Origin of the sequence: Isoptericola sp. NPDC056605 (genome assembly GCF_042792795.1) — a bacterium.
GTDB lineage: Bacteria > Actinomycetota > Actinomycetes > Actinomycetales > Cellulomonadaceae > Isoptericola.
In genome coordinates this window covers 55,838-111,319 of sequence record NZ_JBHTVT010000005.1, presented here as the reverse complement: position 1 = coordinate 111,319, position 55,482 = coordinate 55,838, and the positions used below count along the sequence as shown (strand labels likewise).

53 protein-coding genes (1 of these 53 running past the window's edge) are annotated in these 55,482 nt (G+C 74.3%); 12 read left to right on the top strand and 41 right to left on the bottom strand.

Annotation, left to right across the window (positions count from 1 at the left end):
* Positions 1-144 precede the first annotated feature (144 nt).
* From ACFQ8Y_RS07240 to ACFQ8Y_RS07230, 3 genes are all read right to left on the bottom strand, one after another.
* Positions 145-1,218, bottom strand: a complete 1,074-nt coding sequence (locus ACFQ8Y_RS07240) for a BMP family protein (protein WP_430549684.1) — start codon at positions 1,216-1,218, stop codon at positions 145-147.
* 170 nt (positions 1,219-1,388) lie between these two features.
* The gene (locus ACFQ8Y_RS07235) at positions 1,389-2,585 is read right to left on the bottom strand and encodes an amidohydrolase (RefSeq protein ID WP_430585047.1); all 1,197 of its coding nucleotides are present in this window, start codon (positions 2,583-2,585) and stop codon (positions 1,389-1,391) included.
* Complete coding sequence (locus tag ACFQ8Y_RS07230; RefSeq protein WP_430549682.1) at positions 2,582-3,715, bottom strand: mannose-1-phosphate guanylyltransferase; 1,134 nt, start codon at positions 3,713-3,715, stop codon at positions 2,582-2,584. Before ACFQ8Y_RS07230 ends, ACFQ8Y_RS07235 begins: the two co-directional genes overlap by 4 nt.
* A gap of 179 nt (positions 3,716-3,894) precedes the next feature.
* On the opposite strand from ACFQ8Y_RS07230, the gene sdhC reads away from it, so the two are divergent.
* Genes sdhC through ACFQ8Y_RS07210 form a run of 4 tightly spaced genes read left to right on the top strand, consistent with a single transcriptional unit; the run spans position 3,895 to position 7,370 of the window.
* Complete coding sequence (gene sdhC / locus ACFQ8Y_RS07225) at positions 3,895-4,278, top strand: succinate dehydrogenase, cytochrome b556 subunit (RefSeq protein ID WP_430549681.1); 384 nt, start codon at positions 3,895-3,897, stop codon at positions 4,276-4,278.
* Complete coding sequence (locus ACFQ8Y_RS07220; RefSeq protein WP_430549680.1) at positions 4,278-4,742, top strand: succinate dehydrogenase hydrophobic membrane anchor subunit; 465 nt, start codon at positions 4,278-4,280, stop codon at positions 4,740-4,742. The genes sdhC and ACFQ8Y_RS07220 overlap by 1 nt, the downstream gene beginning before the upstream one ends.
* 16 nt (positions 4,743-4,758) lie before the next feature.
* Positions 4,759-6,594: a succinate dehydrogenase flavoprotein subunit gene (gene sdhA, locus ACFQ8Y_RS07215; RefSeq protein ID WP_430585046.1), complete on the top strand. Its 1,836-nt coding sequence runs from the start codon at positions 4,759-4,761 to the stop codon at positions 6,592-6,594.
* On the top strand, positions 6,594-7,370 hold the full coding sequence (locus ACFQ8Y_RS07210; protein ID WP_430549678.1) for a succinate dehydrogenase iron-sulfur subunit: 777 nt from the start codon (positions 6,594-6,596) through the stop codon (positions 7,368-7,370). The genes sdhA and ACFQ8Y_RS07210 overlap by 1 nt, the downstream gene beginning before the upstream one ends.
* Here ACFQ8Y_RS07210 and ACFQ8Y_RS07205 read toward each other — a convergent pair.
* The 7 genes from ACFQ8Y_RS07205 to sigE form a co-directional block, all read right to left on the bottom strand.
* Complete coding sequence (locus tag ACFQ8Y_RS07205) at positions 7,354-8,445, bottom strand: YihY/virulence factor BrkB family protein (RefSeq protein WP_430585045.1); 1,092 nt, start codon at positions 8,443-8,445, stop codon at positions 7,354-7,356. The genes ACFQ8Y_RS07210 and ACFQ8Y_RS07205 overlap by 17 nt on opposite strands.
* A gap of 10 nt (positions 8,446-8,455) precedes the next feature.
* The gene (locus ACFQ8Y_RS07200) at positions 8,456-9,010 is read right to left on the bottom strand and encodes a 2'-5' RNA ligase family protein (RefSeq protein WP_430549676.1); all 555 of its coding nucleotides are present in this window, start codon (positions 9,008-9,010) and stop codon (positions 8,456-8,458) included.
* Positions 9,007-10,074, bottom strand: a complete 1,068-nt coding sequence (trpS, locus tag ACFQ8Y_RS07195; protein WP_430549675.1) for a tryptophan--tRNA ligase — start codon at positions 10,072-10,074, stop codon at positions 9,007-9,009. Before trpS ends, ACFQ8Y_RS07200 begins: the two co-directional genes overlap by 4 nt.
* An 86-nt stretch (positions 10,075-10,160) precedes the next feature.
* Entirely contained in the window at positions 10,161-10,541 is a 381-nt protein-coding gene (locus ACFQ8Y_RS07190; RefSeq protein ID WP_430549674.1) for a Sec-independent protein translocase TatB, read from the bottom strand.
* A 9-nt stretch (positions 10,542-10,550) separates the two neighbouring features.
* Positions 10,551-11,930 carry a S1C family serine protease gene (locus tag ACFQ8Y_RS07185; protein ID WP_430585044.1) on the bottom strand — a complete coding sequence of 460 codons (1,380 nt, stop codon included), beginning with the start codon at positions 11,928-11,930 and terminating at the stop codon, positions 10,551-10,553.
* A complete protein-coding gene (locus ACFQ8Y_RS07180) occupies positions 11,927-12,964 on the bottom strand; it encodes a zf-HC2 domain-containing protein (RefSeq protein ID WP_430585043.1) in 1,038 nt (345 codons plus the stop codon). Before ACFQ8Y_RS07180 ends, ACFQ8Y_RS07185 begins: the two co-directional genes overlap by 4 nt.
* The gene (sigE, locus tag ACFQ8Y_RS07175; protein WP_430549671.1) at positions 12,961-13,602 is read right to left on the bottom strand and encodes an RNA polymerase sigma factor SigE; all 642 of its coding nucleotides are present in this window, start codon (positions 13,600-13,602) and stop codon (positions 12,961-12,963) included. Before sigE ends, ACFQ8Y_RS07180 begins: the two co-directional genes overlap by 4 nt.
* A 191-nt stretch (positions 13,603-13,793) precedes the next feature.
* Here sigE and ACFQ8Y_RS07170 point away from each other — a divergent pair, with 191 nt between their 5' ends.
* A complete protein-coding gene (locus ACFQ8Y_RS07170; protein ID WP_430549670.1) occupies positions 13,794-14,366 on the top strand; it encodes an O-methyltransferase in 573 nt (190 codons plus the stop codon).
* A 73-nt stretch (positions 14,367-14,439) separates the two neighbouring features.
* Here ACFQ8Y_RS07170 and ACFQ8Y_RS07165 read toward each other — a convergent pair whose 3' ends face one another.
* The 4 genes from ACFQ8Y_RS07165 to dapE all read right to left on the bottom strand — a co-directional run bounded on the left by ACFQ8Y_RS07165 (position 14,440) and on the right by dapE (position 17,854).
* The gene (locus tag ACFQ8Y_RS07165) at positions 14,440-14,607 is read right to left on the bottom strand and encodes a DUF3117 domain-containing protein (RefSeq protein WP_111249454.1); all 168 of its coding nucleotides are present in this window, start codon (positions 14,605-14,607) and stop codon (positions 14,440-14,442) included.
* A gap of 183 nt (positions 14,608-14,790) precedes the next feature.
* A complete protein-coding gene (gene folP / locus ACFQ8Y_RS07160; RefSeq protein ID WP_430565027.1) occupies positions 14,791-15,753 on the bottom strand; it encodes a dihydropteroate synthase in 963 nt (320 codons plus the stop codon).
* Positions 15,750-16,619, bottom strand: a complete 870-nt coding sequence (locus ACFQ8Y_RS07155; RefSeq protein WP_430549668.1) for a TIGR00730 family Rossman fold protein — start codon at positions 16,617-16,619, stop codon at positions 15,750-15,752. Before ACFQ8Y_RS07155 ends, folP begins: the two co-directional genes overlap by 4 nt.
* The gene (gene dapE / locus ACFQ8Y_RS07150) at positions 16,616-17,854 is read right to left on the bottom strand and encodes a succinyl-diaminopimelate desuccinylase (RefSeq protein ID WP_430585113.1); all 1,239 of its coding nucleotides are present in this window, start codon (positions 17,852-17,854) and stop codon (positions 16,616-16,618) included. The genes ACFQ8Y_RS07155 and dapE overlap by 4 nt, the downstream gene beginning before the upstream one ends.
* Before the next feature lie 31 nt (positions 17,855-17,885).
* Between dapE and dapD the strand changes: the two genes are divergently transcribed.
* Together dapD and ACFQ8Y_RS07140 are read left to right on the top strand one after the other, a co-directional pair.
* Complete coding sequence (dapD, locus tag ACFQ8Y_RS07145; protein ID WP_430585042.1) at positions 17,886-18,854, top strand: 2,3,4,5-tetrahydropyridine-2,6-dicarboxylate N-succinyltransferase; 969 nt, start codon at positions 17,886-17,888, stop codon at positions 18,852-18,854.
* 1 nt (position 18,855) lies between these two features.
* Positions 18,856-19,773, top strand: a complete 918-nt coding sequence (locus ACFQ8Y_RS07140) for a hypothetical protein (protein ID WP_430585041.1) — start codon at positions 18,856-18,858, stop codon at positions 19,771-19,773.
* A 55-nt stretch (positions 19,774-19,828) separates the two neighbouring features.
* Here ACFQ8Y_RS07140 and ACFQ8Y_RS07135 read toward each other — a convergent pair whose 3' ends face one another.
* The 3 genes from ACFQ8Y_RS07135 to fdxA all read right to left on the bottom strand — a co-directional run bounded on the left by ACFQ8Y_RS07135 (position 19,829) and on the right by fdxA (position 22,813).
* A complete protein-coding gene (locus tag ACFQ8Y_RS07135; RefSeq protein ID WP_430549665.1) occupies positions 19,829-21,151 on the bottom strand; it encodes a citrate synthase in 1,323 nt (440 codons plus the stop codon).
* Positions 21,152-21,344: 193 nt separating this feature from the next.
* Complete coding sequence (gene dapC / locus ACFQ8Y_RS07130) at positions 21,345-22,496, bottom strand: succinyldiaminopimelate transaminase (RefSeq protein WP_430585040.1); 1,152 nt, start codon at positions 22,494-22,496, stop codon at positions 21,345-21,347.
* Entirely contained in the window at positions 22,496-22,813 is a 318-nt protein-coding gene (gene fdxA, locus ACFQ8Y_RS07125) for a ferredoxin (protein ID WP_429762524.1), read from the bottom strand. Before fdxA ends, dapC begins: the two co-directional genes overlap by 1 nt.
* Before the next feature lie 139 nt (positions 22,814-22,952).
* Between fdxA and ACFQ8Y_RS07120 the strand changes: the two genes are divergently transcribed.
* Positions 22,953-23,258: a hypothetical protein gene (locus ACFQ8Y_RS07120; RefSeq protein ID WP_430585039.1), complete on the top strand. Its 306-nt coding sequence runs from the start codon at positions 22,953-22,955 to the stop codon at positions 23,256-23,258.
* Between the two features lie 19 nt (positions 23,259-23,277).
* On the opposite strand, the gene ACFQ8Y_RS07115 is transcribed toward ACFQ8Y_RS07120, so the two are convergent.
* The 19 genes from ACFQ8Y_RS07115 to ACFQ8Y_RS07025 form a co-directional block, all read right to left on the bottom strand.
* Positions 23,278-24,297 carry a prephenate dehydrogenase gene (locus ACFQ8Y_RS07115; RefSeq protein ID WP_430585038.1) on the bottom strand — a complete coding sequence of 340 codons (1,020 nt, stop codon included), beginning with the start codon at positions 24,295-24,297 and terminating at the stop codon, positions 23,278-23,280.
* The gene (locus ACFQ8Y_RS07110; RefSeq protein WP_430585037.1) at positions 24,294-25,256 is read right to left on the bottom strand and encodes a prephenate dehydratase; all 963 of its coding nucleotides are present in this window, start codon (positions 25,254-25,256) and stop codon (positions 24,294-24,296) included. The genes ACFQ8Y_RS07115 and ACFQ8Y_RS07110 overlap by 4 nt, the downstream gene beginning before the upstream one ends.
* Positions 25,257-25,269: 13 nt before the next feature.
* The gene (locus tag ACFQ8Y_RS07105) at positions 25,270-26,175 is read right to left on the bottom strand and encodes a hypothetical protein (RefSeq protein WP_430585036.1); all 906 of its coding nucleotides are present in this window, start codon (positions 26,173-26,175) and stop codon (positions 25,270-25,272) included.
* Positions 26,175-28,397 carry a VanW family protein gene (locus tag ACFQ8Y_RS07100; protein ID WP_430585035.1) on the bottom strand — a complete coding sequence of 741 codons (2,223 nt, stop codon included), beginning with the start codon at positions 28,395-28,397 and terminating at the stop codon, positions 26,175-26,177. Before ACFQ8Y_RS07100 ends, ACFQ8Y_RS07105 begins: the two co-directional genes overlap by 1 nt.
* A gap of 212 nt (positions 28,398-28,609) precedes the next feature.
* Positions 28,610-29,026 (bottom strand): DUF6113 family protein, encoded by a 417-nt coding sequence (locus ACFQ8Y_RS07095; RefSeq protein WP_430585034.1) that lies wholly within the window; start codon positions 29,024-29,026, stop codon positions 28,610-28,612.
* Positions 29,027-29,036: 10 nt separating this feature from the next.
* The gene (locus ACFQ8Y_RS07090; RefSeq protein ID WP_430585033.1) at positions 29,037-30,158 is read right to left on the bottom strand and encodes a PIG-L family deacetylase; all 1,122 of its coding nucleotides are present in this window, start codon (positions 30,156-30,158) and stop codon (positions 29,037-29,039) included.
* Positions 30,159-30,169: 11 nt separating this feature from the next.
* Positions 30,170-32,080, bottom strand: coding sequence for a translational GTPase TypA (typA, locus tag ACFQ8Y_RS07085; RefSeq protein ID WP_430549656.1), 1,911 nt, complete (start codon positions 32,078-32,080; stop codon positions 30,170-30,172).
* Between the two features lie 57 nt (positions 32,081-32,137).
* The gene (locus tag ACFQ8Y_RS07080; RefSeq protein WP_430585032.1) at positions 32,138-33,871 is read right to left on the bottom strand and encodes a BCCT family transporter; all 1,734 of its coding nucleotides are present in this window, start codon (positions 33,869-33,871) and stop codon (positions 32,138-32,140) included.
* A 184-nt stretch (positions 33,872-34,055) separates the two neighbouring features.
* The gene (locus ACFQ8Y_RS07075; protein ID WP_430563876.1) at positions 34,056-35,837 is read right to left on the bottom strand and encodes a dipeptide ABC transporter ATP-binding protein; all 1,782 of its coding nucleotides are present in this window, start codon (positions 35,835-35,837) and stop codon (positions 34,056-34,058) included.
* Positions 35,834-36,811 carry an ABC transporter permease gene (locus ACFQ8Y_RS07070; RefSeq protein WP_430549653.1) on the bottom strand — a complete coding sequence of 326 codons (978 nt, stop codon included), beginning with the start codon at positions 36,809-36,811 and terminating at the stop codon, positions 35,834-35,836. The genes ACFQ8Y_RS07075 and ACFQ8Y_RS07070 overlap by 4 nt, the downstream gene beginning before the upstream one ends.
* Positions 36,804-37,730, bottom strand: a complete 927-nt coding sequence (locus ACFQ8Y_RS07065; RefSeq protein ID WP_430545073.1) for an ABC transporter permease — start codon at positions 37,728-37,730, stop codon at positions 36,804-36,806. Before ACFQ8Y_RS07065 ends, ACFQ8Y_RS07070 begins: the two co-directional genes overlap by 8 nt.
* Positions 37,731-37,934: 204 nt before the next feature.
* Positions 37,935-39,614 (bottom strand): ABC transporter substrate-binding protein, encoded by a 1,680-nt coding sequence (locus tag ACFQ8Y_RS07060; RefSeq protein ID WP_430549652.1) that lies wholly within the window; start codon positions 39,612-39,614, stop codon positions 37,935-37,937.
* Between the two features lie 211 nt (positions 39,615-39,825).
* Positions 39,826-40,545, bottom strand: a complete 720-nt coding sequence (locus ACFQ8Y_RS07055) for an ABC transporter ATP-binding protein (RefSeq protein ID WP_430549651.1) — start codon at positions 40,543-40,545, stop codon at positions 39,826-39,828.
* Positions 40,542-41,516, bottom strand: a complete 975-nt coding sequence (locus ACFQ8Y_RS07050; protein WP_430585031.1) for an ABC transporter ATP-binding protein — start codon at positions 41,514-41,516, stop codon at positions 40,542-40,544. Before ACFQ8Y_RS07050 ends, ACFQ8Y_RS07055 begins: the two co-directional genes overlap by 4 nt.
* 81 nt (positions 41,517-41,597) lie before the next feature.
* On the bottom strand, positions 41,598-44,336 hold the full coding sequence (locus tag ACFQ8Y_RS07045) for an FtsX-like permease family protein (RefSeq protein WP_430585030.1): 2,739 nt from the start codon (positions 44,334-44,336) through the stop codon (positions 41,598-41,600).
* Entirely contained in the window at positions 44,336-47,308 is a 2,973-nt protein-coding gene (locus ACFQ8Y_RS07040) for an FtsX-like permease family protein (protein ID WP_430585029.1), read from the bottom strand. Before ACFQ8Y_RS07040 ends, ACFQ8Y_RS07045 begins: the two co-directional genes overlap by 1 nt.
* 37 nt (positions 47,309-47,345) lie before the next feature.
* Complete coding sequence (locus ACFQ8Y_RS07035; RefSeq protein WP_430549647.1) at positions 47,346-47,561, bottom strand: hypothetical protein; 216 nt, start codon at positions 47,559-47,561, stop codon at positions 47,346-47,348.
* Positions 47,562-47,571: 10 nt separating this feature from the next.
* The gene (locus ACFQ8Y_RS07030) at positions 47,572-48,381 is read right to left on the bottom strand and encodes a GNAT family N-acetyltransferase (RefSeq protein WP_430549646.1); all 810 of its coding nucleotides are present in this window, start codon (positions 48,379-48,381) and stop codon (positions 47,572-47,574) included.
* Positions 48,382-48,525: 144 nt separating this feature from the next.
* Positions 48,526-48,957: a GNAT family N-acetyltransferase gene (locus ACFQ8Y_RS07025; protein ID WP_430585028.1), complete on the bottom strand. Its 432-nt coding sequence runs from the start codon at positions 48,955-48,957 to the stop codon at positions 48,526-48,528.
* Between the two features lie 109 nt (positions 48,958-49,066).
* Between ACFQ8Y_RS07025 and ACFQ8Y_RS07020 the strand changes: the two genes are divergently transcribed.
* The gene (locus ACFQ8Y_RS07020) at positions 49,067-49,765 is read left to right on the top strand and encodes a LysE family translocator (RefSeq protein ID WP_430585027.1); all 699 of its coding nucleotides are present in this window, start codon (positions 49,067-49,069) and stop codon (positions 49,763-49,765) included.
* 28 nt (positions 49,766-49,793) lie between these two features.
* Here ACFQ8Y_RS07020 and ACFQ8Y_RS07015 read toward each other — a convergent pair whose 3' ends face one another.
* The 3 genes from ACFQ8Y_RS07015 to ACFQ8Y_RS07005 all read right to left on the bottom strand — a co-directional run bounded on the left by ACFQ8Y_RS07015 (position 49,794) and on the right by ACFQ8Y_RS07005 (position 51,551).
* Positions 49,794-50,561, bottom strand: a complete 768-nt coding sequence (locus ACFQ8Y_RS07015) for a phosphatase PAP2 family protein (RefSeq protein WP_430585026.1) — start codon at positions 50,559-50,561, stop codon at positions 49,794-49,796.
* An 80-nt stretch (positions 50,562-50,641) separates the two neighbouring features.
* Positions 50,642-51,097, bottom strand: a complete 456-nt coding sequence (locus ACFQ8Y_RS07010; protein WP_430563869.1) for an SRPBCC family protein — start codon at positions 51,095-51,097, stop codon at positions 50,642-50,644.
* A 34-nt stretch (positions 51,098-51,131) separates the two neighbouring features.
* The gene (locus ACFQ8Y_RS07005; protein ID WP_430549641.1) at positions 51,132-51,551 is read right to left on the bottom strand and encodes an oxidoreductase; all 420 of its coding nucleotides are present in this window, start codon (positions 51,549-51,551) and stop codon (positions 51,132-51,134) included.
* A 116-nt stretch (positions 51,552-51,667) separates the two neighbouring features.
* Between ACFQ8Y_RS07005 and ACFQ8Y_RS07000 the strand changes: the two genes are divergently transcribed.
* Positions 51,668-53,308, top strand: a complete 1,641-nt coding sequence (locus tag ACFQ8Y_RS07000; RefSeq protein ID WP_430585025.1) for an alcohol dehydrogenase catalytic domain-containing protein — start codon at positions 51,668-51,670, stop codon at positions 53,306-53,308.
* A gap of 16 nt (positions 53,309-53,324) precedes the next feature.
* Here ACFQ8Y_RS07000 and ACFQ8Y_RS06995 read toward each other — a convergent pair whose 3' ends face one another.
* Positions 53,325-53,894 carry a dienelactone hydrolase family protein gene (locus ACFQ8Y_RS06995; RefSeq protein ID WP_430585024.1) on the bottom strand — a complete coding sequence of 190 codons (570 nt, stop codon included), beginning with the start codon at positions 53,892-53,894 and terminating at the stop codon, positions 53,325-53,327.
* 72 nt (positions 53,895-53,966) lie between these two features.
* On the opposite strand from ACFQ8Y_RS06995, the gene ACFQ8Y_RS06990 reads away from it, so the two are divergent.
* Positions 53,967-54,599: an ArsR/SmtB family transcription factor gene (locus tag ACFQ8Y_RS06990; protein ID WP_430585023.1), complete on the top strand. Its 633-nt coding sequence runs from the start codon at positions 53,967-53,969 to the stop codon at positions 54,597-54,599.
* A gap of 43 nt (positions 54,600-54,642) precedes the next feature.
* Positions 54,643-54,984 (top strand): YciI family protein, encoded by a 342-nt coding sequence (locus ACFQ8Y_RS06985; protein ID WP_430549637.1) that lies wholly within the window; start codon positions 54,643-54,645, stop codon positions 54,982-54,984.
* A 50-nt stretch (positions 54,985-55,034) separates the two neighbouring features.
* Here ACFQ8Y_RS06985 and ychF read toward each other — a convergent pair whose 3' ends face one another.
* A protein-coding gene (gene ychF / locus ACFQ8Y_RS06980) for a redox-regulated ATPase YchF (protein WP_430549636.1) crosses the window boundary here: on the bottom strand, positions 55,035-55,482 show its end. 638 nt of this gene lie beyond the right edge of the window; only the last 448 of its 1,086 coding nucleotides appear in the window; its start codon lies beyond the right edge, outside the window; it ends in the stop codon at positions 55,035-55,037.

Sequence of the window (55,482 nt, the reverse complement as noted above, 5' to 3'; positions counted from 1 at the left end):
CCTCGCCCCGCGCCCAGCCACTACCGGGGGCGCCCTCGGCGCCGTCCGCGCCCCGGTACGCCCAACAGTGTGCGGACGGTGGCGCGACCCCGGGGGTCGCGCCACCGTCCGTGGTCCGGGACGTGTGCCGTCACCGGACCGATGTCACTCCTGGTCGTCGAGGTACGAGTCGACCGTGACGTCGCCCGCGACGATCTGCTCCTGGAGCGCGGTGACCTCCTCCATGAGGGCGGGGTCGACCTTGTCCTCGAAGTTGTGCAGCGGGGCGATGCCCACGCCCTTGTTCTCGAGGGTCCCGATGTACGGCGTCGCGTCGAACTCGCCCTTGGCGGCGGAGCTGACGGACTCGTAGGTGGAGATGTCCATCCCCTTGAGGATCGACGTCAGCACGTAGTCCTGGGTGGACGGGTCGGTCTCGAACAGGTCGGCGTCGGCGCCGATGAGGGCGACGTCCTTGCCCGAGTCCTGGATCGCCGCGATCGCGGACTGGTAGATCGGGCCGCCGACCGGCAGGATCACGTCGACGCCCTGGTCGAGGATGTTCTGCGCGGTGGTCTTCGCGGTCTCGTTGGCCTCGAACTTGCCGGTGAACGAGCCCTTCTCGCCGCCCTCGAAGCCCACGACCTCGACCTCGGTGCCCTTGACCTCGTTGTAGTACTCGACGCCCTGCTTGAAGCCGTCCATGAAGATGGTCACGGTCGCGATCGGGGCGCCGCCGAAGGTCCCGACCTTGCCGGCCTCGGAGTATCCGGCCGACAGGTAGCCCGCGAGGAACGCGGCCTGCGCCGTGTCGTACAGCAGCGGCTTCACGTTCTCGGCGTCGACCGTCTCGTCGACGAGGATGAACTCGGTGTCCGGGTTCGCCTCGGCGGCCTCGGTCGTCGCGGCGGCCAGGTTGAAGCCCACCGAGACGATCGGCGAGCAGCTCTGCCCGACCAGCGACTCCATGTTGGGCTGGTAGTCCGTCTCGGTCTGCGACTGGACGGCGGTGAGCTCGACGCCGAACTCGTCCGCGGCCTTCTGCGCCCCCTCGAAGCTGAGCTGGTTGAAGCTCTTGTCGTCGAACCCACCCTGGTCCGAGACGATGCACGGCTTGAAGCCCTCCACCGCTGCGGCGGCGCTGCTGTCGCCACCGGACTCCTCGGGTGCCTCCGCACAGGCCGCCAGCGCGAGCGCGGCGACGCCGGCGAGGGCGGTGAGCTGGATCGCTCTCTTCACCTGTCGCTCCTGTCGATCGTTCGTCGGGCCAGGGTCGTCCGGCCCGTCACCGACGGAAGCCTAGCCACCGGCGCCCCGGCCGAGAACCGCAGGCGACGAACCCGCAGGAGTCGTTACCGAAGCGGTATCGACGGCCGACCACGGCAACACGCCGGACACTTTCCGGCGTCTCACGGTTGGAGCGCGAAACGTCCCAGCAACCGGGCACCGACGGCGATCGACCGCTCGTCCACGACAAGGTCCCCCTGGTGGATGTCGTAGCGCCGCTCCCCCGGGGTCCCGGTGCCGAGGCGGGCCATCGCGCCCGGCACCTTGGTGAGGTACCAGGCGAAGTCCTCGCCGCCGAGCGACTGCTCGGTGAGCACGACACCCTCGGGACCGAGCACGGCGGTCCCCGCCGCCTCGAGCGCGCCGTTCACGGCGGCGTCGTTGTCCACCGGCGGGACGCCGCGCGAGTGCCGCACGGTGACGTCCACCTCGTACGGCGCGACGACCTGCTCCACCGCGTCGTGCAGCACCTGCCCGGCACGCTCCCACGCCCGCACGTCGAGGCAGCGCAGCGTGCCGCCGACGGTGCCCGTGGCGGGGATCGCGTTGTGGGCGTTGCCCGCGTGCACCGCGCCCCAGGTGAGGTTGACGCCCGAGCGCGGGTCGAGCCGGCGGCCGAGCACCGCGGGCACCTGCGTGATGACCTGCCCCAGGGCGTACACCACGTCGCCGGTCAGGTGCGGCCGCGAGGTGTGCCCGCCCGACGACGACAGGGTCACGGTGACCGTGTCCGACGCGGAGGTGATCGGGCCGATGCGGGTGCCGATCTGCCCCACGTCCAGCTTGGGCTCGCAGTGCACCGCGGCGATGCGGTCCACGCCGTCGAGCACGCCCTGCGCGATGACGTCGAGCGCGCCGCCGGGCATCACCTCCTCGGCGGGCTGGAAGATCAGCCGCGCGCCGCGGTCGAGCAGGCCCTCGTCGTGCAGCGCGGCGAGGGCCAGGCCCGCGCCGAGCACCACGGTGGTGTGCACGTCGTGCCCGCAGGCGTGCGCCACGCCCGGCACCACCGAGCGGAACGGCAGGCCGCACGAGTCGTCGAGGGGCAGCGCGTCGATGTCCGCGCGCAGGGCCACGCGGCCCAGGCCGTCGGGCGACCGGTCGGGGCCGACGTCGCAGACCAGGCCGGTGCCCTCGAGCAGCCGGGGTTCGAGGCCGGCGGCGCGCAGCCGCTCGGCCACGAGCGCGGTGGTGCGGACCTCCTGCCGGCCCAGCTCGGGGTGCGCGTGCACGTCGCGGCGGATCTCGACCAGCTCGGCCTCGAGGCCCGCGACGATCTCGTCCAGCCGCGCCCCGACGACGGCCTCGCGGGCGCTCACAGCACGTCCTCGCGGCCGTGGGCGCGCATCGCGTCGACCATGTCCTTGACCTGCTGCGCACGGGCGCGGGTGGTGACCAGGAGCGCGTCGGGCGTGTCGACCACGACGACGTCGTCGATGCCGAGCAGCGCGACCACCCGGTCGCCGCCGGGCACGACGACCGAGCCGGCCGACTGCACCCGCACGACGTCGGCCGGGTCGCCCAGCACCTTGGAGCCGCCGTCGTCGTCCGACGGGAGGAGCGCGGCGAGCGAGTTGAAGTCGCCGACGTCGTCCCACCCGAACGTGCCGGGCACGACGGCGACGCCGCCCTCGGCGGCGACGGGCTCCGCGACGGCGTGGTCGATCGCGATCTTCTCCAGGCCGGGCCACACGCGGGCGACCACGGCCGCACGGTCGGGCGTGTCCCACGCGGCCGCGATCTCCCGCAGCCCGTCGTGCAGAGCGGGGCGGTGCGTCGCGAGGTGCCCCAGGAGCACGGAGCTGCGGGCCACGAAGATGCCGGCGTTCCAGCGGTACTCGCCCGACGCGACGTACTCGCGGGCCGTCGCGGCGTCGGGCTTCTCCGTGAAGCCGCGCACGTGCAGCGCGCTCGGCGCGCCCTCGACGCCCAGCGGGTCGCCGCTGCGCACGTAGCCGAAGGCCACCGACGGGCGCGAGGCGGCGATGCCGATCGTCGCGACGTAGCCGGCGCGCGCGGCCGCGACCGCCTCCCGCACCGCGGCGTCGAACGACGCCGCGCCGGACACCACCTGGTCGGCGGCGAAGGAGCCCACGACGACGTCCCCGTGCCGGTGCTCGAGCACGGCGGCGGCCAGCCCGATGGCCGCCATCGAGTCGCGCGGCGACGGCTCGGCGAGCACGGCGTCCTCGGCCAGCTCGGGCAGCTGCTCGCGCGCGGCCGCGACGTGCGGCTCGCCGGTGACGAGCACGACCCCGCCGCCGGCCAGCGGCCGCAGCCGGTCGACCGTGCCCTGCAGCAGGGTGCGGCCCGCGCCCGTGAGGTCGTGCAGGAACTTGGGCGCGCCGGCGCGGGACAGCGGCCACAACCGGGTGCCGGCGCCCCCGGCGGGGACCACGGCGTAGAACCCGGGGACCGGGGGGACGGAGGGGGGCGCCGCGGTGCTCATCCCCGCAGCATAAGCGTGCTGACGGGCGGGCCGTCGGCGACGTCAACCCTGTGGAATAGGTCACGAAACACCCCGGCCCGTCCCGGTTTGCCGGACCTCGTGTGCCATGAGCCGACCGGATGTCACTACAGTGACCGTGAACGGAATCCACACAGAATCCGCCAACGGAGGCTCCCCCCGTGCCTAAAGCACCTGCTGGCACGCTCTACCGCGGCCGTGAAGGCATGTGGTCCTGGGTCGCGCATCGCGTGACCGGCGTGCTCATCTTCTTCTTCCTCCTCGTGCACATCCTGGACACGGCTCTCGTCCGGGTGTCGCCCGAGGCCTACAACGCCGTCATCGGGACGTACCAGACGCCGATCATGGGACTCGGGGAGGCCGGCCTCGTCGCCGCGATCGTCTTCCACGCGTTCAACGGCGTCCGCGTGATCCTCGTCGACTTCTGGGCCAAGGGCCCGAAGTACCAGAGGACGATGCTCTGGGTCGTCGTCGGCCTGTTCGTCGTGACCATGGCCGGCTTCCTGCCGCGGCACCTGATGAACGTCTTCGGAGGTGGGCACTGATGGCCTCGACCCAGACCCCGTCCGCGCTCGCGGCCCCGCGGTCCCCCTACGCCCGCCGCAAGACCACCCGCGGCAACTACGAGCTGTACAGCTGGGTGTTCATGCGCGCGTCCGGCGTGGTGCTGATCGTCCTGATCTTCGGCCACCTCTTCGTCAACCTCATGGTGGGCGAGGGCGTGCACGCGATCGACTTCGCCTTCGTCGGCGGCAAGTGGTCCAGCCCCTTCTGGCAGGTCTGGGACCTGCTGATGCTGTGGCTCGCGATGATCCACGGGACCAACGGCGTGCGCACGGTCATCAACGACTACGCGCAGAAGGACTCCACGCGCGGCGTGCTCAAGGCGCTGCTGTTCCTGGCGTTCGCGATCGTGGTCGTGCTCGGCACCCTCGTGATCTTCACGTTCAACCCCTGCCCGCCGGGCGCCCCGGCCGAGCTCCTGCCGTCGATCTGCTTCTCGAACTAAGGACAGGCACCCCCCGATGCAGACACATCAGTACGACGTCGTCATCGTCGGCGCAGGCGGCGCCGGCATGCGCGCGGCGCTCGAGGCCTCCGGCGAGGCCCGCACCGCGGTGATCTCGAAGCTCTACCCCACCCGCTCCCACACCGGTGCCGCCCAGGGCGGCATGGCGGCGGCCCTCGCGAACGTCGAGGAGGACAACTGGGAGTGGCACACGTTCGACACCGTCAAGGGCGGTGACTACCTGGTCGACCAGGACGCGGCGGAGATCCTCGCGAAGGAGGCCATCGACTCGGTCCTCGACCTGGAGAAGATGGGCCTGCCGTTCAACCGCACGCCCGAGGGCCGCATCGACCAGCGCCGGTTCGGCGGCCACACCCGCGAGCACGGCCAGGCCGCCGTGCGCCGCGCCTGCTACGCCGCGGACCGCACCGGCCACATGATCCTGCAGACGCTCTACCAGAACTGCGTGAAGCAGAACGTCGAGTTCTACAACGAGTTCTACGTGCTGGACCTGCTCACGGACCACGACCTCACCACCGAGCAGATCGAGGACGGGGCCGAGGTCAACGCGACCGGCGTCGTCGCCTACGACCTGGCGAGCGGCGAGATCCACGTGTTCCAGGCGAAGGCGATCATCTTCGCCACCGGCGGCGCGGGCAAGATCTTCAAGACGACGTCGAACGCGCACACCCTCACGGGTGACGGCATGGCGCTGGCGTACCGCCGCGGCCTGCCGCTGGAGGACATGGAGTTCTTCCAGTTCCACCCGACGGGCCTCGCGGGCCTCGGCATCCTCCTGTCGGAGGCGGCGCGCGGCGAGGGCGGCATCCTGCGCAACTCGCACGGCGAGCGCTTCATGGAGCGCTACGCCCCCACCATCAAGGACCTCGCGCCGCGCGACATCGTCGCCCGCTCGATGGCCAACGAGGTGCGCGAGGGCCGCGGCGCCGGCCCGAACAAGGACTACGTGCTGCTCGACCTCACGCACCTGGAGCCCGCGCACATCGACGCGAAGCTCCCCGACATCACCGAGTTCGCCCGCACCTACCTCGGCATCGAGCCCTACACCGAGCCCGTGCCCGTCTACCCGACGGCGCACTACGCGATGGGCGGCGTGCCGACGAACATCCAGGGCGAGGTGCTGCGCGACAGCCACAACGTCGTCAAGGGTCTGTACGCGGCCGGGGAGGTCGCGTGCGTGTCCGTGCACGGCTCCAACCGCCTCGGCACCAACTCGCTGCTCGACATCAACGTCTTCGGCAAGCGGGCCGGCCGTTCGGCCGCCGCGTACGCGAAGACGGCGGGGCCGCACCGGGAGCTCCCGGAGAACCCGACCGCCCGGGTCGAGGCCCAGCTCGCCGAGATGCGCGACCGTCCCGACGGCGAGCGCGTCGCGGACGTCCGCAAGGCGCTCCAGGAGACCATGGACGCCAACGCCCAGGTGTTCCGCACCGGCGACTCCCTCAACGAGGCGCTGGCCGAGATCCGGGAGCTGCAGAAGCGGTACCGGAACGTCTCCGTCCAGGACAAGGGCAAGCTGTTCAACACGGACCTGCTCGAGGCGATCGAGCTCGGCTTCCTGCTGGACATCGCCGAGGTGACCGTCGTCGCCGCCCTCAACCGCAAGGAGTCGCGCGGCGGGCACTACCGGGAGGACTTCCCGGACCGCGACGACGCGAACTACATGCTGCACACGATGGCGTACCGCCGTCCGACGTCGGCCCCCGACGCCGGCGACGGCCACGTCCCGGGCTACTTCGACCACGTCGAGGACTTCGGGGACTACAAGGTCGTCCTGGGGTCCAAGCCCGTCATCCAGACCCGGTACGAGCCCATGGAGCGGAAGTACTGATGACTGCTGTTCTCGAGAACCCTGCGGCCCCGGCCTCCGAGCCGAAGGCCGGTGCCATCCCCAGCTTCGAGGTCACGCTCCGCATCCGGCGGTACAACCCCGAGTCGGAGCACGGCGAGGAGTCGACCTGGGACGACTTCACGGTCCAGGTGCACGGCACCGACCGCGTCCTCGACGCGCTGCACATGATCAAGTGGGAGCAGGACGGGTCGCTGACCTTCCGCCGCTCGTGCGCCCACGGGGTCTGCGGCTCCGACGCGATGCGCATCAACGGCCGCAACCGGCTCGCCTGCAAGACGCTCCTCAAGGACGTCAACCCGGACAAGCCGATCACGGTCGAGCCCATCAAGGGCCTGCCCGTGGTCAAGGACCTCGTGGTCGACATGGAGCCGTTCTTCGCCTCCTACCGCGAGATCATGCCGTTCCTCATCACCTCGGGGAACGAGCCGACGCGCGAGCGCCTGCAGTCCGCCGAGGACCGCGAGCGGTTCGACGACACCACCAAGTGCATCCTGTGCGCCGCGTGCACGTCGTCGTGCCCCGTGTTCTGGACCGACGGCCAGTACTTCGGCCCGGCCGCGATCGTCAACGCGCACCGGTTCATCTTCGACAGCCGTGACGAGGGCGCCACGCAGCGCCTGGAGATCCTCAACGACAAGGAGGGCGTGTGGCGCTGCCGCACGACCTTCAACTGCACCGAGGCCTGCCCGCGCGGCATCGAGGTCACCAAGGCGATCCAGGAGGTCAAGCGCGCGATGATCACGCGCGCGTTCTGACCGCCGCTCTGCCTCGCTGGCGCACCCCGCGGACGCTCGACTCCCGCAGCGCCCAGGAGCCCCGTCGTACCCCACGGACGACGGGGCTCCACGGCTTTCCGGAGCCCTGGCCGCGGCGCACCACCCGCTCGATCTCCGCCGCGTCGCGCATCGCCGCCACCTCCGCCTCCGCGTGCGCGATCTCGTCCAGCCGCGGCGGGTCGTACACCCACGCGCACATCAGCAGCAGCACCCGGGCGACGAAGTTCACCAGGACCAGCACGGTCACGATGCCGGCGAACGCCGCGAGCAGCGCGTTGCGCTCCGCGCCCGCCGCCACGACGGACGTGCCCAGCCAGCGCAGCACGCCGGCGACGACCCCCGCCGCGAGGCAGCCGACGAAGAAGTCCCGTCGACGGCGCGGCCTGACCCGTGCCACGACGCGGACGATGAGGTAGACGAGCAGTGCGTCGAGCAGCACGCCCACCACGGCGGTGCCGAGCGCGGTGAGCTGGGCGAGCAGGTACGAGCTGCCGAACCACGCCTGCATCTGTCGGCTGAACGTCTGGGAGAGGACGCTCGCCCCCGCGGAGGCCACGATCATCGCGCCGAGGATGACGAACCCGAGCAGCTCCCAGATCTTCGACAGCACAGGGCTGACGCCCACGACGGGCTGGTCGAACATCGACCGCACGGAGATGCGCAGCGCCCGCATGAAGCCGATCGCGGTCCAGAGGAAGACGACCGAGGCGATCACGCTCGTCCAGGTCAGGGCGGAGTCGAGCACGAGCTGGCTCGGGACGAGGACGCCCTTCGGGTTGTCGGCGGTCCTGATGAGGCCCGGGAGCCAGTCGTTGATCTGCTCGAAGACCTCGTCCTGCAGCTCCGGCCGGCCCGCCAGCAGCCGCGAGAACACCGTGAAGCCGATGGTCAGCGCCGCGAAGAGCGAGAAGATCGCGGTGTAGGCGATGCCGCCGCACAGGAGGGCGCCGCGGCGGTCGACGTACCAGTACCACGACCGCACGGGCCGGAGGCTCTTGAACCACTGGTACGCGACGACGGACCGGCTCTTGGCCTGTTCGAGTCGGTCGTTCACAGACGCGACCCTAGGGAGCGCTCTGCTCCCCCGCGAGCCGGAACGAGCGTTGCGGTCGCCACACGCCGTCGTCGCCGTGCTCGTACTGCCACAGCCGGTCGACCTCGAAGACGCCGTCGAAGTCCGCCATCTCGACGAAGGCGCGGTCCAGGTCGGCCTCGGAGACCTCGTGCGCCACGGTCACGTGCGGGTGGTAGTTGAACCGCAGGTCCTGGGCCAGCACGCCGGAGCGGGCGGCGGTCTCGAGCTGCTCGCACTCCGCGATGCCCTCCGCGAGGGACACGAACACCACCGGCGAGATCGGGCGGAACGTGCCGGCCCCGCGCAGGTGCACCCGGAACGGCGCGGTCTCGGAGGCGACCTTCTCGAGGTGCTCGACCACCGCGTCCAGCACGGACTCGTCGACGACCGTGGGGCCGATCACCGTGATGTGCGGCGGGATGGCGTGGGCCAGCGGGTCGCCCAGCGCGGCACGGGCCTCCTGAAGCTGCGAGCCGAACGGCTCGGGCACCGCGATGGCGACGCCGATCCGCACCTGGGCCGGGCCACGGTCGGGGAGGTTCACCGTGCGCCTCGGGGCAGCAGGCCGAACCGGTCGTAGACGCGGTCGAGCACGGGACGCGCGATGTCCCGCGCGCGCTCGGCGCCGTCGGCGAGCACCTTGTCGAGCTGGGCCGGGTCCGAGAGGTAGGTCTGCGCCCGCGACTGGAACGGCTCGAGGAAGGCGACGACGGCGTCGGCCAGGTCCACCTTGAGGTAGCCGTAGCCGCGGCCGTCGTACTCGGCGGCGATCTCGTCGACGCCCCGGCCGGTGACGGCCGAGAAGATCGTCAGGAGGTTGGAGATGCCCGGCTTGGCGGCGGGGTCGTAGCGCACCCCGTACGTCTCGTCGGCGTCGGTCACCGCCGACTTGATCGCCTTGACCGCCTTCTTGGGGTCCTCGAGCAGCCAGACGACGCCCTTGCCGCCGGCGTTGGACTTGCTCATCTTCGCCGTCGGCTCCTGGAGGTCCTGGATCTTCGCCACGGCCTTGACGATGTGCGCCTCGGGGACGACGGCCGTGCCCTCGCCGAAGCGGGCGTTCAGCCGCTCCGCGAGGTCGCGCGTCAGCTCGAGGTGCTGCCGCTGGTCCTCGCCGACCGGCACGAGCGCCGTGTCGTAGAGCAGGATGTCCGCGGCCATGAGCACGGGGTAGGTGAACAGGCCGACGGTGGTGCCCTCGGACCCCTGCTTGGCGGACTTGTCCTTGAACTGCGTCATGCGGCCGGCCTCGCCGAAGCCGGTCTGGCAGCTGAGCAGCCACGCCAGCTCGGCGTGCTCCGCCACGTGCGACTGGACGAAGAGGATGGAGCGCTCCGGGTCGATGCCGCCGGCCAGGTACTGGGCGGCGGTGCGGCGGGTGCGCTCGCGCAGCGCCGCCGGGTCCGGGTTCACCGTCAGGGCGTGGAGGTCGACGACGCAGTACAGCGCCTCGTGGCCGTCCTGGAGCGCCACCCACTGGGCCAGCGCGCCCAGGTAGTTCCCGAGGTGCAGCGACCCGTCGGTCGGCTGCATGCCGGAGAAGATGCGGGGCAGTCCCGGCGCGGACGCTCCGCGCTGGAGGGACGGTGAGGTGGCGACGTCGGGCATGGCGTCCATTGTGGCAGGTCGACGGGACCGCTCGGAAACCCGTCCGCCCCGGCCCCACGGGCTGGCGCGGGGGCTCCCGGACGGGCCTAGGTGGCCTCGTCGTCGAACGGGGCGGGCACCGCGGCGCGGCGCTCGTCGGAAGCGCTGGTGGCGGCAGCCGTCGCGGTGCCGCCCGCCGCCGCGGCGGCGCGGGGCGCGGGGGCCGGACCGTCGTCGTCGTCCATCAGCGCGTCGCGCACGATGCGGCGCGGGTCGTACTGGCGCGGGTCGAGCTTGGACCAGTCGACGTCCTTGAACTCCGGCCCCAGCTCGGTGTCCACGCGCGCCTTGGTGTCCTGCAGCAGGCGCTTGCCGCGCTTCACGAGCGAGGCCAGCTGGGCGGCATACCCGGGAAGGCGCTCGGGCCCGATGAGCAGGACGGCGAGCACCACGATGATGAGGAGCTCACCGCCGTTGATGTCGAACACGCGGACAGCCTATTCGCTCTCGCGCCCCTGGAGCACCACCCGCACGTCCCGCTCCTCGCCGTCGGTCCGCACGCGGAGCGTCACCGCGTCCCCGGGCTGGCGGGCGCGGATCGCCACGATGAGGGCGTCGCTCACGGTCACGGGGCGGCCGTCGATCTCCAGGATGACGTCGCCGGGGCGGATGCCGGCCCGGTCCGCCGGGCCGTCGGGGGTGACGGCCGGCTGGCCCTGCTGGGGCGCGGCGGAGACCTGGACCCCCTCGCCTGTGTAGGTCGTGTCGAGGAGCGCCCCGATCACGGGGTAGGTCGCGTGCCCCGACTCGATGAGCTGCTCGGCGGTGTGGCGCGCCTGCGACGCGGGGATCGCGAAGCCCAGGCCGATGCTGCCGGTGGCGGAGATCGCGCCCGGCGGCTGCGCGATGGCCGAGTTGATCCCGACCACCTCGCCGTCGGCATCGATCAGCGGGCCGCCGGAGTTCCCCGGGTTGATCGCGGCGTCGGTCTGGATCGCGTCGATGAACGCCGTCGCGGCGCCTCCCCCGGTCTCGTCCCCCGCCTGCACCGGCCGGTGCAGGGCGCTGACGATGCCGGTCGTCACCGTGGAGTCCAGGCCGAGCGGGGCCCCGACGGCGAGCACCGGGTCACCGACCACCACGGCGTCGGAGTCGCCGAGGACCAACGGCTCCAGGCCGTCGGCGTCGACCTTCACCACGGCCAGGTCGTAGTCCGCGGTGCGGCCCACCACCTCGGCGTCGCGCTTGCGGCCGTCGGCGAAGACCACGACCGCCGAGCCCCCCGACGCTGCCGCGGGGGCGACCACGTGGTTGTTCGTGAGGATGTAGCCGTCCTCACGCAGCACGAAGCCCGAGCCGCTGGACGCACCGTTCGCGCCCTGCACCTGGATCGAGACCACGCTCGGCAGCACGTCCGCGGCGAGCGCCGCGACCGAGCCGTCCGGACGGTCCGCCCCGGCGGACGCCCCGGCGGCCGTGCCCCGGTCGGCGTCCAGCCCGCCCGACGTCGGCAGCGCCGCGTCCGCGGGCCTCCCGCCGTCCACGGCGTCCGACACGCGGTCCCCCGCGAAGCCGCCGACGACGCCCGCGACGAGGGCCAGCGCCACGACCGACGCCGCCCCCGGACGGCGTCGGCGCGCCGGGGGCGCCGTGCGGGGTGTCGCGGTGGGCGGTGCCGTGGTCGGCGGAGTCGTGCCGCCGTCGGCCGGCGCGTCCGCGGACGCCCCCGGTGCCGCCCGGGGCTCCGGTGGCGCGGACACCGTGGCGGGGAACAGCGCGGCTGCCGGCGGCGGCAGGTACGGGTCGGGCTCCGCCGCCCGCGCCGGCGGCTCGGGCGGCGCGAACAGGTCGTCGGCAGGGCGTGACGGTTCGGTCATCGGCGCCAGAGGGCTCCTGTCATCGCTCCGGTCATCACGTCGGACATCGCTCCGGTCATCGCACCGGTCATGACGGTCCAGCCGCGGGAGATCTCGCGCAGCACGCCCGCGTCGTGGCCCTCCGAGGAGCCGGGGAACGCCGCCACCAGCTCGGCGAGCGCCTCCGCCTCGACGTCGGTCGCCACGTCGACGACGGTGTCCCCCGACTGCCAGGCCACGTGCCACGGGTCGGCGGAGAGCACCCGCACGTCGTGGCCGCGGACGGCGAGCCCGCCCGCGGAGCCGTCGACGGACCCGGCGACGGCCGTGCCCAGGTCCGCGAGCCGGCCCTGTCGCAGGCAGGCGACCGCGGTCCCGTCCGGCCCGGACAGGTCCAGCTCGACGGCCGCGCCCGTGCCGCCGGTGCCGCCGGTGCCGGCGCAGCCGTCCGTGCGCACCGCGGTCACGGCGTACCCGTCGGGCAGCGCGGCGGGCGCGGACCAGCCGTGGTCGGACAGCCAGGCGAGGGCGTCGGCGGTGGCCGCGCGGCCGGCGGCGGCGTCGTGCCCGCCCGGCTCGGCGTCCGCCAGCAGCGTGAGCGCCGCCACCCGCGACGGGTCCGGGCTCACCACGGGCGCCTGCCCCAGCACGAACAGCGCGACGCCGAGCACACCGACGCCGCCCGCCCCCGCGGCGACCAGCCGCCGGTTCCGGGTCCGCCGGCGGGAGCCCAGGTCGCCCGACAGGGACGGCTCCCACGCCCGGGGCCGCTCCCAGTCCGCGGACCGGCCGCGGTCGCGCAGCGGGTCGCCGCTCGTCGACGGGATGGAGGCCGACAGCGCGAGCAGGCGGTTCGTGAGCTCCGGGTCGGGCGCGACGTCGCAGGCCGCCGCGAGCGCGCGGTGCGCGGCCCGCGCCGCGTCGAGCTCGGTGGCGCACCGAACGCAGCCCGCCACGTGCGCGAGCGCCCGCTCCGTCGCCGCGGCGTCGAGCTGGCCGTCGGCCAGGTCGCTCACCCAGGCCCCGAGGTGCCCGGACCCGGCGTACCCCGTCACGACGCCGCCCCGCCGCTCGCGTCCCGCGCGGTCACCTCCGCGCGCCGGTGCTCCAGCGCGTCCCGGAGCTGCGCACGGGCACGGTGGATGCGGGAGCGGACCGTGCCGAGCTTGATGCCCAGCGTGACGGCGATCTCCTCGTAGCTGAGCCCCTCGATGTCGCACAGGACGACCGCCGCGCGGTACTCGGGGCGCAGCGCGTCGAGCGCGGCCTGCACGTCGTGGTCCAGGTTGGCGTGCTCGAAGCCGCGCTCGGGGCGCCCGTGGTCCTCGGGCGCCGCCACGCGGGCGGCGTCGTCGCCCATCGCCTCCATGCGGATGCGCTTCTTGCGCCGCACCTGGTCGAGGAACAGGTTGGTCGTGATGCGGTGCAGCCACCCCTCGAACGTGCCCGGGGTGTAGCTGGAGAGCGACCGGAACACCCGCAGGAACGTCTCCTGGGTGAGGTCCTCGGCGTCCTGCCGGTTGCCGCTGAGCCGGTAGGCGAGCCGGTACACGCGCGCCGAGTGCTCGCGCACGATCTCGTCCCACGTCGGGGGCGTCCATGCCGTCTCGGGCGCGGCATCCTCGGGCGCGCGGAAGGCCGCCTCGGCGGGGGCCTCGGGCACGTCCTGCACGGGAGCGGGGTCGGTCGTCATCATCACCATCGTCCCACGGCAACGTCCGGGCACGCCGCGACGTTCCCGCGTACGATCACGGCAGCATCACCCGCGCCGGCCGCCCGCCGGCGACCCCGCCGTGGAGGACCGCCATCACCACCGACGTCGACGCCCGCAGCGGTCGCACCGCAGCCTGGGCCTACAGCGAGTCCTTCGTCCCCGAGGACGAGGTGCTGCTGCGCGCCCGCGAGCGCGCGGCGGAGCTCGGCTGCGGCGCCGTCTCCCCCGGCACGGGGGCGCTGCTGCAGGTCGTGGCCGCGGCGCTCGGCGCGCGCGCCGCCGTCGAGATCGGGACGGGCACCGGGGTGGCCGCCCTCTGGCTCCTGCGCGGCATGCCCGCCGACGGCGTGCTCACGACCATCGACGCCGAGCTCGAGCACCAGCGGGCCGCGAAGCGGGCCTTCGCCGAGGCCGGGATCGCGCCGGCCCGCACCCGGACCATCCCCGGCCGGCCGGCCGACGTCCTGCCCCGGCTCACGGACGGCGCGTACGACCTCGTGCTCGTCGGGGCGGAGCCGCACTCCTACCCCGAGTACGTCGAGGCCGGCCTGCGGCTGCTGCGCCCCGGCGGGGTCCTCGCCGTCGACGGCGCCCTGCACGGCGGCCGCGTGCCCGACCCCGCGCGACGCGACGAGGTGACCACGGTGGTGCGCGACGTCGGGCGCACGCTGCGCTCCGACGACCGGGTGCTGTCCGCCCTGGCACCGTCCGGCGACGGCCTGCTCCTCGCGGTCCGGCGATGAGCCGGTCGTCCTGAGACGCGACGAGCGCGGGGCGTCCGCCCCGCGCTCGTCGCGTGTCCGTCGTCCTCCGCCGTCAGGCGACGACAGCCTGGAGTGCCTCACCCAGCTCGGTCGCCTCGGTGGCGTTCAGCTCCACGACCAGACGGCCGCCACCCTCGAGCGGGACCCGCATGACGATGCCGCGTCCTTCCTTGGTGACCTCCAGCGGCCCGTCGCCCGTCCGCGGCTTCATCGCAGCCATCTGTGGCTCTCCATTCCGTTGTCCGGTTCCTCGGCCTGCCCCCTGCCCGCGGCCCGCCGGTCGGCGGGGGCGAGACGAGGCGCGCCCCACCATTCTAGGTCAGAACCCACCCCTGACTTCCACACCCCGGACGTCAGAGGTCGACAGGCGAGACCCGGCGAGACCCTGCCAGGTCAGGGCGCGTCAGCCGAGGCCGCGCGCCGCCGCGTGCGGCGGGGCCTCGTCGCGGACGACCGCGACCAGGTCGAGCACCCGCCGGGTGGCGACGACGTCGTGGGCACGGAAGACGGTGGCGCCCTCCCAGGCGGCGAGCGCGGTGGCGGCGAGGGTGCCCTCGAGCCGCTCGTCCGGGGCCAGCCCCAGCGTCTCCCCGACGAAGTCCTTGCGGCTCAGCGCCATGAGGAGCGGGTACCCGAGCCCCGCTAGCGCGGCGGTGCGGCGCAGGAGGTGCAGCGACTGCCAGGTGTTCTTGCCGAAGTCGTGCGTGGGGTCCACGAGCACCGACCGCGGCGGGACGCCGCAGGCGACCGCCCGCGCGGCGGCCGCGCGCAGCGTCGCGACGACGTCGTCCAGGACGCCGTCGCGCGGGTCCGCGCCCCGCCCGGCACCGGTGCCGGGCGGGTACTCGACCCGGTACGGGTCGGTGCGCGGCACCGCCCCGCCCGTGTGCGAGCACACGACCCCGACCCCCGCCTCGCCGGCCACCTCGACGAGCGCGGGGTCGTGACCCGCCCAGGTGTCGTTGACGAGGTCCGCCCCGGCCGCCACGACCTCGCGGGCGACGCCGGAGCGCCAGGTGTCGACCGACACGAGCAGGTCGGGCAGCTCCTCGCGCAGCCGCGCGACGAACGGCGCCACGCGGCCGATCTCCTCCGCCTCGTCGACCTCCGGCCCGACGCCGGCACGCACCCCGCCGACGTCGAGGATCTGCGCGCCGTCCGCCCACGCCTGGTGCGCCGCGTCGAGCGCGGCGCCGTCGTCGGGCCGGCGGGCCGGGGCGTAGAAGGAGTCCGTGGTGCGGTTGACGATCGCCATCACCACGGGCCGCAGCACCCCGTCGGGGCCGCGGCCGACCTCGCGCCCCCGCAGCACCAGCGACGTCCCCGCCGCCGGCACGCCGGACGGGCACGGGCCGGCGGCCGTCACGAGGCGTCGGCCGCGTCGCCCGCCGCCTCCTGGTCCTCGACGAGGTCGTCCAGCGCCTCGCGCTCCGAGGCCGCCAGGGCACGCCCCCGCTCGATGACGTACTGCACCGCCTCGGACGGCGAGTCGGTGAGGTGCAGCAGGTCGAGGTCGGCGCGGCCGATCATGCCGCGGTCCGCGACGGCGGTGCGCAACCACTCCAGCAGCCCGCCCCAGTAGTCGGAGCCGACCAGGACGATCGGGAACTCGGTCACCTTGTGGGTCTGCACGAGGGTGAGGGCCTCGAACAGCTCGTCGAAGGTGCCGAAGCCGCCCGGCAGCACGATGAAGCCCTGGGCGTACTTGACGAACATCGTCTTGCGGGCGAAGAAGTAGCGGAAGTTCACGCCGAGGTTCACGTGCTCGTTCATGCCCTGCTCGAAGGGCAGCTCGATCCCGAGCCCGATGGACGTGCCGCCCGCGTGGTGCGCGCCCTCGTTGGCCGCCGCCATGATCCCCGGGCCGCCGCCGGTCATCACCGCGTAGCCGGCCTCGGCGAGCAGCCGCCCGACCTCGACGGCGAGGGCGTGGTCGGGGTGGTCGGGGGACGTCCGGGCGGACCCGAACACCGACACGGCGGGCCCCACCTCGGCGAGGGCGCCGAAGCCCTCGACGAACTCCGACTGGATCCGCATCACGCGCCAGGGGTCGGAGTGCACCCAGTCGGAGTCGCCGCCGCCGGAGAGGAGCCGCTGGTCGGTGGTCTGGGCCGGGATCTCCTTGCCCCGCAGGAGCACCGGCCCCTTGCGGTAGCCCCGGCCCTTCTCGGGCACCCCGTCGTCGCCGCGCTCGGGTCCGTGGCCGGTGGGGGAGGTCGTCGCTCGCGTCATGCCTCGAGACTATCCACGCCACCCGCGGGCGCGCCGAGCAGCCAGCCGCGCAGGGCGTCACGACCCACCGCGAGCCGGGCCACGGGAAGGCGCTCGTCGTCCTTGTGCGCCAGGACCGGGTCCCCCGGGCCGAAGTTCACGGCGGGGACGCCGAGCTCGGCGAACCGCGCGACGTCGGTCCAGCCGTACTTCGGCGTCGGCGCGGTGCCGGTCGCGGCCCGCACCGCCGCGGCGAAGTCCGCCACCAGCGGGTCGTCCAGGCCGGGGCGGGCTCCGGGCGCGGCGTCCGTGACGACCACCTCGAAGCCCTCGAAGAGCTCGCGCACGTGCGCCTCCGCCTCGGCCACGCCCTGCGACGGCGCGAAGCGGTAGTTCACCGTGACGGTGCAGGCGTCCGGCACCACGTTGCCCGCGATGCCGCCCCGGATGCCGACGGCGCCCAGGCTCTCGCGGTACACCAGGCCGTCCACCTCGACCTCGCGCGCCTCGTAGGCCGCCAGGCGGTCGAGCACCGGCGCCGCCGCGTGGATCGCGTTCACGCCCGCCCAGGCGCGCGCCGAGTGCGCGGCGACCCCGTGGGTGCGGACCTCGACGCGGAGCGTCCCGTTGCAGCCGCCCTCGATGCCGTTGTTGCTCGACTCGCCCAGGATCGCGACATCCCCCGCGAGCGCCTCCGGGTGGTGGCGCACCAGCCGGCCCAGCCCGCTGAGCGATGCCTCGACCTCCTCGTGGTCGTAGAAGACGTACGTGAGGTCGTGGGCGGGCTCGCGCCCCGGCCGACCCAGCTCGACGGCGAGCGCGAGCATGATCGCCACGCCGCCCTTCATGTCCACGGTGCCGCGGCCCCACAGCTCCACGGTGCCGTCCGCCGCCGTCTCGAGGCGCGTCGGGAGGTTCGGCGGGTCGGTCAGCGGCACCGTGTCCAGGTGTCCGGCGAGCACCACGCGCCGCGGACGGCCCAGGCGGGTCCGGGCGACCAGGGCGTCGCCGTCGCGCAGCACGTCGAGGTGCGGCTGGGCGCGCAGCACCCGCTCGACGGCGTCCGCGAGCGCTGCCTCGTCCCCCGAGACCGACGGGACGTCGCAGATCGCGGCCAGCAGGTCCACGAGGTCCGACGAGGCCACCGTCGCCGGGTCCAGCAGGGTGTCCAGCAGCGCGTCGAGCCGGGAGGCGAGGTGAAGGTCCAGGTGGGGGTCGGGAGAAGGGGCTGTGCGGTCCGTGGTCACGCGCACCATCGTGGCAGACACCCCGACTACGCTGGTCCGCATGACGACGCCTGCCACCTCCCGCCCCGCCTGGGGCCTCGGTCTCGCCACGGTCGCCGACGACGGCACGACCCTCGACGTCTGGTACCCCGCGCCCGTGCTGGGTGCGCCGCCGGAGACCGACGTCGACATCCCGGCCGAGCTCGACGCCCTCACCGAGCGGGACGACGCGCGGCGCGTGGACGTCGTCGTCGTGCGCACCGTGATCGACCTCGACGCCGCACCGCAGGACGCCCGGGACGCGTACCTGCGCCTGCACCTGCTCTCCCACCGGCTGGTCCAGCCCCACGGCCTCAACCTGGACGGCCTCTTCGGCGTCCTGACCAACGTGGTGTGGACGTCGCACGGCCCGTGCGCCGTCGAGGGCTTCGAGGCCACCCGCCTGCGCCTGCGCGCCGACACCGGCCGCGCCGTCACGGTGTACGGGATCGACAAGTTCCCCCGCATGGTCGACTACGTCGTGCCCGCGGGCGTGCGGGTCGCCGACGCCGACCGCGTGCGCCTCGGCGCACACCTCGCGGCGGGCACCACGGTGATGCACGAGGGCTTCGTGAACTTCAACGCCGGCACGCTCGGCGCCTCCATGGTCGAGGGCCGCATCTCTGCCGGGGTCGTCGTGGGCGACGGGTCCGACGTCGGCGGCGGCGCGTCGATCATGGGCACCCTCTCCGGCGGCGGCAAGGAGGTCATCCGCGTGGGCGAGCGGTCGCTGCTCGGCGCGAACGCGGGCCTCGGCATCCCGCTCGGCGACGACTGCGTCGTCGAGGCCGGCCTCTACCTCACCGCGGGCACCAAGGTCACCGTGCTCGGCGAGATGGGCGCCGACGGCGACCCCCTGGTGGTCAAGGCCCGCGACCTCGCCGGCCGCGACAACCTCCTGTTCCGCCGCAACTCGCGCACCGGCGCGGTCGAGGTCCTGGAGCGGGGCGGCGTGGGCATCGAGCTCAACGCCGCGCTGCACGCCAACTGAGGTGTCCGGGAGGCCGGGCCGGCGGAGGGGCCGGCGACGGGCGACCGGGGCGGCCCTCGCCGCGGTCCTCGTCGTCGGCGCCGGCGCGACCGCCGGCGTCGTGTGGATCCTCAACCGGGTCGACGCGCCCTCGGTGCAGCGGTGCGCGGCCGAGCTGGACGGCACGTCCTGGTACCTCACGCCGGTCCAGGCCGACAACGCCGCCCTGATCGTGGGCACGTCCGTGCAGCGCGGGCTGCCCGGCCGGGCGGCCACGATCGGGCTCGCGACGGCGCTCCAGGAGTCCCGGCTGGTCAACATCGACTACGGCGACCGCGACTCGGTGGGCCTCTTCCAGCAGCGCCCCTCGCAGGGGTGGGGCACCGTCGACGAGATCATGGACCCGGTCTACTCGACGGGGAGGTTCTACGACGGCCTGGTCGAGGTCGACGGCTACGAGGACCTGGAGGTCACCGTCGCCGCCCAGGCGGTGCAGCGCTCCGCGTTCCCCGAGGCGTACGCGCAGCACGAGACCCGGTCACGGGCCTGGGCGTCCGCGCTCACCGGCCACTCCCCCGGGGCGATCACGTGCGACCTGCCGCCCACCGAGGAGGACGACGCCCCGTCCGGCGCCGCCGCCCGGGAGGTGCTCGCCGAGCGGGCGGCGCGCGACCTCGGGCTGCCCGCCGACGCGCTGCGGGCCGACACGTCCGACGAAGACGTGAACGCCGTCGTCGTGGACGCCGCCGCCGTTCCGCTCGACGGCGAGCTCGCCACCTGGGCCGTCGCCCACTGGGCGGTCGCGACGGCCGCCGTCTCCGGGGCGCAAGAGGTGCGGGCCGGCGCACGGGCATGGACCCGCGAGGACGGCGAGTGGTCCGTCGTGGACGACGACGCCGGCCGCCGGCCCGACGGCCAGGTGACGATCGTCCTGTCGTGATCGTCCTGGTCGCGGGCCGACGGCCGGCGGCGGTGCGGTGCTGGGGCGCGGAGCCTCAGCGCTGCTCGAGCGGCACGTAGTCGCGCTCGGTGGGACCGGTGTAGACCTGCCGCGGACGGCCGATCTTGGTCTGCGGGTCGTTCATCATCTCGCGCCACTGGGCGATCCAGCCGGGCATGCGGCCCAGCGCGAACAGCGGCGTGAACATGGCCGGGGAGAAGCCCATGGCCTTGTAGATCAGCCCGGTGTAGAAGTCGACGTTCGGGTAGAGCTTGCGCTGGACGAAGTAGTCGTCGGACAGCGCGATCTCCTCGAGCCCCCGGGCGATGTCGAGGAGCTCGTCCTTGGCGCCGAGCTGGCCGAGCACGGCGTCCGCGTGCTTCTTCACGATCGCGGCGCGCGGGTCGTAGCTCTTGTAGACGCGGTGGCCGAAGCCCATGAGCCGGACGCCGGCCTCCTTGTTCTTGACCTTCTTCATAAAGGTCTCGACGGAGTCGTCGCCGCTGCGGATGCTCTCGAGCATCGTGAGGACGGCCTCGTTGGCGCCGCCGTGCGACGGGCCGGACAGCGCGTTGATCCCGGCGGCGACCGACGCGTACAGCGTCGCGTTCGACGAGCCGACGATGCGCACGGTGGACGTGGAGCAGTTCTGCTCGTGGTCCGCGTGCAGGATGAGGAGCTTGTCCATGGCGGACACGAGCACCGGGTCGGACTCCCACTGCTCGTAGGGCCGCGAGAACGTCATGCGCAGGAAGTCGTCGACGTAGCCGCGGGCGTAGTCCGGGTACATCAGCGGCTCGTCGCGCGTGGCGCGGTGCAGGTACGAGGTGATGGTGCGGATCTTGGCGAGGATCAGCACGGTGGCGAGCTCGACCGCCTCCGGGTCGTGCGGGTCCAGCGACTCGGGGTAGTACGTCGCGAGCGCGTTGACCGCCGACGCCAGGATCGACATCGGGTGGCCGCCGCGCGGGAACGACGACAGGAAGGCACGGAACCCCTCGGGCACCAGGGTGTGCCGGTTGACCCGCTCCTCGAACGCCGACAGCTCGGCCGGCGAGGGCAGCGCGCCGTGGATCAGCAGGTAGGCCACCTCGAGGAAGGTGGACGAGTCGGCGAGCTGCTCGATGGGGTACCCGCGGTAGCGCAGGATGCCCTGGTCGCCGTCGATGTACGTGATCTCCGACTGGCACGACGCGGTGTTCGTGAACCCGGGGTCGACCGTGACGAGCCCGGTGTCCTTCAGCAGGGACGACACGACGATGCCGTCGTTGCCCTCCGTGGCAGGGACGACGGGCAGCTGTCGAGCGGTACCGTCGACGACGAGCTCGACCGAGGCGGAGTCGCCCGTGGTGCCTGCGGCAGGCGTGGTGGACGTCATGTCTTCCTTCCGTGACGGGCCTGCCGACTCCCGACGACGGGACCGGTGGGCGCGTGACTCGTGACTCAGGGACGGGGGCGGCCCGGGGCACGCCGGCCGTGGCATCCTCCAGGGCTACCTCGGCCTGCGGTCGAACCTACCCCCCAACACCAAGGTGTTCCAATCCCTCACCCAGCCGCAGCCATCCACCGGGTCACAGATCTGTGATGCGCGCCACAGCCTCGGCCACGGAGCCGTCCGGCGCCGTGAGCGCGACGCGGACGTGCCGTCGCCCCGCGTCGCCGTAGAACTCCCCCGGCCCGACCAGGATGCCCCGGTCGGCGAACCACGCCGCGAGGTCGCGCGACGTGGCAGCTGCGAGCGGCGTCCCCTCGGCCGGGCGGGCCCACAGGTAGAGACCCGCCTCCGAGCCGTCCACGACGAAGCCCGCCGCCCCGAGCGCGCCGAGCAGCACGTCGCGGCGTCGGCGGTAGACCTCGCGCTGGGCCGCGACGTGCGCATCGTCGCCGAGCGCGGCGGTCATCGCCGCCTGGACCGGTGCGGGCACGATCATGCCGAGGTGCTTGCGGGTGGCCAGGAGGCCGGACACCAGGGCGGGGTCGCCGGCCACGAACGCGGCGCGGTACCCGGCCACGTTGGACTGCTTCGACAGCGAGTAGGCGACGAGCAGCCCCTCGGGGCTGCCCCCGGTCACGCGGTGGTCGAGCAGGCTCGGCACCCGCGAGACGCCGTCGTCGCCGACCCAGGCGTCGGCCCACGGCAGCTCGGCGTAGCACTCGTCGCCCACGACGACGGCGCCGATCTCCCGCGCCGCCTCGACGACGCGGCGCAGGTGCACGACGTCGGCGACCACGCCGGTCGGGTTGCCGGGCGAGTTCACCCACACCAGGCGCACGTCGCGGCGCCCCGCCCAGACGTCGACGTCGTCCGTGGCCAGCGGCGTCGCTCCCGCCAGCCGCGCCCCGACGTCGTAGGTCGGGTACGCGACCGCCGGGTGCACGACGACGTCGCCCGGGCCCAGGTGCAGCAGCGAGGGCAGCAGGCCGACGAGCTCCTTGGAGCCGACCGTGGGCAGCACGGCCGCCGGATCGAGCCCCGGCACGCCGCGGCGGCGCGCGAACCAGCCCGTCACGGCCTCCCGGAGCGCGGGCGTGCCGTGCGTCAGCGGGTAGCCGTGGGCGTCCGACGCCGCGGCGAGCGCGTCACGGACGACCTGCGGCGTCGGGTCGACGGGCGTGCCGATCGACAGGTCCACGACGCCGCCGGGGTGGGCACGGGCGGTCGCCCGCACGTCGTCGAGCGTGTCCCAGGGGTAGGGCAGTCCGCCGAGGTCGGCGAACCCCATCAGGCCTGGGGCGGCAGGCCGGCGATCATGGGGTCGTCCTTCTCGATGAGCCCCATCTTCGCGGCGCCGCCCGGAGAGCCGAGGTCGTCGAAGAACTCGACGTTGGCCCGGTAGTAGTCCTTCCACTGCTCGGGGACGTCGTCCTCGTAGTAGATGGCCTCCACCGGGCACACCGGCTCGCAGGCGCCGCAGTCCACGCACTCGTCCGGGTGGATGTACAGGGAGCGCGAGCCCTCGTAGATGCAGTCCACGGGACACTCCTCGATGCACGCCTTGTCCTTGACGTCGACGCACGGCTGAGCGATCACGTAGGTCACTGCGGGCTACCTTCCAGGTGACGAGGGCGCGGTCCGGCGGGCGGGCTGCGGGTCTCGATGATTCGTCGTTGGTGCTTCTCCGGTGCTGACCGGGCGCGGGCGCAGCGCCCGCGCAGCCAACTCTAGTATCGCTGACGTGGTGCCTTCGCCGTCAGCCGTCCCACCTGCTGTCCCGTCCCCCGAGCCGCTGCCCGCGTGGCGCGAGCTGCCCGCGGGGACCCGCGTCGTCGTGCGGCGCCGGCTGACGCCCGCGGAGGCCGCCGAGAGCGGGGCCCGGTGGGCGGACGTCGTGGGGATTCTCACGGCGGCCGGGCCCGCCGGCCTGCGCGTGCGGCCCGACCGCTCCCCCGGCCTGCCGGAGGTCGCCGTCGCCGCCGCCGACGTCGAGGCCGTGAAGCCGGTCCCGCCGCGACGGCCGCGGCGCGGGCGGCCCGCCGAAGCCTGAGACCACGGCCCGGCGCCGCTCAGCGCGGCGCGCGCACCCGGACCGTGCCGTCGTCGACCCCCACGACGACGGCACCCGCCGTGCAGCGCGCCACCAGGGCGTCGACCACGCCGGCCGTCCACCCGTCGCCGACCGGCAGCCCCTCCTCCGGCCCGGCCGGGCGGGGACGGCCCCCCGCGCGGAGCTCACGGACGTCGTCGGCGGCGTGGAAGACCTCGTGCAGGGCGCCGTTGGTCTCCAGCGCGCCGATCACGACCTCGAGGTCGCGCACCACCTTGCGCAGCGCGGGCGCCACCCACGCGGCGTTCTCCGTGACCATCGCCTCCGTGCGGGCCGGGTCGGTGAGCGCCACCCGGGTGCCGTCGCGGAAGCTGCCGGCGGCGAGGCCCAGCGCGAGGTCGCGCACGGGCGCGCCCGCCACGGCGTTGAGGAGCTGGGTGGCCAGCACGTGCGGCACATGGCTCACCAGCGCGGCCGCCTCGTCGTGCCGGTCGTCGGTGACCACCGCGGCGGTGCCGGCCAGCGGGCCCGTCACCAGGCGCAGCACCTGCGCGAGGCGCCGGGGCTCGTCGGGCGCGGCGGCCCCCGGATCGGCCACGGTCACGGCCCAGGGCGCCGCGTCGAGCAGGGCGGCGTCGGACGCGCCGAAGCCGCTGTGCTCGGTGCCGGCCATCGGGTGGGCCCCGACGTACCGGTCGCCCAGCCCCGCGGCGACGACCGCCGCACGCACCGGACCCTTGACCGAGCCCACGTCGGTCACGGTCGCGTCGCCGCCGGCGAGCAGCGGCGCGAGCTCCGCGGCCGTGGCGCGCACGGCGCGCAGCGGGACGGCGAGCACGACGACCTCCGGGTCCGCGGCGCACAGGCCCGCCAGGTCGTCGGCGACGCGCAGCCCGACGGCGCGCGCGTCGGCGCGCGTGCCGGCGTCGACGTCGGTCGCGACGACGTCCGCGCCGCGCGCGGCGAGCAGCCGCGCGAGCGACCCGCCGACCAGACCGAGGCCGACGACCCCGATCCGGCCGGCTCCCTCGCCGGTCACCACAGCAGGCCCCTCGCGACCGTGGCGTCGTCGTCCGCGCCCAGCACGCTGCCCGTCGGCACGTGGTCGGGCAGCACGCCGTCGAGCCCCGGTCCGCCGGGCGCCACGGGGAACGCGCCGAGCACCTTGAGCGAGTCACCCGCGCCGAGCAGGGCGGCGAAGAGGTCGCGGACCTGCGGTTCCCAGGGGGCGCCGTCGAGCGTCACGACGAAGACGTACTGGCGCTCGCGCACCTTCAGCGGCCGCTCCACCAGGCTCGACATGTTCACGCCGCGCTCCGCGAACTCCGCCGTGACGCGCGCCAGCACGCCCGGTCCGGTGACCACCGGGGTCACGGCGACCATGGTCCGCCAGGCCTCGGAGGCGGAGCCGTGCCCCGCCGCGCGGGCCGGCGCCCAGGCGGCCGTCGCGTCGTCCCGGCGGCACAGCACGACGAACCGCGTGCGCGCGCCGGCGAAGTCCTCCACCCCCGTCGCGAGGGTCTCCAGCCCGTAGAGCTCGCCGCACAGCCGGGGGCCGAACGCGACCTGGTGATCGGCGAGGTCGCGGCACGCCGCCGCGTTCGACGACGCCGGCACGGGCAGCAGGCCCCGCTCCGCGACGAACCGCGTGCACTGCGCCAGGCCGTGCGGGTGCGCCGTCGCCTCGCGCAGGCCCGACGGGTCGGCATGCCCGGGTCGCACGAACGCGTCGAACGAGATGTCCAGCACGACCTCGTCCACCGCGACCACGTCGGGGCTGCCCACCAGCGCGTCCAGGGACGGCACGACGTACCCCTCGACGGAGCTCTCGATCGCCACCACCCCCCGGTCCGCGGCGCCCGACGCGACGGCGTCGTGCACCTCCCGGACGGTGGCCAGCGGCTGCTGCGCGGCGTCGCCGCCACCCGCCCGTGCACCGACCCAGCGCCGGACCGCCTCGTGGGTGAACGTGCCCTCCGGCCCGAGGTACGCGATCATCGTCCGCCGCTCCTCACTCCGCGGCCCGGGCGCCCGCGGCCCACCGCGGCGCCAGCGGCACGGGGCCGGGCACGAAGCCCTCGCCCGGCAGCACGGCCAGCGTGCGGTGGGCGACGCCGCGAGCGTCGAGCTCGGCGACGAGCCCGTCGAGCACGTCGACGCTCGCGCAGCGGAACGACGTGAAGAAGACGTGCGGCCCGTGGGCCGACGGGTGGCTGCGCAGGTGCTGGAGGTCGACGCCCGCCGCCGACAGGACGGCCAGCGTGTCCTGCAGGGACCCCCGGTGGTCGTCCGACGGCCCGACGGCGAGCCACACCTGGGCGGGGACGTCGAACCGCGGCCACTGCGCCCGCGCCTCCAGGAGCCCGTACCAGACCGGCATCCGGCCGGCGAGCCGCTCGCTGCCGGGCACCTCGACCCAACCCGTGGGCACCCGGGGCCGCTCCACGACGAGCGACCCGGCGGGCCCCGCCAGCGCGACCCGCTCGTCCACCGACGTGCGGGTCGGCACCAGCCGCGGGCTCACGCCCATGCCGCGCAGCAGGTCCTGGCAGTCGCGCATCCCCGCCTCGTCGATGACCACCTGGCCTCCCGTCGCGCCTGCCGGGGCCACCCACACCCACTGCGGCGCCACGGCGACGGCCGCCGTGACGATGAGCGACGGCTCACCGGCGAGCAGCGCCTCCTCCAGCCCCGGCGACGGTTGCTCCGGGTGCCCCAGGTGCACGACCGCCGCCAGGTCGTCGATCGTGGCCACCGTGGCCAGCGTGTCCGACGTCGTGCCGAGGTCCAGCAGCTCGATCGACTCGTCCGGCACGGCCGTGGCCACCGCCGACCCGGGGGCGACCCCCGACCAGCCCGCGTCGTGCGCCGCCTGTGCGGCGTGCGCCGGGGACTCGCGTTCCGAGCGTCCGAGCATCAGTCCTCCTTGGCCTTCCCGTCGTCGCCGGCGTCGTCCTTGCCGTCGTCCTTGGGCTGGCGGTCGTCGTCGCGGTCGGCCTTCGGCTGGTCGCACACGACGGGGTTGTCCGGCTTGTAGGTCCAGGTCTTCGACTCGTCCTTGACCTGCTTGCCGTCGTGGAACACCTGCCGGTAGTTCGTGATCGTGAACCCGTCGTTGCCGCCCGGGTAGGGCTCGCAGCCCGCGCCCGACTTGTGCACCGCGGTGGCCGGGACCACGTTGCGCTTGTCGCCCGCCTGCTTCTTCACCTCGTAGTACTTGGTCGACCAGATCTGCACGTGCAGCTCGCCGCCCGAGACCCACGACTGCATGACGGCGCCGTACGGGGTGTCGTTGGTGAACTTCATGTCGATGGCGCCCACGTAGATGGTCGCCTCGCGCCCGGCCGGGTACCGGCTGAACCAGTAGCTGTGCGGCTGGTGGCCCGCGTCGTCGTAGCCGGCGAGGAACCCGGCGTTGTACGTGGTCGTGGCCATCTGGGACAGCCCGCCGCCCACGGCGTCGGTGTGCACGCCGTTGCTCACGACGCCCGCCGCGACGAAGCCGTTCGACTCGTCGATGGGCGACAGGGTGTCGAGCAGCGAGAACGTCTCGCCCGGCGCCACGAGGGTGCCGGTGATGATCTGGGCACCGCGCTCGAGGTTGCGCGTGCGGATCGGCTCGCTCGTCAGCGGGGTCGAGAACGACGAGACGACCTCCTCGACCCCCATGTCCTCGAGGGCCTCCTTGGTGCGCTCCGGCTCCCGCTCGACCAGCTTCAGCTGGGTCGTCCGGTCGTCCGAGAGGGCGGCCTTGCCGACCGCGGACGCGGTGTCGTCCGGGTCGAGCGTCGTGCCCTGCTCCCCGCCCTCGACGACCGGCTTGCCGCCGGAGAACACGAAGTGCGCGTCGTCCGGCTCGGTGAGCAGGTCGTCCGTGTCGTCCACGACGTCGGAGACCAGCTTCTTGCCGTCGAACCGGGCCTTCAGCTCGCCGTCGGTGTTCTTGAACGACGTCGCGCCGGCGAGCGCCTTCGGCGCCAGCTCCGCGGACTGCTCTCCGACGTCGACCGTGACGGGGCCGCTCACCACCTGCTGCGCCTGCTCCAGGGCGGCGTCCGTCTCCGCCTGCGTCACCGCGGGCTCGACGACCTCGGTCGGGAGGTCGACCGGGCCCGACGTGACGAGCCAGGCGTCCGCGACGGCGTCCACGGCGTCGTCGACCAGCACGCTCGACCCCTCGACCGCGTCCGTGGCGGTGGCCTTGGCGCCCTTGAAGCCGACCGTGCCGTCCACGGGCTCGACCTTCAGGGACTCCTCCAGGCCGGAGACCGCCTCGGTGAGGGTGGGTCGGGAGACGTCGACGACGGGCGGTACGGCGTCGCCGCCGACGAGGTGCTCCCACAGGTGCGCGGGGCTGAGGGAGAAGCCCGTGAGCCCGTCGACGGTCGCCTGCGCGTCGAACGCCAGGCCGGCGGCGGCCGGGTCGATGGTGCTCGACGCCTCGCCCGCCCGGACGTCGATCGGCTCCTCGGCACGCTCGCCGAGGCCGTCGTCGAGCGCGGCGACCGCGGGCCCGGCGTCCATCCCGCCGATCTCGACCCCGGCCACGCTGGTGCCCTTCGGCACCGTCCCCGCGACGGCCCACTGCGCGCCCGCGTAGAGGCCCGCGAGGACCACGAGCCCGACGCCGGCCCACAGCGCGACCTTCGGCGCGCGGCTCGGCGCGCCGTCTCCGGCCAGGCCGTCGAGCGGTGAGCCGGGGTCCGCCGGCGGCGGCGTCGCCGGCCCGGCGGGGACGCCGCCGAGGGCCGCGGCAGCGGGATCACCGGACGGCGCTCCCTGGGGGGCGGGCGGGGCGGACGCCGCCACCGCCGGCAGCGCCTGGGTGGGCGGTCCCGACGACGGCGCGGGCACCGTGGCGATGACCCGCTGCTCGTACAGCCGCACCCGCGGCTGGTACGGGGTGTCCGGCTCGTCCGCGTCCGGCGGCTCGGGAGCAGGCGCCTCGGAGGTCGGCCCGGCAGCCGGCGCGGCGACGGGCAGCCCCGGGGCCTGCGGCGGCTCGGACCCGCCCGGCGCCGTGGGCGCACCAGCCCCGGGCTCGACCTGAGGCTCGACCTGAGGCTCGGACTCGGGGCGCGCAGGCTCGGCGGGTGCGGACCCGGCGGGGTCCGGCTCGCGCTCGGTCGGGTGACCCATGCATGCTCCGTCAGGGTGGGGTGCGGGGCGACGCCCCGGGGGGACAGGTGACGCGGGGCGGACCCGCCTGGGGGATCCTACTCGGGCGCCGCAGCCCGGCCCGGTGCAAGTCCGGGTGAAAGTGCCAAATCGGACGCCGGTTCGCACAGGTTCGTCACGCCCGGCCGGGCGGCGCGCACCGGACGCTCACAGACGGTCACGGGGACCGTGCGTCAGCTTCGCCGGTCGGAGAACCACGACCCGGGCAGGAAGGCCGCCACGAGGAACATCGCGAGGCCTCCGTAGGTCCACACCAGACCGACGGGCTGCGCCGGCACCAGAACGTCCCCACCCGGGCCCGCGACGGCGAGCACCTGCACCGCGACGACCCAGCCCGCGCCGGCCGCGAGCAGCGGGCCCCACCCGGCCCACGCGCGGCACAGGACCGCCGTGGACAGCGTGATCGCGAGGGCCAGCACGATGCCGACGGGCAGGTCGTGCCACTGGGTGCGATGCGCGACCGTGCCGAGCACCCCGACGGCGGCGCCCAGCACGAGGGCGAGGACCGCGCGCGCGGCGGACCGCCACCACCGGCCGGCGCCCGCCGGGGCGGGGGGCGAGGTGGGCGTCGCGTGCTCGGGGGTGGTCATCGGCGCGAGCCTACCGGCGACCGGCGCGGCGCGACGTCCGGCCGGGAGCACGGGGCACCTCGCGCGACGCCTCTGGAGACAGATGCGGAGACAGATGCGGAGACACGAGGTAGAGCTCGTGCGCCAGCACCGGGGCGAGGACGTCGTTGCTCAGGGCGTACCAGCCGAGCAGGCCGGCGCCGGGGCCCTCCGCCGCCGGTGCCGGGGTGACGTGCTGCACCTGGGTGGCGTGGGCGCGCATCGCGGCGAGCACACGGTCGAGCACCGCGGCGACGTCGACCTGTGCGACGTCGTGCGGCCCGGCGTCGCGCAGCTCCGCGTCGTGGCGCGCGAGCGGGGGCAGGGGTTCGTCGGGGTCCGGAAATGTCAGTCCGGTGCGGGCGGCGAGGTCCCGCGCCGCGGGGGCGGCGGCCAGCGCCCGGCGGCCCGCCCGCAGCGCGGCGGACGGCGTCACCGCGCGCCACAGCTCGGCGGCCCACGGCTCGCCGGGCACGGGGGTTCCTGGGTCGGCCGCGAGCGCGAGCGCCCGCACCGCGACGTCGTGCGTGCGCACGTGGTCCGGGTGCCCGTAGCCGCCCTGCTCCTCGTACGTCGCGACGACGACGGGGCGGCGGGCGCGCACGACCGCCGCCAGCCGCACGGCGGCGTCGTCGAGCGGCACGCGCGCGAACGCCGTCGCGGGCGCGTCGTCCGCCGGCCCGGCCACGCCCGGCGCGACCCAGGCCATGCCCGAGTCCTCGAACCGCTTGGTGGACGCCCGACGCACCCCGGTGGGCCGGGTGTCGGACAGGTCGACGGCGTCGAGGAACGTGTGCCCGACGACGCCCGACGCGCCGCCCAGCGCGGCCAGGGCGGCGGCCAGCTCCGTCTCCCGGTGCGCGGCGAGGGCGGGGCCGTCACCCTCGAGGCGCGCCAGCCCCGTGCGGTGCGCCGGCGTGTCGATGACCTCGCCGCGCTCGCCGCGCGTGCAGGTGACCACGGCGACCGGCCGGCCCGCGGCGGCCCACGACGCGAGGAGCGCCCCGGTCGCGAGCGTCTCGTCGTCGGGGTGCGCGTGGACCGCGAGCAGCCCGCCGTCCCGCACGGGTACGGCGGGGGCGGGCTGCGCGGCGGACACGGCGGGACCGGTCACCCGGAGGAGGGTCAGGCGCGCTTGGCCCGCGCCGTCGCCCGGGCGCGCGCCGTCGCGTCGAGCTCGACCTTGCGGATCCGCACGACCTCCGGCGTCACCTCGACGCACTCGTCCTCGCGCGCGAACTCGAGGGACTCCTCGAGCGTGAGGTGGCGCGGCGGGATGAGGTTCTCGAAGTTGTCGGCGGTCGAGGACCGCATGTTCGTCAGCTTCTTCTCCTTGGTGATGTTGACGTCCATGTCCTCGTTGCGGGAGTTCTCGCCGACGATCATGCCCTCGTAGACCTCCTGCGTGGGGTCGACGAAGAACGAGCCGCGCTCCTGCAGGTTGATCATGGCGAAGGGCGTCACCTTGCCGGCCCGGTCGGCCACGAGGGAGCCGGTGTTGCGCGACTCGATCGGGCCGTGCCACGGCTCGAAGCCCTCGGAGATCGACGCGGCGATGCCGGTGCCGCGCGTCTCCGTGAGGAACTGCGTGCGGAAGCCGATGAGGCCACGCGCCGGGACCATGAACTCCATGCGCACCCAGCCGGTGCCGTGGTTGCTCATCGTCTCCATGCGGCCCTTGCGCTGCGCGAGGAGCTGGGTGACGGCGCCGAGGTACTCCTCCGGCACGTCGATGGTCATGCGCTCCATCGGCTCGTGGCGCTTGCCGTCGATCTGCTTCGTGACGACCTGCGGCTTGCCGACCGTGAGCTCGAAGCCCTCGCGCCGCATCTGCTCGACGAGGATCGCCAGGGCGAGCTCGCCGCGGCCCTGCACCTCCCACGCGTCCGGGCGCTCGGTGGGGAGCACCTTGAGCGACACGTTGCCGATGAGCTCGGAGTCGAGGCGGTCCTTGACCTGGCGCGCGGTGACCTTGTGGCCCTTGCCGCCCTTGCCGGCCAGCGGCGAGGTGTTGATGCCGACGGTCATCGAGATCGCCGGGTCGTCCACCGTGATGAGCGGCAGCGGGCGCGGGTCGTCGACGTCCGTGAGGGTCTCGCCGATCATGATGTCGGCGATACCCGCCACGGCCACGATCTCGCCGGGGCCGGCGGATTCGGTGGGCACGCGGTCGAGCGCCTTCGTCTCGAGCAGCTCGGTGATCCGCACGCTCGACAGGGTGCCGTCGTGGCGGGCCCACGCGACCGTCTGGCCCTTGCGCAGGGTGCCGTTGAAGATGCGCAGCAGCGCGAGGCGGCCGAGGAACGGCGACGCGTCGAGGTTGGTGACGTGCGCCTGGAGCGGCATGTCCGCCTCGAAGGTCGGCGCCGGGATCTTCTCGAGGATCGTGCCGAACAGCGGCTCGAGGTCCTCGTTCGCCGGCAGCGCGCCGTCGGCGGGCTGGTCGATCGACGCGCGGCCGGCCTTGGCCGACGCGTACACGACGGGCACGTCGAGGATGGCGTCCAGGTCGAGGTCGGGGACCTCGTCGGACAGGTCGCTCGCGAGGCCGAGCAGCAGGTCCGTGGTCTCCCCCACGACCTCGGTGATGCGCGCGTCGGGACGGTCGACCTTGTTCACGACGACGATCACGGGCAGCTTCGCGGCGAGCGCCTTGCGCAGCACGAAACGGGTCTGGGGCAGCGGGCCCTCGGACGCGTCGACCAGCAGCACGACGCCGTCCACCATCGACAGGCCGCGCTCGACCTCGCCGCCGAAGTCGGCGTGCCCCGGGGTGTCGATCACGTTGATCGTGATGCCACCGGGCTCGCCCGCCTCGGCCGCCGACGGACCGGCGTACCGGACCGCGGTGTTCTTCGCGAGGATGGTGATGCCCTTCTCGCGCTCCAGGTCACCGGAGTCCATGACGCGGTCGTCCACGTGCTGGTGGGCGGAGAAGGCGCCTGCCTGGCGCAGCATGGCGTCCACGAGGGTCGTCTTGCCGTGGTCGACGTGGGCGACGATCGCCACGTTGCGCAGGTCGGAGCGCACAGACATCTACGGGTCTCATTTCCTGGGGTGGGGAGGCGACCCGTCAATCGGGCCGCCGCTATCTTACCCGCCCGGTCCAGGCTGCTCGTCCCCGCCCGTCTCCGGCGGCTTCTCGGGCGCGGCGCCGGGCGGGCCCTTGACGTCCCGACGGCGCGGCGCACGCAGCCGCAGCGCGCCGGGCGCGGAGGGCAGCACGTTCTCCCACCGTCCCGCGAGCGTGGTGGCGACCCGTTCCGTGACGTGCTCGGTCAGGGCCGCACGGGCGGCGCGCCGCTCGGCACGCACGATCTCCCGGTGCTCCGCGCTGAGCTCCTTGACGATCGACACCGCCATGCCGATGAGCACCAGCGAGAACGGCAGGGCGATGAGGATGGACGCCGTCTGCAGCGCCTGGAGCCCGCCGGCGAGCAGGAGGGCGATCGCGACGAGCCCCTGCAGCCCCGCCCAGAACAGGCGGCTCCACAGCGGGGGGTTGGGGTTGCCGCCATGGGCGAGCATGTCGACGACGAACGACCCGGAGTCGGACGACGTGACGAAGAAGATCACCACCAGCACGATGCCCGCGACGGCGAGCCACGTCCCGGCCCCGGGCAGGGTGTCGAAGAGCTGGAACATCGCGGTATCGGTGTTCACCCCGCCGGTCGCGGGGTCCAGCATGCTGCCGGGCTCCGTCATCTCCTGGTGGAGCCCCGCTCCCCCGAAGACGCTGAACCAGATCGTCGCGACGGCCATCGGGACGGCGAGCGTGCCGAGGACGAACTCGCGCACGGTGCGTCCGCGCGAGATGCGTGCGATGAAGACACCCACGAAGGGCGCCCAGGAGATCCACCAGCCCCAGTAGAAGATCGTCCAGCTCGACTCCCAGGCCAGCCCCTCGTCCCCCCGGAACGCCAGCGTGTCGAAGGTCATCTGGATGACGTTCGCGAAGTAGTACCCGAACGACTGCACCCAGCTGCGCAGGATGAACAGCGTGGGGCCCAGCACCAGCACGACGGCCAGCACGATGCCCGCGAGGACCATGTTCCCGTTCGACAGCCACTTGATGCCCTTGGACAGCCCCGACGCGACCGACATCGCCGCGATCGCCGTGATCACCGCGATCAGGCCGATCTCGAGGGCGGTGCTCGGCTCCACCACGTCGAGGTACCCCAGCCCGTGGGCCACCTGCAGCACGCCCAGGCCCAGGGACGTGGCGACCCCGAACACCGTGCCGATGATCGCCACGACGTCGATGACGTTGCCCGCCCAGCCCTTCACGCGGTCGCCCAGGAGGGGCTCGAGCGCCCAGCGGATGGACACCGGCCGACCCTTGCGGTGGATCGCGTACGCCAGCGCGAGACCGGCCACCACGTAGATCGCCCACGCGTGGAAGCCCCAGTGCACGTAGGTCTGGGAGATCGCCGCCTGCGCGAGCGTGGCGTCGTCGCCGGTGACGCCCGGCTTGGGGCTGACGAAGTGGGACAGCGGCTCGGACACCCCGTAGTAGACGAGCCCGATCCCCATCCCCGTGGCGAACAGCATGGAGAACCACACGGGAAGCTTGAAGTCCGGCGACTCGTCGTCCGGGCCCAGCACGATGTCCCCGAAGCGGCTGAGGCCCATCCAGATCGCGAAGATGACGAACGCGGCCACCAGGAGCACGTAGTACCAGCCGAACGCGCCGATCACCTCGCCCTGCAGGGTGCTCAGCACGGCGTCCGTGGCGTCGGTGAAGAGCACCGCGACCAGCACGAACACCAAGATGATGCCTGCTGCCGGATAGAAGACCCCGCGGGCCAACGTCGGTGCCCCTGCCATGCCCTTCACCCTGACGCCGTGCCTGACCATCGGCAAACGGAGACAGGACGGGGGCCGACGCACGACCAGGTGGGGGGGGGGCGCCCCCCCCGCCCCGCCCCCCCCCCCGCCCACCGGGCCCCGCGCGGGGGCCCCCCCCCCCCCCGGGGGGGCCCCCCCCCCCCCGTCTGGCCGCGTCGGGACGTCAGCCCGCGATCGCCGCGCCCTCCAGCCCCGCACCGGGGATGGCGGCGAGCAGGTCGCGCGTGTACTGCTGGCGCGGGTTGTCGAACACCTCGTCGGTGGTCGCCTGTTCCACGACCTTGCCGTTCTGCATCACGACCACCGAGTCGGCGATCTGCCGCACGACCGCGAGGTCGTGCGTGATGAACAGGTACGACAGCCCCAGCTCCTCCTGCAGGTTCCCGAGGAGCTCCAGGATCTGCGCCTGGACGAGCACGTCGAGGGCCGACACGGCCTCGTCGAGCACGATGACCTCGGGGCGCAGGGCGAGCGCCCGAGCGATGGCGATGCGCTGGCGCTGGCCGCCGGAGAGCTCGTTCGGGAAGCGGCGCATCGCCGACTGCGGCAGCGCCACCATGTCGAGCAGCTCCCGCACCCGCTTCTCGCGCTCCTTCTTGCCGCCGACCCTGTGCAGGGCCAGGGGCTCCTCGATCGACCGGAAGATGGAGAACGTCGGGTCGAGCGAGCCGTACGGGTTCTGGAACACCGGCTGGATGCGCCGGCGGAACGCGAAGGCCTCCTTGGGCGAGTACTTCGCGACGTCCGCGCCGTCGAACTCGACGACGCCCGAGGTCGGGTCGAGCAGACCCAGCACCATGTTCGCCGCCGTGGACTTGCCCGAGCCCGACTCGCCCACCAGCGCGAGCGTGTGGCCCCGCTTGAGCGTGAAGCTCACGTCGTCGACGGCCTTGAAGTCCGTCGACGCCCCGGGGCGGCCGCCGCGGATGGTGAAGACCTTCGTGAGGTTCTTCGCCACGACGAGGTCCCGCTCCGCGGCCTTGCCCGCCGCCGGGAGCGGGACGGTCGCGTCGAGGTCCGGCGCCAGCAGCTCCTCCGACTCCTCGCCCTGCTCGTGCGCCACCTGGATGCGGCGGGACGCGAGCGACGGCGCGGAGGCGACCAGCCTCTGGGTGTACGGGTGCTGCGGGTTCGCGAGGATCTGCCGGGCCGGGCCCGACTCGACGACGCGGCCCTTGAACATCACCACGAGGTGCTCGGCGCGCTCGGCGGCCAGCCCCAGGTCGTGGGTGATGAACAGGACGGCGGTGCCGAGCTCCTGCGTGAGCACCTCGAGGTGGTCGAGGATCTGCCGCTGCACCGTGACGTCGAGGGCCGACGTCGGCTCGTCCGCGATGAGGAGCTTCGGCCGCGAGGCCAGCCCGATCGCGATGAGCGAGCGCTGGCGCATGCCGCCCGAGAACTCGTGCGGGAACTGGCGCGCCCGCCGCTCGGCGTCGGGCAGGCCGGCCTCCTGGAGCAGGCCGGCGACGCGCTCCTTGCGCTCCCGCTTGCCGCCCTCGAAGCCGTTGGCCTTGAGGGCCTCCTCGATCTGGGTGCCGATGCGCCACACGGGGTTGAGGTTGGACATCGGGTCCTGCGGGACGAGGCCGATGTCCCGGCCGCGCATCGCCTCGATCTCCGTGCGGGGCAGGCCCACGATCTCGCGACCGTCGAACTTGATGCTGCCGCCGGTCACCTTGCCGGTGCCGGGCAGCAGGTCGATCACGGCGTGCGCGGTGGTCGACTTGCCCGACCCGGACTCGCCGACGATCGCGACGGACTGTCCGGGGTACACGGTGATGTCGGCGCCGCGGACGGCGTGCACCACGCCCTCGGAGGTGGTGAACGACACCTGGAGGTCGCGGATCTCGAGCAGGGGCTTGTCGGTCCCCGCCTCGTAGCTGCGGCCGTCTCCCTCACCGACGGGCTGGTTGCCGTTCGTCACTGGGAACTGTGTCGTCATCGCTTCCGTGCCTTCGGGTCGAGGGCGTCGCGCACGACGTCGCCCATCATGATGAAGCCGAGCACCGTGATCGCCAGGCCTGCGGCCGGGTAGAAGAGGATCTCCGGCGCCTGGCGGATCGCCCGCTGGGCCTGCGAGATGTCCCCGCCCCACGAGACGGTGCTGGGCGGCAGACCGATGCCGAGGAAGCTCAGCGTGGCCTCGGCGACGATGAACGTGCCCAGCGCGACCGTCGCGTACACGATGATCGGTGCCGCCGAGTTGGGCAGCACGTGCCTCAGCAGGATCTTGCCGCGCCCCATGCCGAGCGAGCGGGCGGCGGTGACGAACTCGTTGTTCTTCACGGACATCACGGTGCCGCGCGTGATGCGGGCGATGGACGTCCACCCGAACGACGCGAGCACCAGGGCCACGGTGAAGCTGGTCCGGTTGGTGGTGATCGACATGATGACGATGGCGGCCAGCACCAGCGGGATCGCGAAGAAGATGTCGGTGATGCGCGACAGGATGACGTCGAACCAGCCGGCGAAGTAGCCGGCGACGGCGCCCATGATGGTGCCGAGGATCACGACCATCGCCGTGGACATGACGCCCACGAGCACGGACGCACGGGCGCCGTAGATGGTGCGCGCGTAGATGTCGCAGCCCTGCTTGTCGAAGCCGAACGGGTGCCCGGGCTCGGGGCCGTCCAGCGACTTGGCCAGCTCGCAGTCGAAACGCGGGTGGACGGACGTGAACCAGCCCGGGAAGGCGGCCACCGTGATGACGAGCAGGATGATCGCGGCAGCGACCCAGAACATCGGGCGCCGGCGCATCTCGCGCCAGGCGTCGCGCCACAGGCTGGAGGGGGCCTCGTCCGTCTTGACCGCGTCGACGGCACCCAGGCCGCCCTCGTCGACCTCGGCGGCGAAGTGCTCCTGCCCGGGGCGCGGTCGCCGCCCGCCGGGCACGGTCTCGTAACGGTTCTCAGGCATAACGGATCCTCGGGTCGAGGGCGGCGTAGAGGAGGTCGACGAGCAGGTTCGCCAGGATGTAGACGATGACCAGCACGGTCGTGAGCGAGACGACGGTGATGTTCTCGCCTCGGATGATCGCCTGGTAGAGCGTCCCCCCGACGCCGTTGATGTTGAAGATGCCCTCCGTCACGATCGCGCCACCCATGAGGTTGCCGAGGTCGGCGCCCAGGAACGTGACGACGGGGATGAGCGAGTTGCGCAGCACATGGCGGCCGGTGACCTGCGAGCGACGGAGACCCTTGGCCCGCGCGGTGCGGACGTAGTCGGCGCTGAGGTTCTCCGCGACCGACGTGCGCGTCAGGCGGATCACGTAGGCGAACGACGTCGCTGCCAGCACGATCGCCGGTAGCAGGAGGCTGTAGAAGTTCGGGTCCCTGCCGACCGTGACGGGGAACCAGCCGAGCTTCACGCCCATGACGAACTGCAGCACGAAGCCGATGACGAAGGTCGGCACGGAGATGACCAGCAGGCTGATCACGAGGACGGTGCCGTCGAACCAGCCGCCCTTGCGCATCCCGGCGAAGAGCCCGAAGAGGACGCCGAAGACGCCCTCGATGACGAGCGCCATGATCGCGAGCTGGAACGTGACCGGCAGCGCCGCGCCGATGACGTCCATGATGTCCTGACCACGGAAGTCGACGCCGAAGTCGAGCGTGAAGACACCCTTGAGGAACAGCAGGTACTGCACGATGAACGGTTCGTTCAGGTTGTACTGCTCGCGAATCTGGGCTTGCACGGCCTCGGGGAGACCGCGCTCCCCGCCCAGGCCGGCCACGGGGTCTCCGGGCCGCAGGAACACGAGTGCGTAGAGCAGGAGCGTCGCCCCCAGGAACACAGGGATCACCTGTAGGAGCCTGCGTCCGAGATACCAGAGCATGTGTGTTGTCTCCTCGTTCGCCCCGGGATTCCCAGGGCCACGGGTTCAAGTTTCGGGCCTCGTTGCCAGGACGATGGCCACGACGGGTGTGGCCAGGACAAGGATAGGGGGCAGGGTGTGCGTCGTCGGCACACCCTGCCCTCCGAACATCGGCGGGCCGGCCGCGAACCTACCGGACGCGGCCGGCCGGCACCGAATCGGGCGTCAGCCCTGCTTCGTGACCTGGTACAGGATCGGGTCGCTGTCCCAGCCGAAGACGACGTTCTCGACGTCCTCGCCGAAGCCGCCGGTGGCGTTCTGGTACCACAGCGGGATACCAGGCATGTCACCGAACAGGATGGTCTGCGCCTCCTGGTAGGCCTTGATCGCCGCGGCCTCGTCGGTCGCGCCGTTGCCCTCCTTGAGCTTGGCGTCGAACTCCTTGTTCGAGTAGCCCATGTCGTTCGAGCCCGCGCCCGTGCCGTAGATCGGCCCGAGGAAGTTGCTCAGCGCCGGGTAGTCGGCCTGCCAGCCGCCACGGAAGAGGCCCTTGATCTGCTCGTTGTCACGCGCGTCGAGGAACTCGTCGAAGGTGGCGTACGGGTCGAACTCGCACCCGATGCCGAGCGTGCTGCGGATGTTGTTGCAGACGGCGTCCACCCAGGTCTGGTGGTCGGAGTCGGCGTTCGAGGCGATCTGCAGCGTGAAGTCGGCGCCGACCGGGTCCTCACCCTCGGCCTCGGCCCACAGCTTCTTGGCCTCGTCGGGGTTGTACTCGAGGACCTCGTTGCCCGGCACGGTGTCGGACCAGCCGTTGATGACCGGCGACGTGAAGTCCTTCGCCGGGGTGCGGGTGCCGTTGTAGATCGTCTCGGTGATCTGGTCACGGTCGATCGCCATGGAGATGGCCTGGCGGCGCAGCACGCCCGCGTCGCCCTCGAACTCCTTGACGTACTCCGGGACGTTGATGACCTGGATGACGGCCGCGGCCTGGTTGACCGCGCGGTCGCCCAGCTCGTCCTCGAACGTCGCGAACGACGACGACGGCACGTTCTTCACGATGTCGAGCTGACCGCCGAGGAGGTCGTTGTACGCCGTGTCCTCCTCGGTGTACGCGACCAGGTCGGCGCCGCCGTTCTGCGCCTTGCGCTCGCCCTGGTAGTCGGCGTTCGGGCGCAGCTCGATGACCTCGTTGTGCACCCAGTTCTCGACCTGGTACGGGCCGTTGCCGATCGGCTTGTCGGCGAAGGCGTCCGGGTTGTCGAAGAACGCCTCGGGGAGCGGCATGAAGGCCGAGTAGCCCAGACGGAGGGAGAAGTCCGACTCGGGCTGGGTGAGCTTGACCGTGAACTCGGTGTCGCTGACGACCTTGAGGCCGCTCATCGTCTCCGAGGCGGGCTTCTCACCCTCCTTGGGGCTGCCGTCCTCGTTCAGCTGGTCCTCGGCGAAGTTCACGTCCGCGAAGCCCTCGATGGGCTCGAAGAAGTAGCTGAGGTTCTGGGCGTTCGGCCCGTACGCGCCGTAGTTCCAGGCGTCGACGAAGCTCTGCGCCGTCACCTTCGAACCGTCGGTGAACGTCCAGCCGTCCTTGATCGTGATGGTCCACGTCTGGTTGTCCTTGGAGTCGATGGACTCCGCCATGTCGAACTGCGTCTCGCCCTCGGCGTCGTAGTACACCAGGCCCGCGAAGATGTTCGAGATGGCCATCGAGCCGTTGGTCTCGTTCGTCATCGTGGGGATGAGCGGGTTCTGCGGCTCGCCGTTCTGCACGGAGATGATTCCGGCGTCCGAGCCGCCCTCGCCGGCCTCCGGGTCGTCGCCCGAACCGCCGCCGCACGCAGACAGGAGCAGGGCCGAGGCGAGGGTGAAGGCCCCGATGCCTGCAAGTCGTCGTCGAGGTGTCACGTGTCCTCCTGAGTTGAGTCGCTCACCGGCGGGGATCACCCCTCGGTGAGGTGCAGGCGCGTGTGCCCGCGCACTGCACTGTGCGCGGGTGACTCTAGTCACCGTTCGGCGCCCGCACATACCCTTCGCCCCCTTTGCACCCGGAACCGTGACCAATCCGGTATCTGGGCGCAACCTCCGGGACACGACCGGCGGCCGGCCCCGGAAACCGTCATACCGTCGCCAACCGGCCCTCGCGGACCACGAGCACCCGGTCCGCCATGGCCACCAGCTCCGGGTCGTGGGTCGCCACGACGGCGGCCACCCCGCGCGAGTGCACCAGGTCGCGCAGCAGCGCCATGACGCGCGCGGCCGTCGTCGAGTCCAGCTGGCCCGTCGGCTCGTCGGCGAGCAGCACCCGCGGTCGGGCGACCAGCGCCCGCGCCACGCCGACCCGCTGCTGCTGCCCGCCCGAGAGCTCGTACGGACGCTGCTCGGCGTGGTCCGCGAGGCCGACCGCCTCGAGCGCCTCGGCGACCCGCGTCGCCCGTTCGGCGGCGTCGACCCGCGCCAGACGCAGGGGGACCTCCACGTTCTCCGCGGCCGACAGCACCGGGATCAGCCCGAACGACTGGAACACGAAGCCGATCTCGGTGCGGCGCACCGCGTGCAGCTCGTCCTCGCCCAGGCCGCCCAGCTCGCGCTCCACGGCACCCGGGCCCTGCGCCGCGGGGTCGGCGCCGAGGTGCACCGTGCCCGTCGTCGGCCGGTCGAGCCCGCCCAGCAGGTGCAGCAGCGTGGACTTGCCCGAGCCGGACGGCCCCACCACCACGACGAGCTCGCCAGCCCCCACCTCGACGGACACGTCCTCCAGCGCCCGCACCTCGCCCGCGCCGCTGCCGTAGACGCGCGAGACGCCCTCCGCGCGCAGCACGGTCGTCGTGACGCTCATCGCCCCTCCTCCGACCGTCCGTGCCGTTGGTGCCGTTGCTGCCGGTCGTGCCGTCCGTCCGGCCGGACCTCCACATGGTCGGCCTCCAGGGCGAGGCGCACCCTGTCCCGCAGGTCCAGGGCGCTGACGAAGTCCTGCGGCAGTTGCAGGCGCCCGACGCGGTCCAGCACGGCGAACTCCTCCGCGACGTGCCGCTGCGCGCCGTCCTCGTCCACCTCCGTGCGGCGCAGCACCTCGGTGGACGTGCGCCCGTCGCGGATCTGCACCGTCCGCGCGACGTGCTCGGAGACGGTCGGGTCGTGCGTGACGATCAGCGTGGTGACGCCGGTGGCGGCGTTCACCCCGCGCAGCGCCTCGAGCACCTCGACGCTCGTCGCCTCGTCCAGCTCGCCCGTGGGCTCGTCCGCCAGCAGCACGCGCGGCGCGCCCGCCACCGCGACGGCGATCGCGACCCGCTGCTGCTGCCCGCCCGACATCTGGCCCGGCAGGCGGTCCGCCACGTGCCCGACGTCGAGGAGCTCGAGCAGCTCGGTCACGCGCGCCGCCCGCGCGGCCCGGGAGCCGGTGCGGGCGATCTCGAGCGGCACCCGGACGTTCTCGGCCGCCGTGAGGTACGGCAGCAGGTTCCGTCCGGTCTGCTGCCAGACGAACCCGACGGTGGAGCGCTGGTAGCGCACGCGGTCGCGCCGCGTCATCGCCAGCAGGTCCGTGCCCGCGACCACCGCGGAGCCCGCCGTCGGCAGGTCCATGCCCGACAGGATGTTGAGCAGCGTCGACTTGCCCGAGCCCGACGCCCCGACCAGGGCTACCAGGCCCCCGCGGTCGACGGCGAGGTCAAGCCCCTGCAGCGCCTGCACCTCGATGCCGTCCGTGGCGAAGATGCGCACCAGCCCGCGGCAGCGGATCTCGTCGGGCTCGCCGCGGGCGGCCTCGGCCCGCGGCCACCTGGCCTCCTCCTGCGTCACCACCATCTCGTCACCACCATCCCGTCACAGCCCTGTCGTCGCCGTCGTCACCGTCGTCACCGTCGACGCCCATCCCGCCGTCCTCCCTCATTCCGCCGCCTCCCGCAACCGCTCCGGCGTCGCGCCGCGGCGCCCCGCGACCGTCGCGAGCACGGCTCCGACCACCACCGTGGCCACGAAGCCGACCACTCCCCCGACCGCGAGCACCGGGTCGACCGTGAGCGCGGGTTGCAGCCCGCCCCCGGTGAGCGCCGTGAGGTCCACGCGGGCGCGCAGCAGGGCGGGCACCACGACGCCGACCAGCGCCCCCACGACGAGCGCGCCCAGGGCCCACGGCGCCACCTCCCACGCGACGAGCCCGCGCGACTCCGAGCGCCGCGCCCCCATCGAGCGCAGCACCGCGAGCAGGCGCTCCCGGTCGGGGGCGGCCAGCACCAGCGTGAGGGCCACGGTGAGCGCGACCAGCACCCCTGCCAGGGCGACGGAGACCCGCGCGCCGGTCGCGATCCCCTGGGCGGCCGGCGACTCCAGCAGCTCCGTGGCGACCGTCTCGCGGTCGTCGACGGCGGCCCCCGGGACCGCGTCGCGCAGCGCCGCGGCGACCTGCGCCGGGTCCGCGCCGCCGTCGAGCGCCACCAGGGCCGTGCGCGGCTCGGTCGCGTAGTCGAGCGGGCCGGCGAGGACGCCCGCGTCGAGCACGAGGGTCGACGGCGCGTCGATCACGCCGGGCACCTGGTCCGGCGCGCCCGCCACCACGACGTCGGCGCTCTCGTCCTGCAGGTCGAGGACGAGTCCCGTGGTGCCGGCCGCGACGTCCGGCACCCGCAGCGCGAGGACCGGCAGGGCGCCGTCGGCGGTGGGCCGCGCCAGCTCCGCGACGGCCGGCGGGGCGTCCGGCACCCCGGCCTGCACCGCGGCGAGGTCCGCCGCGTCCACGGCGACCACCTGCACCGAGCGGGTCTTCCCGTCGGCCGACCTCAGGTGGGCGGTCTCGGGCACGCGGGCCGCCGTCGCCACCGCCGCGACGCCGTCGACCTCGCGCAGCGTCGCCACGTCCTCCTCGCCCAGCGCGGGTCCCGAGACCCGCAGGTCCGCCCCGAGCTCGACGTGTGCCTGGCGCGCCACGCCGGCGTCCACGGTCGACAGCAGCACGGCCGACGACGCCCCGACGGAGACCGCGAGCACCAGCGCGAGCGCGGGCACGACACCGCCGGCCGGGGCACGGGTGGCGCGCGCCGCCCCCAGGAACGGCACGAGGTCGCGCCGCCGGGACAGGAGCCGCTCGAGGCCACGCGCCAGCAGCGGGATCACGCGCACGGCGACCAGGGCGGCCGCGGCCGCCACGAGCAGCGGGGTCGCCGCCACCAGCGGGTCGACGCCGCCGTCGCCCGCACCCCCGACGACACCGCGGCGAGCCAGGAGCACCGCCGCGAGCGCCGCCACGCCGATCACCGCGAGCTCCGCGGTCCTGCGCCAGGGTCCGCCCGTGGCCGCGGCGAGGTCGCGCCGCTCGGCGCGCAGCGTGCGCGGCACCGTCACGGCGGCGGCCGCCACGGCCGGCGCCAGCGCCGCCGCGGCGGCCCACAGCAGCTGGGTCCCGGTCACGGCCCCCGGCCGGGCCAGGAGGCCGAGCAGGACGCCGACGACCGCGGCCGGCAGGCTGACGGCGAGGCCCTCGGTCGCCGTGAGCAGCCGCAGCCGGGTGCCGGTCGCGCCGCGTGCGAGCAGCACCGCGAGCGCCGGCCGGCGTCGCTCGACGACGAGCCGCGCCGCCAGCACCACGACCGCGCCGAGCGCCCCGAGCGGGCCCACGACCAGCACGGCGAGAAGGGCGTCGGTCGTCACGCGCTCGCTCATCAGCGCGTCGAGCACGTCGGAGAGGGCGGTGCGCGCCTGGAGCGTCACCGGGTCGTCCGGGAGCACCTCGAGCGTCTCGTGGGTGAGCCCGCGCACCTGGGCCGCCAGCGCGGCGACGTCGTCCGACCTGATGCCCTCGACGGCGACGGGGTACCAGAGCTCGGTCTGCACCTCCCGGAAGGCGAGGGAGCCGATCATCGCCGGGTCGACGTACACGGCGGCCGTCGCGATGGTGGCCCCGTTCGGCGTGACGCTCAGCTGGGCGTCACGCCCGAACGGCTGGTGGTACCAGGTGCTCGCGTCGGGGTCCACGGGCTCGGTGAGCCCGACGACGCGCAGCGACGGGAACTTCCACACGTCGACGGCGTAGGTGCCGCCGAGCTCCCATCCGAGGGTCCGGGCGGCCGGGCGTGACAGGACCACCTGCACGGGCTCGTCGCCCTCGGGGCCGTTGAACGTGGTGCGCACCGGCGTCGCGACGGGCCACTCGCCCTCGACCAGCCGCAGGTCCTCCGACATCCGCGCCGACGCCCGCATGACGACCTGCGGGACCTCGATCCCCGAGCCGGGCACCTGCTCGGTCCGCGTCTCCCGCGAGGAGACGGCGAACGACGGCTCGCCGAGCACGTCGCGCAGCGGCTGCGGCAGGCCGTCCCGCAGCCGGACCATGCCCGCGAGGAACTCGTCCCACGTGGGCTCCGGCGGGACGGCCGGCGCGGTCTCGGGCTCGGTCATCACCATGTCGGCGGCGGACACGCCCCCGCCGGGCACCACCGACGCCCGGGAGCTGACGTCCCGGCGCTGGGGCGAGAGCTGCTCGGTGGCGTAGGTGACCTGCTCCGAGCGCATCTCGGCGATCGCACGGGTGGCGGCGGTGGCGGCGCCGGCCGCGAGGACGGTCACCAGGGCGAGGACGAGCGCCGTCCCCCACGCCGAGCGCAGGTGGCGGCGCAGCAGCAGCCACAGCATCAGCGCACCTCCTCCCGGTAGCCGCCGTCGCGCGCCTGGGCGGTGACCGCGGCCCGCACGGCCAGCGCGACGGCGGCCAGGCCCGCGACCAGCAGGACCCCGGGCACGAGCGCGGCCGTGGGCGCGAACGCGGTGTCCGGCGTCGGCACGACGGCGAACCCGGTGAGCGTGGCCGCGGCCAGGCCGGGCACGGTGGCGGCCGCGAGCGCCCACCCGGCGAGGAGCCCCGCGGCCAGCGCGGCGGCCGCGACGACGGCGAGCTCCGTGGCGCGGCTCGCCCCCTGCGCCCGGGGCGGCAGGCCGACCGCGCGGAGCACCGCGACCTCGCCGCGCCGCTCCCGCACGCCGGCGACGCTCACCGCGCCCACGCCGACGAGGGCGAGCGCCACGGCCGCGAGCGCGGCGACCGCGAACGCCTGGCGCACCGGCCCCGCGGCGTCGGACCCCTCCGACCCGGTCGACGTCGTGACCTGGACCGGTGCCGTCCCGGCGGCGTCCCGGGCGGCCGCCGCCAGCCGGTCGACGTCGGCGCCGGGTGCCGCACGGATCCACGCCTCGGCGGCCTCGGGGACCACCGTGGCGAGGCGCAGGGACGCGGCCTGGAGGTCGGCGAGACCCACCATCGCCGCACCCTGGTGCAGGGAGCCCGGCACGACGTCCACGACGTCGACCACCCGCACGGACAGCCGCCCGCCCTCGCCCAGCGGGACCTCCGTCGTGTCCCCCGCGGTGAGGTCGAGCAGGCCGGCCAGGTCCTGGGACAGGACGGCGGGGGCCGGCTCGCTCCCCGAGCCCGCCACCATGGCGCGGAACGGCGAGGGCGTCGCCTCGTGGTCGGCCTGGGCCGCGAAGCTCAGGCCCGTGCCCGGTCGGGCGCCGAAGGCGACGTTCGCCGCCGGGTCGTCGCGGGCGGGCGCCCAGTCGGCGCCGGCGACGTCGACCTCCGTCGTCGCGCCCTCGTCGGTGCTGGCGTCCAGCCCGTCCACGGAGAGCCGCAGCGTGGTGAGCGCGCTCGGCGAGCCCGGCAGCCGGGTGTCGAGCGCGACGACGGTCCACGTCCCCGGCGCGCCGTCGGCGGCGGCAGGGGCCGGCGGCACGTCGGCCCGGAGCTCGACCGTGCTCTCGGCGGGGCCGATCGGGCGGGTGTCGGCCCGCCCGCCGCCGGGGTCGCCGTCGAGGTCCACGTCCAGCTCCTCGACGTCGACGCCGACGACCTGTCCGTCCGCGTCGGCGAGCCAGAGCCGGAGGGCGATCGTCGAGTCCTCGAGCACGAGGAGCCGCCCCCGCTCGGACGGCGCCGACGCGGTCGCCTCCTCGAGGGACGCCCAGGTGGCCGGCTCGCCGCCCGCCGCGCCCGTGGCCGCCTCTGCCGTGGCCGCGTCGTCCACGACGTAGTACTGCCCGGTGACGTGCAGCACCAGCCCGGTGGTGCCGGCCGGGAGCTCCGGGTTGTCCGCGTAGGGGCCCGGACCCTCCAGCGCCGCCGCGATCTCGTCGACGCCGCTCTGCCCGTGCGGCCCGCGTGCCACCGACGCGACCCGGTCGGGCGGGACGGCCGTGGTGGACAGGGGGACGCCGTCCACGACCGCCTCGGACACCCGCACGGGGGCGGCGTCCGTCGCGCCCGGCAGCGCCGCGTACGTCGCGGCGGGCCCGGGCGTCCCCTCCGTCGCGACGACGCGCACGTCGCTGCCCGCGGCGACGCCGGCGGCCGCCTCCCGCAGGTGCTGACCGCTCCCGGCGTACGCGGACGCGAGCACCACGCTCCCCGCGGCCACCACCACCAGGACGACGGGCACCGCCGTGACCGCGAGCCGCCGCGCCACCTGCCGCGCCGCGAGCACCCGGGTGCCCGGGCGGCGCGCGGTGAACGCCGCCCAGGCCCCCGACAGCGGACCGAGCAGCGCCACCGCCACGACGGCCGCAGCCGCGAGCACGAGCGCGGGCGCAGCAGCGGCGGCGGGGTCGGTCTGGCCGCCGTCGGGCGTGGGGACCAGGGGCGAGCCGTACCGCCGCAGCAGCCACGTGGTGAGCCCGGCGGCCACGACGACCAGCACGACGCTCCCCCACGTGGCGGCCCGTCGCGTGCGACCCGACCGGTCGGTCACCCGCAGCGCCGCGGCGGCACGGGCCTGCAGGCCGCCGACCGTCACCAGGAGGAGCAGCGCCCCCGCCGCCGTCGCCAGGGCCGCGGGCGCCAGCGTCCCCGCGAGGGACCCCCCGGGCGTGCCCTGGGCCGCCAGCACGGCCGCTGCCCCGCCGGCACCCGCGGCCGCCCCACCCACGACGACGAGCGCCGCCTCGGCCGCCGCCGCGGCCGTCAGCTGGGCCGCCGACGCCCCGCGCGAGACCAAGAGGTGCACCTCCGCCGCCCGGGTGCCCGCGAGCAGGCGCGCCACCTGCGCGACGGCGACCGTGCCGGCGAGCGCGAGCACGAGCATCGGGACGAGGGCCACGGCCGACGCCGCGGCGGCAGCGACCGACGCGGCGGCCGCCCGCTCCCCCAGGTCCCCGGTCACCGTCGCGCCGCGCACGGCGACGGCGTCGTCGGCGAGGACCGTGTCGAGGAGCGCCTCGGACCCGGCGGCAAGGACCGCGAGGTCGGCGGTGGCGGTGGCGGCCACGTCCGGCGTGAGCGTCCAGCGCACGAACGGGTCGTCGGAGTCGTCGTCGGGCACCTCCTCGCGGACCAGGTCGTACGGCGCGGGCGCGAAGAGCGCGTCGACGTCGCCGCGCAGCGCCGCGTCCTGCGCCGCCGCGTCGGCCTCCGGGGCGAGCCGGGTGGTCACCTGCACCTCGGCCGGGACGCCTCCCCGGGTCAGCCCGTCGTGGACGACGTCCACCTCGGCGGAGCGGACCGCTCCGACGGCGGTGCCGAGCGCCGCCGCGACGGTGGCGACCAGCAGCGCGACGAGGACCAGCAGCCCGCGACGCGCGCCCGAGCGGCGCACCAGCAGCCGGGCGCGGCTCACCGGCCCGCCCTCCCGGCGTCCGGTACGCGGGACGCGGTCACGGGCGGTGCCCGCGCTTCTCGTTGCCGCGCCGGTAGTTGCCCGTCGCGCGGGCCAGCAGCTCCTGGTCGGTCTCGGGGTCGCGGCCGAGCAGCGCGGCCAGGCGGGCGGCGCGCGCCCCCGCGACCGTGACGACCGGGCGGCCGCCGCGGCTCACCAGGACCTTGCCGTCCTTGGTGACCCGGTGGTCGAACGGGTCGTCCTCGAGGCCCACGGGGTCCCCCTCAGCGACGCCACTCGTAGGGCGTGGTGGTGGAGACCTTGACCAGGCCGGAGCGCTCCAGGATGGGCCGGGAGAACTCTGTCGAGTCGCTGTGCAGGTACGTCTTGCCGCGCTCGACGGCGGACCGGGCGCGCGCCGCGGTCAGCGCGCGGTAGATGCCGCGGCCCCGCCACTCGGGTCGGGTCGAGCCGCCCCACAGGCCGGCGAACGCGGTCCCGGGCACCGGCTCGAGGCGGCCGGCGCTGATCACCCGCCCGTCCGCCTCGGCCACCCACAGCTCCATCTCGGGGTCGCGCTCCTGCCGCCGCAGGATCTGCTCGGCGTGCCCCGACGTGGCCGGGTCGTCGCCGAAGACCTCGTCCGCCATCGCGGACATCGCGCGCACGTCCGCCTCGGCGGTGACGCGGCGCAGGGAGACGCCGGCCGGCAGCGGGACGTCCGCGACGAGGAGCCGCGCGTCGCCGATCATGATCGACTCCGGTTCCTGGGGCACGAAGCCGTGGTCGACCAGCGCCTCGTGCAGGCCCGGTGCGACGTCGTGGCCGCGGGTCTTCCACTCGGCGTTCGTGACCGTGGCGTCGTCGCGGAAGTGGGCGAGGGCGGCGGCCACGAACCCGCGGACGGTCGCGGCGTCGGCGCCGCCCAGGTCGCGGTAGGTGACGAAGCCGCGGCCACCCGCGAACGTGACGAGGCGCAGCGGACCGAGGCGGGTCACGGCGACGGCGCTCGGCGTCTCGGCGTCGGTCCGCAGCTGGTCGTCGTAGGCGGCGAGGAGGCGCGCGACGTCGAGGTCGGCGGCTGGTGCGTTCACGGCGGACACCCTTCCAGAGCGCAGCACGGCGGGGCAACGGTTTTCATCGTGCCGTACCGACCGGTCACGCCGTTGCCGCGCCGGGCCCGGGGTCGGCGGCGCGACGGTTCGCCGTCGGAGCGCTGCCCGGCCGTCGCCCGGGCCTCACTCCGCGGCCAGGTCGTCCCAGACCACGAAGACGGACCCGTCGTCGATCTCCGCGCCCGCCCCGCGGTAGGCGGCGAGCGCCGCGTCGTTGTCCGCCTCGGTGCCGGTCCACATGGCCCGGCAGCCGCGGGCGAGGGCCACGTCCCGCAACGCCGCGAACAGCGCGGTCGCCACCCCCTGCCGGCGCCACGCCGCGTCGACGCCCAGCTCGTACAGGAACAGCTCCGCGTCCTTGTCGGGGTGCCGCATCTCCACCCCCGACACGAACCCGACGTCGCGCCCACCGGCCGCGCGCGCCAGCAGCACGACGTGGCCGGGGCGCCGCAGCGTGTCCGTCGCGCCCGCGAGCGAGACCGGGCCGTCGAACAGGTGCGACGCCGCGACGAGCTCCGCGGGGTCGGTGACCTGGACGACCGTCCAACGCGTCATGCCCACCATCGTCGTGCCGCGCAGGGCCGGGGGCGAGCCGGGCCGGGCTCCACATTGCACCCACGTCGAAAGTGTCACGCGGCAACCATCGCGCCCTTCCCTACTCGCCATGACCCCGGGACCGACGCCGACGATGCAGGCCGCAGAAGCGGCGGGCACCCTGCTGCCGAGCGGATCCGCGCTGCTCGGCTTCCTCGCCGCGTCCCTCGCGATGCTCGCCGTCCCCGGCCCGTCCGTCGTGTACGTCGTGGCGCGCACCACCGCCCACGGACGACGCGCCGGGCTGTGGTCGATGGCGGGCCTGGAGACCGGCGCAGCGCTGCACGTGGCGGCCACCGCGGCGGGGCTGGCGGCCCTGCTGGCGCGGTCGCCCGCGCTGTTCGACGCGGTGCGGTGGACCGGCGCCGCCTACCTGGTGTGGCTCGGGGTCCGCGAGCTGCGCGCGGCCCGGGCGCGTGCCACGTCCCCGGGCGACGACACCGGCGAGGACGCCGCACCGGCGTCGCCGCGCCGCTGGCGGCTCTTCGCGGACGGCGTCCTCGTGGACGTCCTCAACCCCAAGACCGCCCTGTTCTTCCTGGCCTTCCTCCCGCAGTTCGCCGACCCGGCGCGCGGCGCCGTCGCGCCGCAGCTGGCGCTCCTCGGCGGGCTCTTCGTCGGCCTCGCCGCCCTGGTGGACTCCACGTACGCCCTGCTCGCCGACCGGATGTCGTGGCGGTTGCGCGCGTCGGAGCGCGCCCGGCGCCGGCTGGGCCGCGCCTCCGGCGGGATCTACCTGGCGCTGGCTGGCGCCGCGGTCATGGTCTGACCGTCGCGGTCGGACGCAGGAGCGGCGCTCAGAGGTGCCGGGCGACGACGGCGCGCCGGGGGCGCAGCCACCAGCCACGCCGGTCCGCCTCGACCAGCAGGCGCAGCAGCAGACCGCCGACGAGCAGCCCGCCCACCAGGTCGCTGATCCAGTGCCAGCCGAGGTAGTAGGACACGGCGACCGCGTTGAGCGCGACCAGCCCGACGCCGAGCCGCAGCGTCGTCATCGTGCGCGACGACACGGTCGTCCAGCGCCCGACGAGGTAGACGGCGGTGCCGTAGATCAGCACCGCCTCGGCGGCGTGGCCCGACGGGAAGCTGATGCCGCTCCAGCCGAGCTGACGCAGCCCGCCCTCGAACAGGTCGGCGTCGTCCGTCGTGGGCGCCGGCCGCGCGAGCACCACCTTGAGCAGCCCCACTCCCCCGTAGAACGCCAGCTCGGCCATGGCCGCGCACCACAGCGGACGCCACGTGCGGTGCCGCCACGAGAGGGTGACCGCGACGGCCAGCAGCACCGGCAGGCACACCGCCTGCCCGGCGATCGGGTCGAGCACGTGCTGGATGAAGGGCTGCAGCCCCGGCGTCAGCGCCCTGGCCCAGTACCCGTGCGCGTCCTCGTCGACCCCCCGGAACGGGCCGGCCGCCAGGAGCGTCACCACGACCAGCCCCGCGAGGAGGGAGGGCGCAGACGCCAGGCGGCGGAGCGGCTCCTCCGACCGCCGGTCGCGCACCGCCCGGGTACCGGCGCGCGAGGCGTCGAGGGCGCGCGCGGGCGCGGTGGGAGCCTGGGGCAACATCGCGCACAGGGTAAGCAGCCCGGCTGGACATCACCTGGTCGAGCGCGTGTGGTGTGCCGCACGCTCTCCGTCCGCCCTGGTCAGGCGCGTGGCGCGAGCGCCGACACGAGCCACGCGTTGCGGGTGCGCAGCAGGCGCGTCATGTACCGGGTGAGCACCAGCCGCTCCACCAGCCTCCCCAACGGCCCCGCCGGAGCGGCGAACTCCACCGTGTCCGTCATCCGGGTGCCACCGGGCGCCGCCTCGAACCGGTGCTCGTGCCACCAGCGGCGGAACGGCCCGGCCACCTGCTCGTCGACGAACCAGTGCGGCGCGTCGTGGGCGCTGATGCGCGACGTCATGCGGAACGGGACGCCGAAGTGGCGCGCGCGCCACGTCACCGTGTCGCCGGGCCCCATCACGCCCGACGTCACGCCCGCCACCGCCCGCTCCCCCGAGCGGCGCATCGACGCCGTGTGCGCGTCCACCGACAGGCTCGCCGCGAAGCACGCCTCCGGGGACGCCGGGATCTCGGTGGTCAGCACGATCGTCGGCACCCGGCGATCGTAGGCCCGCCGCAGCCGGGAGCGGTCACGCCCGCGGGAGGGGCAGTCCCGCCGGCACGTCGTCTCGGCTGCCTCCGTAGGCGCGCATCGCGACGGTCTGCCGCTCGAAGAAGTCGCCCAGCCTCGCGGCTGCGGGCGCCGCGACGCCGACGTCGTCCAGCGCCCGGCGGAACAGCCCGACGCACACCTCGTCGAGCTCCGCGTGCTCCCCGTTGCCCGCGTGCATGCGCTGCACCGTCGACTCGTCCCCGTAGCCGCCGGTGTACAGGCGCGGACCGCCGAGCGTCTCGGCCAGGTACGCGGCGAGGCGCTCGTCGTGCTGCGGGTGCAGCGTGCCGTGCGAGAAGGGGTGCGCCGCCACGGGGTCGGCCAGGCACAGCGCGTTCCAGCGGCGGCACACCGCCAGCAGGACGTCGAAGCCCCCGACGTCGTCGTACAGGGTCATCGCCCCAGTATCCACGCCGCAGGACCGCCGCGACGTGTGAATCACCATTCACAAGATCCGTGACTTCCGGCGGGCACGCTGCCACACTCGGGCACGACGACGGACGAGACGACGACGTGAGGGAGCCCCTGATGCCCGACCTGCCCGCACTGGCCGACCTGCCCGGCACGGTGGCGACGACAGCAGCGAGGGCGGCCCTCGTCCGCGAGGCCGGCGGGCCCGCGACGCTCGCGGACGTCACGCTGGACGCTCCGGGCGACGGCGAGGTCCTGGTCCGCGTCCACGCGTCCGGCGTCTGCCCCACGGACCTCTTCGGCATGGCGGGCGGCGCCGGCGACCGGTTCCCCGCGATCTTCGGGCACGAGGGCGCGGGGGTCGTCGAGTCCGTCGGGCCGGGCGTCGGGTCGCTCCGGCCGGGCGACCACGTCGTGCTCAGCTTCGACGCGTGCGGACGGTGCCCGACCTGTGTCGACGGCCACCCCGCCTACTGCGACGACTTCGCCGACCTCAACTACCGCGCGCGGTCGCGCGCCCGGGCCGACGGCGCCGCGGCGACGACCGGGTGGATGGCCCAGTCCTCCTGGGCGACGCACGCGCTGGCGCGCGCCAGCAACGCGGTGCGCATCGACGACGACGTGCCCTGGGCGGTCGCGGCCCCGCTCGGCTGCGGGATCCTCACCGGAGCCGGGACGGTCCTGCGCGTGCTGGCCCCCGGCCCGGACGACACGCTCCTCGTCGTCGGCGCCGGCACGACCGGGCTCGCCGGCGTCATGGCGGCGCGGCACCGCGGCGCGGGGCGCGTCGTGGTCAGCGACCCCGACCCCGACCGGCGCGCCCTGGCGCTCGAGCTCGGCGCGAGCGACGCCTTCGCCCCGGAGGACGTACCGGCCCGCAGGCTCGCGGCCACGCACGTGCTCGACACGGTCGGGCGGCAGGAGACCATCGACCTCGCGCTCGCCGCGCTCGCCCCGCGCGGGGTGTGCGCCACCGTGGCGCTGCACGCCGGGGCGAACCGGGTCACGGTGTCGCAGACGCAGGTGTTGTGGGGGCGCACGCTCACCGGCGTCATCGAGGGGGACGCGGTCGTGGCCCGGGACGTCCCGCTGCTCGTCGCGCTGTGGCGCGCCGGGCGCCTGCCGGTCGAGCGGCTCGTGCGTGGCTACCCGTTCGACCGGGTCGGGTCGGCGATCGACGACCTCCGCGCGGGGCGCACGATCAAGCCGGTGCTGCTGATGGACGACGACGCGGCGACCTCCTCCGCACCGGTCGCCCCGGCCGTCCCGGTCACCCTGGTGGACCTGCTCCGGGACGGGCGGGTCCCTGCGGCCGACCTCCCCGCGCTGTGGCGCTCGCTGCCGCCCGTGCGGACCCGCGAGCTGCGCGGGCTGTGGCACGGCTTCGGGGTGAGCACGGAGCACCGCACCCAGCGCCTGCTGACCCGCACCGGCTGGTACGGGAAGCTCTTCCGCGCCGACGACGACGTGTCCCCCCTCGTCTGCGAGACGCCGGACGGCACCCTCGTCGCCGACGCGCACCTCGCCCGCGGCGGCGCCACGCTGCGCACGGTGGAGCACGACGGCGTCGTCACCGCGTCGATGGTCTACGACGGGCAGCCCGTGATCGACCACTTCACCCGCCTGTCGGACGACGCCGTCCTCGGCGTGATGACGGGACGCGACGCCGCCGACGACGGCGCGCTCTACTACTTCGTCCTCGAGCGGGCCGCGGACCGGCAGGTCGCCGTCGGCGACGACTGAGCCGGCGGTCGACGCCTCAGACCAGCGAGCCGAGGAACGCCAGGGCGCGCTCGCGCAGCAGCGCGGCCGCCGCGGGGTCGTGCCCCCTCGTCGAGGAGTCGGCGAACAGGTGCGCCGTGCCCGAGTAGAGGAAGAGCTCGGCCGTCGGCACGGAGCTCGCCAGCGCACGGGCGGACTCCAGGTCCTCCGCGAACCACTCGTCGTCCACGCCGCCGTGCACCTGGGCCGGTAGGCCTTCCGGCCAGGCCCCGAACTCCTCGACCGGGAGGCACGCGTCGACGAAGAGCGCGCCGACGGCGCCCGGCCGCGTCTGGGCGAGCCGCTGCGCCGGCATGACTCCCATCGAGAAGCCCGCGTACACGAGCTCCGCGGGGAGCGCCTCCGCGGCGGCGACGCCTCGGGCCATCACCGTGTCGAACCCGAGCTCCTGGGCGTGGGCGACGCCCGTCTCGACGTCGTCGAAGGTCCGGCCGTCGAAGAGGTCGGGCACGTGCACGACGTGACCCGCAGCCGCGAGCTCGTCGGCGAACGCCCGGACTCCCGGCGTCAGCCCCTGGGAATGGTGGAACAGGACGATCTCGGCCATGGCCCCTCCTCGAGGATCCGGCAGGCACGATCCAGAAACTTCGAACGTTCCAGAACGTTAGTATCGTCGACCATGGACGGCAAGACCCCCGACTACGAGCTCGAGGACCGGATCGCCCTGACCGGCCCCGACCAGGTCCGGGCGCTCGGCAACCCGCTCCGCACCACGATCCTCGGGCTGCTCCACGAACGCGCGGCGAGCGTCACCGAGCTCGCCGGCGCCGTCGGCCGCCCCAAGAGCACGGTCGCCCACCACGTGAAGGTGCTCGTCGACGCCGGCCTGCTGCGGGTGGTCCGGACGCGCCGGGTCCGCGCCGTCGAGGAGGCCTTCTACGGTCGGACCGCCCGGCTGTTCCACGTCGCTCTCGGGAGCACCGCCGAGGGGGCCCGCGACGACGGCGACCGACCGCTGGACTTCAACGACCTCGAGGTCGCCGCGCACGAGTCCGAGCCCGCGTACCTCGAAGGACAGCTGTGGGGCTTCCTGCGGCACGCGCGGATCGACGAGGCGCAGAAGCAGGAGTTCTGGCAGCGCATGGCGGCGCTCGTGGAGGAGTTCGACGCCCTCCCCCGCCGCGGCGACGTGGTGCACGGGTTCGCCGTCGGCGTCTACCCGGTCGCGGGCTACCCGCGCCTCCCGCCGTCACCGGAGACGACCGACGAGCCGGCCGCGGGACCTGTCGCCGGACGAGGGCGGTCGGAGTAGCGTCCTGCCCAGGTGTCCGACGACGGCGACGGGACGAGCGACGATGAGCCACTACCTCATCTACTTCAACCAGCAGTGGGTGGGCGACCACGACCCCGAGTGGTTCGCCGAGCGCGGGCCGCTCGCCAACGCCGTCGTGAACGACATGAGGGACGCCGGCGTCCTCGTGTTCGCGGCCGGCGTGGACGAGGACGACGACGCCGCCGCCACCGCCGACGCCACCAGCGGCACGCCCGTGATCACCGCAGGGCCGTACGCCCCGACGGAGCAGCGCATCGGCGGCCTGACGATCATCGACGTCGCGGACGACGACACCGCCAGGGAATGGGCCGGCCGGGTCGCCGAGGCGTGCGGATGGCCGCAGGAGGTCCGCCGGGTCGTCTGACCCGGCACCCCGGCCGCGGCTCGCGGCGACCCCCGCGGCTCGGACGCGAGCTACACGTTGAAGCGGAACTCCACGACGTCGCCGTCCTGCATGACGTAGTCCTTGCCCTCGACGCGCGCCTTGCCGGCGGAGCGGGCGGCCTGCACGGAGCCCGCCTCGACGAGGTCGTCGAAGGAGATGACCTCGGCCTTGATGAAGCCGCGCTCGAAGTCGGTGTGGATGACGCCGGCGGCCTGCGGGGCGGTCCAGCCCTTGCGGATCGTCCAGGCTCGCGACTCCTTGGGGCCGGCGGTGAGGTAGGTCTGCAGGCCGAGCGTGTGGAAACCGACGCGCGCGAGCTGGTCGAGCCCCGCCTCCTCCTGGCCGGAGTCGGCGAGCATCTCCTTGGCGTCGTCCTCCTCGAGCTCGACGAGCTCGGACTCGAACTTCGCGTCGAGGAAGACGGCGTCCGCGGGGGCGACGAGGTCGCGCAGGCGCTGCTGCATGCCCTTGTCGGCG

Coding starts and splice junctions, on each gene's coding strand:
- ACFQ8Y_RS06995 (WP_430585024.1), bottom strand. CDS start 53,894: ATGGCCGAGATCGTCCTGTTCCACCATTCCCAGGGGCTGACGCCGGGA.
- ACFQ8Y_RS07045 (WP_430585030.1), bottom strand. CDS start 44,336: ATGCTGTGGCTGCTGCTGCGCCGCCACCTGCGCTCGGCGTGGGGGACG.
- ACFQ8Y_RS07095 (WP_430585034.1), bottom strand. CDS start 29,026: ATGACCACCCCCGAGCACGCGACGCCCACCTCGCCCCCCGCCCCGGCG.
- ACFQ8Y_RS07020 (WP_430585027.1), top strand. CDS start 49,067: ATGACCCCGGGACCGACGCCGACGATGCAGGCCGCAGAAGCGGCGGGC.
- ACFQ8Y_RS06990 (WP_430585023.1), top strand. CDS start 53,967: ATGGACGGCAAGACCCCCGACTACGAGCTCGAGGACCGGATCGCCCTG.
- ACFQ8Y_RS07005 (WP_430549641.1), bottom strand. CDS start 51,551: ATGACCCTGTACGACGACGTCGGGGGCTTCGACGTCCTGCTGGCGGTG.
- ACFQ8Y_RS07100 (WP_430585035.1), bottom strand. CDS start 28,397: ATGGGTCACCCGACCGAGCGCGAGCCGGACCCCGCCGGGTCCGCACCC.
- ACFQ8Y_RS07110 (WP_430585037.1), bottom strand. CDS start 25,256: ATGATCGCGTACCTCGGGCCGGAGGGCACGTTCACCCACGAGGCGGTC.
- ACFQ8Y_RS07135 (WP_430549665.1), bottom strand. CDS start 21,151: ATGACGTCCACCACGCCTGCCGCAGGCACCACGGGCGACTCCGCCTCG.
- dapC (WP_430585040.1), bottom strand. CDS start 22,496: ATGGGGTTCGCCGACCTCGGCGGACTGCCCTACCCCTGGGACACGCTC.
- ACFQ8Y_RS07230 (WP_430549682.1), bottom strand. CDS start 3,715: ATGAGCACCGCGGCGCCCCCCTCCGTCCCCCCGGTCCCCGGGTTCTAC.
- ACFQ8Y_RS07155 (WP_430549668.1), bottom strand. CDS start 16,619: ATGACGCGAGCGACGACCTCCCCCACCGGCCACGGACCCGAGCGCGGC.
- ACFQ8Y_RS07050 (WP_430585031.1), bottom strand. CDS start 41,516: ATGGTGGTGACGCAGGAGGAGGCCAGGTGGCCGCGGGCCGAGGCCGCC.
- ACFQ8Y_RS07015 (WP_430585026.1), bottom strand. CDS start 50,561: ATGTTGCCCCAGGCTCCCACCGCGCCCGCGCGCGCCCTCGACGCCTCG.
- ACFQ8Y_RS07080 (WP_430585032.1), bottom strand. CDS start 33,871: ATGGCAGGGGCACCGACGTTGGCCCGCGGGGTCTTCTATCCGGCAGCA.
- ACFQ8Y_RS07210 (WP_430549678.1), top strand. CDS start 6,594: ATGACTGCTGTTCTCGAGAACCCTGCGGCCCCGGCCTCCGAGCCGAAG.
- trpS (WP_430549675.1), bottom strand. CDS start 10,074: ATGCCCGACGTCGCCACCTCACCGTCCCTCCAGCGCGGAGCGTCCGCG.
- dapE (WP_430585113.1), bottom strand. CDS start 17,854: ATGGTGCGCGTGACCACGGACCGCACAGCCCCTTCTCCCGACCCCCAC.
- ACFQ8Y_RS07185 (WP_430585044.1), bottom strand. CDS start 11,930: ATGACCGAACCGTCACGCCCTGCCGACGACCTGTTCGCGCCGCCCGAG.
- ACFQ8Y_RS07075 (WP_430563876.1), bottom strand. CDS start 35,837: ATGACGACACAGTTCCCAGTGACGAACGGCAACCAGCCCGTCGGTGAG.
- ACFQ8Y_RS07025 (WP_430585028.1), bottom strand. CDS start 48,957: ATGACGCGTTGGACGGTCGTCCAGGTCACCGACCCCGCGGAGCTCGTC.
- ACFQ8Y_RS07105 (WP_430585036.1), bottom strand. CDS start 26,175: ATGCTCGGACGCTCGGAACGCGAGTCCCCGGCGCACGCCGCACAGGCG.
- ACFQ8Y_RS07065 (WP_430545073.1), bottom strand. CDS start 37,730: ATGCTCTGGTATCTCGGACGCAGGCTCCTACAGGTGATCCCTGTGTTC.
- ACFQ8Y_RS07055 (WP_430549651.1), bottom strand. CDS start 40,545: ATGAGCGTCACGACGACCGTGCTGCGCGCGGAGGGCGTCTCGCGCGTC.
- sdhA (WP_430585046.1), top strand. CDS start 4,759: ATGCAGACACATCAGTACGACGTCGTCATCGTCGGCGCAGGCGGCGCC.
- ACFQ8Y_RS06985 (WP_430549637.1), top strand. CDS start 54,643: ATGAGCCACTACCTCATCTACTTCAACCAGCAGTGGGTGGGCGACCAC.
- ACFQ8Y_RS07220 (WP_430549680.1), top strand. CDS start 4,278: ATGGCCTCGACCCAGACCCCGTCCGCGCTCGCGGCCCCGCGGTCCCCC.
- dapD (WP_430585042.1), top strand. CDS start 17,886: ATGACGACGCCTGCCACCTCCCGCCCCGCCTGGGGCCTCGGTCTCGCC.
- ACFQ8Y_RS07070 (WP_430549653.1), bottom strand. CDS start 36,811: ATGCCTGAGAACCGTTACGAGACCGTGCCCGGCGGGCGGCGACCGCGC.
- sigE (WP_430549671.1), bottom strand. CDS start 13,602: ATGACGACCGACCCCGCTCCCGTGCAGGACGTGCCCGAGGCCCCCGCC.
- ACFQ8Y_RS07165 (WP_111249454.1), bottom strand. CDS start 14,607: ATGGCTGCGATGAAGCCGCGGACGGGCGACGGGCCGCTGGAGGTCACC.
- typA (WP_430549656.1), bottom strand. CDS start 32,080: ATGTCTGTGCGCTCCGACCTGCGCAACGTGGCGATCGTCGCCCACGTC.